Below are 57,671 nucleotides of genomic sequence, written 5' to 3'. Positions count from 1 at the left end.
TAAAGGACATATCAGAGATTTGGCCACATCTGGAAAAGATGGGCTAGGTATTGATCAAGATAATAGTTATAAACCAAAATATGTTATTTCTAAGGATAAAAAAGATGTTGTTAAGGAATTAAAAGCTGAAGTTAAAGATGCATCTGAAGTATATCTTGCAACCGACCCTGATCGAGAAGGAGAAGCTATTTCTTGGCATTTAGCAGAGGTTTTAAAATTAGATATGGATCAAGATAATCGTGTTGTTTTTAATGAAGTAACCAAGGATGCTGTCATTGATGCTTTAAATCATCCACGTAAAATAGATCAAAATTTAGTTAAGTCGCAAGAAACAAGAAGAGTATTGGATCGTATTATAGGCTTTAAATTATCTAAATTATTACAAAAGAAGATAAAATCTAAATCAGCTGGACGTGTTCAGTCCGTGGCTTTACGTTTAATTGTTGAAAAAGAACGTGAAATAGAAGCATTTATTCCCGAAGAATATTGGAAGGTTAAAGCGGAATTTAATAAAGATGAGATTGATTTTCAAGCAGAATTAGCTAAATATCAAGGTAAGAAAATAGAAATTAAAAATGCCGAAGAAGCTAATGTGATTTATGAAAAATTAAATAAGACATTTACTGTAAGTGATGTTAAGAAAACAAAAAAGAAAAGAGAATCTAAACCTCCGTTTATTACATCAACATTACAACAAGAAGCATCGTCCAAGTTAAATTTTAAAGCAAGAAAAACAATGATGATTGCTCAAAAATTATATGAAGGTATTGATTTGGGTGATGAAACTGTAGGGTTAATTACTTACATGAGAACAGATTCAATTCGTTTATCCGATGTTTTTGTTGAGAGTGCTGAACAATATATTCAAGAAAAATATGGAAAAGAATATGTTGGTAAAGTAAAGAAAGCAAAAAAGACAGAGAATGTTCAAGATGCTCATGAAGGGATTAGACCAACAAGTGCTCTTCGTACACCTGAAAGTGTAAAAGAATACTTAAAGCCTGATGAATATAAATTATATAGTCTGATTTATGCACGTGCTATGGCTTCATTGATGGCACCGGCGCAATTTGATTCAACTGCATTGTCTTTGGATAATCAAGGTTATCAGTTCAAAGCCAATGGTTCTGTATTAAAGTTTGATGGATATTTACGCATATATAGTCCATATGAAAAACAAAGTAATGAACTATTGCCAGAAATGAAAATAGAAGAAACAATTGATAGTACAAAAATTGAAAAGACACAACATTTTACAAAACCACCAGCAAGATATACTGAGGCTAAACTTATTCGTGAAATGGAAGAATTAGGTATTGGAAGACCAAGTACCTATGCTTCAATTATTGATACTATTCAAACACGAGGATATGTAGAATTGGTTGATCGTGCTTTTAAACCAACAGAAACAGGAACGCTTACAAGTGATAGATTGACACAGTTTTTTAATGATATTATTAATGTTGAATATACAGCATCAATGGAAAAAGAACTCGATGATATAGCTGAAGGTGATGATGATTATTTTGATGCTATAGATAACTTCATTCATAAGTTCCAACCATTATTAGATGTAGCAAATGAAAAAATGGAAGTTATTGCTCCTAAAAAAACTGGTGAAAAATGTCCTGAGTGTGGTCATGATTTAGTAGAACGACATGGACGTTATGGTACGTTTATAGCTTGTGAAAACTATCCTGAATGTAAATACGTAAAGAAAGAAAAGGTTGAACCAGAATACACGGGTGAAGTATGTCCTAAATGTGGTAGTAAAATGGTATACAAAACAGGCCGTTTTGGAAAATTTGAAGCATGTTCAAACTATCCCGAATGTAAATACATTAAAAATAATCGTAAAAAGCAAGAACCAGTTATGACAGATGAAGTGTGTCCTAATTGTGGTTCGCCAGTTGTCATCAAGAAGGGAAGATGGGGCGAATTTAAAGCTTGTTCGAATTATCCAAAATGTAAAACCATTATAAAGTAGAACATTGGTTCTACTTTTTTTAAATTAAATTTGTTAAAATAGATAAGGGTGAAAGATATGGAAAAATTAAATGTTCATGTTATTGGCGCAGGGCTGGCTGGAGTGGAAGCAAGCTATCAATTAGCCAAACAAGGAATACAAGTTTACTTACATGAGATGCGACCTCATAAAATGACTCCAGCACATCATACATCCTATTTTGCAGAATTGGTTTGTTCCAATTCTTTAAGAGCAGATGGGTTAGGTAATGCTGTGGGTGTTTTAAAGAATGAAATGGAAAAATTAGATAGTGTGATTATTCGCTTTGCAAGAAAAAATCAGGTTCCAGCAGGAGGCGCTCTGGCAGTTGATCGTGAAGGTTTTTCAAAAGATATTACGGAATTTATTAGTAGTCATCCGTTGATTGAAGTGATTCATGATGAAGTGAAAACGATACCTGAAGGACCGGTTATTATTGCATCAGGACCATTAACGAGTGATACGTTAAGTAAAGATATTGCTAGTAAATTGGGCGAAGATTATTTTTATTTTTTTGATGCTGCTGCACCAATTATCGAAAAAGAAAGTATTAACATGGATAAGGCATACTATAAATCTCGCTATGATAAGGGGGATAATGAGTATATTAATTGTCCAATGACCGAGGAAGAATTTAATCATTTTTATGATGAATTGATGAATGCAGAGGTTGTTAAGCCTAAAGACTTTGAAGAAAAGTTTTTTGAAGGATGTATGCCTTTTGAAGAAATGGCAAGACGTGGGAAACAAACACTATTATTTGGACCAATGAAGCCGGTAGGTCTTACCAAGCCTGATGGGACAAAACCTTATGCAGTTGTACAATTAAGACAAGATAATGTCCAGGCAAGTTTATATAATATTGTAGGTTTTCAAACTCATTTAACTTGGCCTGAACAAAAAAGAATCATTCAAATGATACCAGGATTAGAAAATGCTCGTTTTGTACGCTATGGTGTCATGCATCGTAATTCATTTATTTGTTCGCCTGTGCATTTGAATGCTGATTATAGTGTTAAAGGGACAAAAGGATTGTTTATGGCAGGACAAATGACAGGGGTAGAAGGATATGTTGAATCAGCTCAAAGTGGTATGATTGCTGGAATCAATATGGTACGTTACTTACAAGGTAAAGAAAGTCTTATTTTTCCGCAAGAAACAATTATGGGTGCTTTAGCACATTATATTACTCATGGGGATCCAACTGATTTTCAACCAATGAAAGCTAATTTTGGAATTCTTCCTGATTTAAAAGAAAGAGTAAAGAAAAAAGAAAGAAAAGAAGCTTATGTTAAAAGAGCACAAGAAGTGATGGATCAATTTATAGATGAAAATGAATTACTATAAAAAAGAGTTTCTAGATTATCTTTTAAATCAAAAGAAATATTCAAAACTAACGGTCAACTCATATCAACGAGATATAGATGAATTTATAGGGTTTTTAAAGACGAAAAAAATAGAACGTTTTAATCAAGCTACTTACCAGGTTGTTAGAGGATATTTAACATGGCTTTATCAAAAAAAGTTAGCCCGAACAACAATTAATCGACGAATCAGTTCGTTACGCTCATTTTATCGCTATTTGTGCAAACAAGAATACATTGAAGATAATCCTATGGTTTTAATTGAAACATTAAAAACACCTAAAAGAAATCCGGATTTTTTGTATTATGAGGAAATGCAACAATTACTTGATAGCATAGATGTTTCTACTGATTTAGGGATTCGTAATCGTGCAATGCTAGAGTTGATGTATGCTTCTGGATTGAGATGTTCGGAAGTGGTTGGCTTAACACTCAAACAAATAGATTGGAACCAACAAGTTTTATTAATTCATGGAAAAGGTGATAAAGATAGGTATGTGCCTTTTCATGATTGCGCTAAAAAATGGCTCTTGAAGTATATTAATGAGGTAAGAAATAATTTTTGTGATGGTAGTCATCAATATGTTTTTGTTAATAATCGTGGCAATCAGATGACCAATAGAGGGTTAGAAGATGTTGTCAACCGTGTTGTTTATCAATTTGATCCAACCAGAAAAATACATCCGCATATGTTTAGACATTCTTTTGCAACTCATTTATTAAATGCGGGTGCTGATTTAAGATCAGTACAAGAATTATTAGGCCATGAGAATTTATCAACGACACAAATTTATACTCATGTTTCAAACGAACATTTAAAAGAGGTTTATATTAAAAACCATCCAAGAAATCGGTAAAAAAATCTTGTCTTTTATTTTAGGATATGCTAATATACATTAGGTATGAAAATACACACATTATGGATTCAGTTGACTAGTGCTTCTTATGAAGTGTCAATTGTTCGAAATAATGGAGGAAAAAACGAAAAGGAGGAAATTACACATGTCAGTAATTTCAATGAAAAAATTATTAGAAGTTGGTGTACATTTCGGTCACCAAACAAAAAGATGGAATCCAAAAATGGCTCCATACATCTTTACATCAAGAAATGGGATTTATATTATTGATTTACAAAAATCATCAAAGAAAATTGATGAAGCTTATAAAGCAATGAATGAAATCGCTGAAAAAGGTGGAAAAGTATTATTTGTAGGAACAAAAAAACAAGCTCAAGAAGCTGTTAAAGAAGAAGCAATTCGTTCTGGAAGTTTCTATGTTAACTCTCGTTGGTTAGGTGGAACATTAACAAACTTCAAAACAATTCAAAAAAGAATTAGAAGATTAAAAGAATTAGAAAAAATGGAAGAAGATGGAACTTTCGATGTTTTACCTAAAAAAGAAGTAATCTTACTTAAAAAAGAAGCTGCTAAGTTAGAAAAGAACTTAGGTGGAATTAAAGAAATGAGAAGACTTCCAAATGCTTTATTTGTTGTTGATCCAAAAGCAGAACACAACGCTGTAGCAGAAGCTAGAATCTTAGGTATTCCAGTATTTGGTATCGTTGATACTAACTGTGATCCTGATGAAGTAGATTATGTTATCCCAGCAAATGATGACGCTATTAGAGCTGTAAAATTAATTGTTGCTTCAATGGCTGATGCAATTTGCCAAGCTAAAAATGAACCTTTAACAGTTGCATTTGTTAAAGATGAAGATGAAAAAGAAGTAACTATGAATGATGCTGTTACTTCAGTTGAAAACAACAACAGAAGAGGACCTAGAAATAAAGGTGGAAGACCAGCACCTAGAAGAGAAGCAAAACCAACTGAAAATAAATAAGCTGGAACTGATATAAAAACTAGTTATAATGGGGAAAGCGTAGCTTTTCCCTTTTTAAATAAATAAATGGAGGAAATGAAAAATGGCTATTAGTGCAAAATTAGTTAAAGAATTACGTGAAAAAACTGGTGCCGGAATGATGGACTGTAAAAAAGCTCTAGAAGCTTGTGATGGTGATATTGAAGCATCATTTGACTGGTTAAGAGAAAAAGGAATTGCAAAAGCTGCAAAAAAAGCAGATCGTATTGCTGCTGAAGGGTTAACATCATTTGTATTAGATGGTAATACTGCTGCTATGGTTGAAGTTAACTCAGAAACTGACTTCGTTGCTAAAAACGCAGAATTCCAAGAATTAGTAAAAACAGTTTGTAGTACAGTTGCTACAAATAAACCTGCTGATTTAGATGCTGCATTAAAATTAGATGTAGATGGAAAAGACTTAGCTACAGTTATTGCTGAAGCAAGTGGTAAAATTGGTGAAAAATTATCTTTCAGAAGATTTGTTGTGATGACTAAAGAAGATAATGAAGTATTTGGTGCTTACTCTCACATGGGTGGTAAAATGACTGCGATCGTTAAATTAGCAGATGCTGATGAAGAAAAAGCAAGAGATATTGCTATGCACGTTGCTGCATGTAATCCAGAATATATTGACCAAAATGCTATCCCTCAAGAAGTTAAAGATAGAGAAGATGCTGTACAAACTGAAATTATGGCACAAGACGAAAGTCTTAAAAGCAAACCTGAAAAAGTTCTTGAAGGAATTAAAAGAGGAAAACTTAATAAAGTATTCTCTGCTATGTGCTTAATGGATCAAGAATTTATTAAAACTCCAAAAGAAACAGTTGCAAAATACTTAGGAAAAGGTAAAGTTTTAGAAATGGCTCGTTTCCAAGTTGGTGAAGGAATGGAAAAGAAAGTTGAAAACTTTGCTGAAGAAGTAGCTGCACAAATGGGTAAATAATATTTAAGGACACTTTAAGTGTGTCCTTTTATTGTAAATAAGGAGCATGATTATGAAATATAAACGCGTATTATTAAAACTAAGTGGTGAAGCATTAGCTGGTGATGACAAAACTGGAATTAATGCTAAGACAGTTGCTAATATTGCAAGACAAATTAAAGATGCTAAAGATTTAGGTATCGAAATTGCTATTGTGTGTGGTGGCGGAAATATCTGGCGTGGTAAAGTTGGTGCGGATATGGGTATGGATCGTTCTACTGCAGATTACATGGGAATGCTTGCTACAGTTATGAATGGTTTAGCTGTTCAAAATGCTTTAGAAGCGCTTGATGTACCAACACGATTATTATCAGCAATCGAAATGAGACAAGTTGCTGAACCATATATTAGAAGACGTGCTGTTCGTCATTTAGAAAAAGGAAGAGTTGTTATTTTTGGTGCAGGTACGGGTAGTCCATTCTTTACTACTGATACAACAGCTGCACTTCGTGCTGCTGAAATTCAAGCAGATGTTATTTTGATGGCTAAAAATGGAGTAGATGGTGTTTATTCTGCTGACCCTAAAGTTGATGCTCAAGCAGTTAAATTTGATGAAATTACTTATAGTGATGTTTTAGCTAAAGATTTAAAAATCATGGATCAAACTGCTATAACTTTATGTAAAGATAATAATATTGACTTATGTGTATTCAATATGCAAGAAGAAGGAAATATTGCTAAAGCTTGTAATGGAAATAAAATAGGAACAACAATCTCTGGAGGAAACTCAAATGATTAATATGATTTTAGATGATACTCAAGAAAGAATGACAAAAGCTATTGATGCATTTAGACGTGAATTGCAAACTGTAAGAACTGGAAGAGCTAATCCTGCTATGCTTGATCGTGTAATGGTTAACTATTATGATACACCAACACCAATTAATCAAATTGCAGGTATCTCAGTTGTTGAAGGGCGTCAATTAGTAATTAAACCTTATGATCGTACTGTTTTAAAAGATTTAGAACATGCTATTTATGAAAGTGATTTAGGTTTAACTCCACAAAATGATGGTGAACTTATTCGTATTATGGTACCAGCACTTACAGAAGAACGTCGTAAAGAATTTGCAAAAAATGTTTGGAAGTTTGCTGAAAATGCCAAAGTTGCAATTCGTAATATTCGTCGTGATGCCAACGATGAAATCAAAAAGTGTGATGGAAGCGAAGATGAAATTAAATCTGGTCAAGATCGAGTACAAAAATTAACTGATAAATTTGTAAAAGAAATTGATGAGATTGCTAAAGAAAAAGAAAAAGATATCATGACAGTATAACAAAAGGATGGTTTCATCCTTTTGTTTTGTTTTTATTTTATATATGTTATAATATATCTCGTTATAAGGAGATATATTATGTTTAAAAGAAAGAAAAATAAAGACAATTATCAACTTGATATGAATAATATACCGGCTCATATAGCTTTTATTATGGATGGTAATGGTAGATGGGCAAAAAAGAGAAAAATGCCGAGGACATATGGGCATAATGAAGGAACAAAAACGATTAGAAATATTGCTTTAGAAGCCAATAAGTTAGGTGTAAAAGCAATGACAGTTTATGCTTTTTCTACAGAAAATTTTTCTCGTCCAGATGATGAAGTTCAATTTATTTTTAGATTACCTAAGACTTTTTTTGATCTTTATTTGAAGGAATTAATGGATAACAATGTGCGTATTTGTTATATAGGGCATTTAAACCGTGCACCACAAGCAACACAAGAAATTATTCAAGCAGCTATTGACCAAACAAAAAATAATACTGGTTTACAGTTGTGCTTTGCATTTATTTATGGCGGACGTGATGAAATTGTTGAAGCAACGAAAAAGATAGCTACATCTTTAAAAGAAGGAAAGATTACTGAAAATGATATTACAGAAGACTATTTTGAACAGCATCTTATGACTGCTTCTTTGCCACCAGTTGATTTGATGGTGAGAACAAGTGGTGAACAGCGTTTGTCTAATTTTTTATTGTGGCAACTTGCGTATGCTGAATTTATTTTTACACCTGTATATTGGCCGGATTTTAACGCTGAAGAATTGCATAAAGCTATTTGGATGTATCAAAATAGAGACCGACGTTTTGGAGGATTGAAATAATGAAACAAAGAATTATTACTGCGCTATGTTTAATTGCAGTTGTTGTTCCAGCAATTGTAATAGGGGGAACATTTTTTAAAGCTGTTATTGCAATTGTGACTGTTTTATCTGTTTATGAGATGTTGCACATTTGTACCCGTCCTAAAATCAAGATTTATATGTATATCGTTGTTTTGCTCTTTTTTGCTTTAGGCTTTTTTCAAAAAGATTCAGTTTTATTTATTCCAAGTGTATGCATTTTGGGATTTTTGGCTGTTTTATTAAGTACAATGATTTTTGATGAAACGCTTAATATTGAAAGAGTAGGATATATTTTTACAATGGGAACACTATTGTGCTGTGGTCTTCATGCTTTGTTAGTTATTCGTAATGATTATGGATTTGAATATTTATTATTACTTGCCTTTGCAACTTATGGAAGTGATACAGGTGCATATTTTGCTGGGATGACACTAGGGAAACATAAGCTTATTCCTAGATTATCACCTAAAAAAACTGTTGAAGGATCAATTGGTGGTATTTTGCTAGGAAGCTTGATTTCAATTGTCTTTGGTGTTTATTTTGGTGTTATTAAGGGAAATATGATGCTTATAGTTGCATGTATTGTTCTTACTATGACAAGTCAAATTGGTGACCTTGTTTTTAGTGCGGTTAAAAGAAACTTTGGGGTCAAAGATTATTCAAATTTATTGCCAGGGCATGGTGGTATTTTAGATAGAATTGATAGTGCTGTTTTTAATAGTATTGTGTTTAGTATTTTTTTGATGATTGCGGGGTTATAAAATGAAAAAGATAACTGTATTAGGGGTGACAGGATCCATCGGGGTTCAAACTGTCGATGTAGTCTATCATAATCCAAATGATTATATGATTGTTGGTATGTCAGCAGGACATAATATTTCTAAGTTAGAAGAAATTATTGAAAAAATACCGGTACAAGTTGTTTGTGTTATTGAAAAAAATGACGCAGAAATACTTGCAAAGAAATATCCGTATATTCGTTTTGTTTATGGACAAGCCGGTTTAATTGAAATTGCTACATTGTCGGATGTTGAAATTGTTTTAAATGCTATTGTAGGATTTGCTGGACTTATTCCAACTATTGAAGCAATTCGTCATCACAAGGATATTGCCTTAGCTAATAAGGAAACTTTGGTTGTTGCAGGGCATATTATTACGAAATTGGTTAAAGAATATCAAGTTCGTCTATTACCGGTTGATAGTGAACATTCTGCTATTTTCCAATCATTACAAGGAAATCAAAATAATAAAATTAAAAGAATTTTACTTACAGCAAGTGGCGGAAGTTTTCGTGATAAAACTAGAGAAGAACTTGTAGGTGTTTCCGTTAAAGAAGCTTTAAATCATCCTAATTGGTCAATGGGTGCTAAAATTACGATTGATAGTGCTACATTATTTAATAAAGGATTAGAAGTTATGGAAGCAAAATGGTTGTTTGATGTTGATTATGATAAAATCGAAGTATTAATTCATCCGGAAAGTATTTTACATTCAGCTGTTGAGTTTGAAGATACTTCAATTATTGGTCAAATGGGAATGCCAGACATGCGTTTGCCTATTCAATATGCTTTAACTTATCCTTTGAGGAAACCTCTTATTAAAGGAGAAAGTTTAGATTTAACAAAGATGGGTCAACTTACTTTTAAAAAGCCTGATTTCAAACGTTTTAGAGCATTAAAATTAGCTTATGATGCAGGTATAAAGGGTGGTAGTATGCCATGTGTATTAAATGGAGCAAATGAAGAAGCTAATCTTGCTTTTAGAAATGGTCAAATTGAATTTTTAGATATTGAAAGATTAGTTGAAGAAGCCATGAATGCCCATGATTGGATTGAAAATCCATCTGTTCAACAGTTATTAGATATTGATAGATGGGCTCGTGATTATGTAATAAAGAAGATAGGAGAGAGTCATGCAGACAATAATTAATCTACTTGTATTTTTTCTCATTTTAGGTGGTATTATTTTTATTCATGAACTAGGACATTTTTTAACAGCTAAGTTATTTGGCGTGTATTGTGCTGAGTTTTCATTAGGAATGGGACCTAAAATTTATTCAAGAAAAAAAGGTGAGACAGACTATCAAATTCGCGCTTTACCGATTGGTGGCTATGTTGCTATGGCTGGTGAAGCTGATCAAGAAGATAATGAATTGATGAAAGATGTCCCTTATGAGCGAACTTTAAAAGGAATTAAAACATGGAAAAAATGTATTATCATGTTAGCTGGTGTTTTCATGAATTTTGTTTTAGCTCTTGTTTTATTAATCGGTGTTTATTCGTTTATTGATGTTCAAACTAACCAGCCCATTATTGGTACAGTTGTTGAAAATAGTGGGGCTAATGAAGCTCACTTAAAAGTAGGAGATACAATTAAAAAAATCATTATCAACGATCATGAATCACTCATTGCTTCGTTTAGTGATATTCAAGAAGTTTTAGATAATGATAATCTTAATTTAAAGGCAAAGACTTTAGATATGACAGTTGTTATTGAAAGAAATCATCAAACTTTGAATAAAAAAGTAACGGCTCGTTTTGATCAAACAAATCAATGCTATAAAATAGGGATTACTGCTAAAACAAGACAATTATCATTTTTTGAAGCAATTAAGTACGGTTTTAATCAATTTGTTACGTATGCTTTTATCATCTTTACAACGTTGGGTAAATTAATTACAGATTCTGTTCATACTGTTGGTCAATTATCAGGACCGGCTGGAATTTACAGTGTCACTGCTCAAGTGACTGAATCTGGTTCTATAAGTTCATTGCTTTCTTTGACTGCTTTATTATCTACGAATATTGGAATGTTTAATTTATTGCCAATACCAGGATTAGATGGAAGCCAAGTTTTAATTGCACTTATTGAAAAAGCAATTCATCGAGAAATTCCAATTAAAGTTAAATATGTTTTACAGTTAGCTGGATTGGCTTTGGTTTTTGGGTTGATGATTTTTGTGACGATAAATGATATTGGAAAAATGTTGCACTAAGGGATTAAATGATCCCTTTTTTATGTTATAATCATTTTTAGACTTGAGGTGAAGACATGAATAAGTTAATTATATTATTAGAAAATTTAAATATAACTGAGCAAGTAACGGAATTGTTACATGCTTCTTTAGATAAGGTTATTGTTCATAAAAATAGTCATTACTCTTTTTATATTGAAAGTAAGTCTTTTATTCCTTTTGATGAATTTCAGCTTCTTTATCAAGGACTAAAACATTTTCCTTATCCTGCAGAGTTTTATTTGCATTATCAAGATGTAGATGTAACACAGTGTGATTGGTCGTTGTATTTAGGGTATATGATTGAAAATTTAAAACTAAATTATCCTATTTGCTCAACTCTTAGCATAGAAAATTTTAAAATTGATGATATTGTCACTGTAGCAGTATTAAATGAAATCCAACTTGAGCAATATCAAAAGATGTATGCTGTTTTTAGCAATGAATTAGCAAAAATTGGGATTGATAAAAAAATTAAATTCTATATCAATCAAGATAATACTGAATTTAATGATTTAAAAGAGGAAATGGAAGTTTATGAGCCTGTAAAAGTTGATTTACAGACGTTAAAAAAAGAAGAACCCAAACCAACACCACAATTTGATTATAAGCGTCGTTATAAACGTGGTGAAGCGAGAGAAATGAAAATTGAAGAAATTGATAATAATACGATGGAAAAAAATTGTGTTATACGGGGATATGTTTTTAAAGTGGATATGATTAAAACAAGAGCTGGAAAACATATTCAGACGTTGTGGGTAACAGATTATACAAACTCTATTATGGTAAAACGTTTTGAAAACAATTCTTCTAATACAATTGAAGATCTTAAGTCAATTGGTAAAGGTAAAGTATGGGTTAAAGTAAGAGGTGAAACAAGACTGGATAGTTTTGCTCGTGAGATGGTCATAATGGCAAATGAAGTTGAAATTATAAAATCACCGCAACATCGTAAGGACTCTGCTGAAAAGAAGAGAGTAGAATTGCATACACATTCTAAAATGTCAGCGATGGATGGAATTGGTACGATTACTGACTATATTAATGCCGTTGCCTCTTGGGGACATAAGGCAATTGCGGTTACTGATCATGGTAATGTTCAATCTTTTCCAGAAGCTCAAATTGCAAGTTCAAAGGCTGGGATTAAAATGATCTATGGGGTTGAATTAAATATGATTGAACCTTATTTTGATATTGTTTTTAACGAGCGTGATATGTCGATAGAAGATGCAACCTATGTATCTTTCGATTTGGAAACAACAGGTTTTTCTGTTGTTCATGATGGAATTACAGAATTTGGTGCAGTTAAAATTAAAAATGGAGAAGTTATTGATCGTTTACAGAGTTTTATCAATCCAGGTAAAGAAATCTCTACTCGTATTAGCAACTTAACTAATATTACTAATGAGATGGTCTCAAATGCACCGACAATTAAAGAATTTTTACCTCAAATTTTAGATTTTTTTAGTGATTGTATTTTAGTTGCTCATAATGCAAAATTTGACATTGGTTTTTTAAATGAAAATTTAAAACGTAATCAAATGCCTACTATCAATAATCCTATTATTGATTCTTTAGCTCTGGCTAGAGCAATTATGAAACCAATGAAATCGTATCGATTAGGTGCTGTATGTCGTGTTTATCGTGTTGCTTATGATGATGAGGTAGCACATAGAGCTGATTATGACGCAGAAGTATTAGGAAGTGTTTTAACAATGATGCTTCATCAAATTATGCAAGATAATAAATATAATTTACTAGATTTAAATAAATTACAAAAAGATGATGCATATAAAATTGTTTTCCCATATCATATGACAGCTATTGCTTTAAATAAAGTTGGTTTAAAAAATATGTTTAAGATTGTATCTGAGGCTAATACAACTTATTTCCATGACGGTTCTAGAATTCCTAAAGAACGTTTGGAATTTTATCGAGAAGGCTTGCTTTATGGAACAAGTTGTTATCGCTCAGACGTCTTTGAAGCTGCAATGAATCAATCGCAAGAACGTTTAGAATCATTATTACAGTTCTATGACTATGTTGAAATCCAACCATTAGATGACTATTATCATTTGATAGACAGAGGACAAATTGAAAATCAAGATGATTTGATAGATTCTATTCTTCGTCTTATTGAAACGGCAAAAAAACTGAATAAAATCGTTGTAGCTACGGGTGATGTTCACTTTTTAGAAAAGAAGGATAAGATTTATCGAGATGTTTTCATTTCGCAGCCAAAAATTGGAATAGGGCATCGCGCGCATCCATTGTGTAATCGTAGAAATCCACGCGCTTTTACACCTTATCAATATTTACGCACTACAGATGAAATGCTAACATGTTATCCATATTTATCTCCACAAGATGCATATCAATATGTGGTTGAAAATACAAATAAGATAGCAGATATGGTTGAAGAAATTAGACCTGTACATGATCATTTGTTTACTCCTAAGATTGATAATGCTGATGAGAATTTGACGAAAATATGTTATGAAACAGCGCATAAACTATATGGTGAAAAATTACCTACTATTGTTGAAAAAAGATTAGAAAAAGAATTAAGTAACATTATTAAACATGGATTTGGGGTTATTTATTACATATCCCATTTACTAGTAAAGAAATCTAATGACGATGGTTATCTGGTAGGATCAAGGGGTTCAGTAGGTTCTTCATTTGTTGCTACTATGGCGGGCATTACTGAGGTTAATCCTTTACCACCACATTATGTTTGTTTACATTGTGGTTATAGTGAGTTTTTAGATGAAGGGGTTATTGCTGATGGCTATGACTTAGAAGATAAAGAATGTCCACATTGTCATCAAATGATGAAAGGAGAAGGTCATAATATTCCTTTTGAAACTTTCTTGGGGTTTAATGCAGATAAGGTACCCGATATAGATTTAAATTTCTCTGGTGCATATCAGGCAAAGGCACATGCTTTTACTAAAACTATTTTTGGTGAAGACCACGTTTTTAGAGCCGGAACGATTTCCACCGTTGCTGAAAAAACAGCCTATGGATATGCAAAAGGATATGCTGAAACATTAGGTATTGATAATCAAATTAGAAGTGCAGAACTCGAAAGAATTGCTGAAGGATGTGGCGGTGTAAAAAGAACGACTGGACAACATCCAGGTGGAATTATTGTTATACCTCGTGATTATGATGTTTTCGATTTTACACCTTATCAGTATCCTGCTGATGATCTATCAGCAGAGTGGCGAACAACCCATTTTGACTTCCATGCGATACATGATAATGTATTAAAGTTTGATATTTTAGGGCATGTTGATCCTACAGTTATTCGTATGTTACAAGATTTAACAGGTGTTGATCCTAAAACGATACCAACTAATGATAAGAAGGTCATGAGTTTATTTACAAGCAGTGAGGCGCTAGGTTGTGATTTAAGTTTTATTAACTGTAAAAATGGTGCTTTAGGTCTTCCTGAATTTGGTACAACTTTCGTAAGAGGAATGTTAGATCAAACAAAACCACAAACGTTTAATGACTTGGTCATTATTTCAGGGTTATCACATGGTACAGATGTATATTTAGGTAATGCTGAAACATTAATTAAAAATGGAACTTGTACTTTAAAAGAAGTTATTGGATGTCGTGATGATATTATGGTTTACTTAATTGAAAAAGGTCTACCTAATAAAGATGCATTTGATATTATGGAATGTGTTCGTAAAGGAAAATCACCAGCCGTTTTCCCTGAAAAGAAATATGAAGAATTAATGAAACAATACAACGTACCACAGTGGTATATTGATTCATGTAAAAAGATCAAGTACATGTTCCCTAAGGCACACGCTGTTGCTTATGTATTATCAGCTATTCGTGTAGCTTGGTGGAAACTTTATTATCCACTTGAGTATTATGCTGTATATTTTACAACTCGTTGTGATTTTTACGAAATAGAAACTTTAGTTGCTGGTAAAGAAGCTATCATGGCGAGAAGAAAAGAGATAGAAGAACTTAAGGCTAATCATCAAGCTTCAAATAAAGAAGAAGGGTTATGGGATGTTTTTGAAATTGCTCTAGAAATGATAGAAAGAGGATACCATTTTAATCCAATTAATTTAGAATTATCGGATGCAACAAACTTTATTTTAGACCCTTATGATGATAAGGGTTTGATTCCACCATTTTCTTCAGTTGATTCATTAGGTGAGTCTGTAGCAAAAACAGTCATTGAAGCAAGAAAAGTTAATCATTTTATCTCTAAAGAGGATGTTATTAAAAGAACGAAACTTAATAACTCTCATATAAAATTACTCACTAAAATGGGTGTTTTTGAGGGAATGCAAGAAGAAAATCAATTATCTTTATTTTAGATAAACTTGCTAAAATTAAATAGATATGATAAACTAATTTTAGTTTCAGAGAAACGAGTGGGGAGACCCACTCTTTATTATTGAATAGAGGTGAAAAAGTGGAACTACTAGAGAAAATTAAAGAAATGATTTTACCGTTAGTTGAACAACATGATTGTTATTTAGATGATATGGAATATGTTAAAGAACAAAATGAAATGTATTTACGTATTTATATTGAAAAAAATGAAGGGTATCTAGATATGGATACTTGTGTGGCTGTTAGTGAAGCAATTAGTGAGAAGTTAGATGAAACGGATCCAATTAAGGATGAGTATTATTTAGAAGTTTCATCACCTGGAATTGAAAAACCTTTAAAAACTTTTGAACAAGTTGAAAAATCAGTAGGAAGTTATGTTTACGCTAAATTTAAAAACCCCATTGCTGGATTAGATGAAGTTGAAGGATATTTGAAAACAATTGATGGAACAAATTTAGAATTTGAATATTTGGTTAAAAATATTAAAAAACGAGTAAACGTAGATTATAGTAATATTCAATTTATTAGATTAGCTGTGAAATTTTAGGAGGATTATAAAGTGGCTAGTAAAAAATTCATGGATGCATTAAATTTATTGATTGAAGAAAAAGGAATTGAAAAAGATGTCTTTTTAGAAATGCTTAAAGAATCAATTGCTAAAGCATATAAGAAAAATTATATGAATTCTGAAGCAAATGTAAGAGTTGAAATTAATGAAAAGACAGGTAAATTCAGACTTTTTGAAATTAGAACTGTTGTAGATGATTTACAAGATGAAGATTTAGAAGTTTCTTTAGATGAAGCTCATGAAATTAATAGTAATTATAAAGTAGGAGATATCATCGAAACTGAAGCAGATGTTGATCATATTGGACGTTTAGCAGCAATTCAAACAAAACAATTGTTTAGACAAAAAATACGAGAAACTGAAAAAGAAACATTATATAATGAATTTGCTGATAAAAAGGATGATATTATCACTGGTGTAGTAGAACGCGTTGAACCTAAATTTGCTATTATTAATATTGGAAAAACTGGAGCATTTTTAGGATCAAACCAACAAATTCCAGGAGAAAGATTAACTGAAGGACAACATGTAAAAGTATATGTAAGTGATGTTGATCGTGGTACAAAAGGAACACATATCGTTGTAAGTCGTACGGATCCTCATTTTGTAAAACGTCTATTTGAATTAGAAGTTCCAGAAGTTTATGAAGGAACAGTTGAGATTAAATCTGTTTCTCGTGAACCTGGAGAAAGAAGCAAAGTGGCTGTCTATACACAAGATGAAAACATTGATCCAATCGGTTCATGTGTAGGTCCTAAGGGATCACGTGTAAAAAATGTTGTTGATGAATTAAATGGTGAAATGATTGATATTATTGAATGGTCTAGTGATCCAGTTGTCTTTATTTCTCATGCGTTAAGTCCTTCTACTGTTATGTCAGTTACAATTAACGAAGAAGAACATAGTGCATTAGTGATTGTACCTGATGATCAATTATCATTAGCTATTGGTAAACGTGGACAAAATGCACGTTTAGCAGTTCGTTTAACTGGATGGAAAATTGATATCAAATCATTTAGTGAAGCTAACGAATTAGGTTTAGTTGTAGAAAAACAAGAAGAAGCTCCAGTTGATGATGATTTCCAAGAAGAATTTGCCCAAGAAATGATGGAAACATCTCAAGAAGCTAACGGTGCAAATGAAGCTGTTGAGGAAACTGAAGAAGCAGAATCATTACAAGAAAATGTACATCAAGATGATTACGATGACGAAGATGACTATGATTATGAAGATGATGATTATAGTAAATATGATGAAGACATTGATTATGATGAATACGACAAATATTATGATGAGGATTAAGGAGTAAAAATATGCGCAAAATTCCTTTGAGAAAATGTCTTGCAACGCAAGAACAATTACCAAAAAAAGATCTAATTCGTATTGTTCGTAATAAAGAAGGAGAAGTATTTGTTGATCCTACAGGTAAAATGAATGGTCGTGGTGCATATTTAAAACGTAGTCAAGAAGCACTTGATCTTGCTAAAAAGAAAAAGCTATTGGAAAGATCTTTACAAGTGGAAATTCCAAATGAAATATTTGAAGAATTGAAAGGATATTGTAAAGATGAATAATTATTTGAATTTACTAGGATTAGCAACACGTGCTCGTTCAACTGTAAGTGGAGAAACTCTTATTAAAGGTATCCAATCAAAAAATGTATGTTTTGTAGTTATTGCTTTAGATGCTAGTGAAAATGCAAAAAAGAAGATTACAGATAAATGTCAATATTATGGTGTTGATTATGTATTAATTGGTGATACAGTAAGTATATCAAGGGCTATTGGAAAATATAATCGAGTAGCAGTTGGAATTACGAATGCAGGCTTTGCAAAGAAAATTAAAGATGAGATAGGAGGGTGATTTTATGGCAAAACAAAACAAAAAGAAAAAAGGTGCACCTAAGAAGAAACAATTACAATCTAATTTTTCTCATAAGAAAGAAGAAAAAGTTGTAAAAGATGGTGTGGTTTCTTACGAAGAAGGGATCACTGTTGGTGAATTGGCTGAAAAAATTGGTCAAACTCCTGCTAATGTCATTAAAGTACTATTTTTATTAGGAATTATGGTTACAATTAATTCTACTTTAACAGATGAACAAGTAGAATTAATATGTCTAGAATATAATTTAGAGTGTGAAAAACATGTTCCTGTAGATGAAGTTAATTTTGAAAATGTTGAAATTGTTGACAAAGAGGAAGATTTACAACCTCGATGTCCAGTTGTTACAATTATGGGACATGTTGACCATGGTAAAACAACACTACTTGATACAATTCGTAAATCAGCAGTTGTTGAAGGTGAATTTGGAGGTATTACACAACATATTGGTGCATACCAAGTTGATGTAAATGGAAGTAAAGTTACATTTTTAGATACACCTGGGCATGAAGCCTTTACAGCAATGCGTGCTCGTGGAGCTCAGGTTACTGATATTGTTATTATTGTTGTTGCTGCTGATGATGGTGTTATGCCTCAAACTAAAGAAGCAATTGACCATGCTAAAGCTGCAGGTGTTCCTATTGTTGTAGCTATCAATAAGATTGATAAAGAAGGTGCTGATCCTGAAAGAATTAAAAGTGAAATGTCTGAAGAAGGATTATTACCAGAAGAATGGGGTGGAGATACAGTATATTGCGAAATCTCTGCTAAAAAAGGAATTGGTATCGACTCATTATTAGAAACACTTACTATTGTTGCTGAATTATCTGATTTAAAAGCAAATCCTAATCGTTATGCATATGGTACAGTTGTTGAGGGTAAATTAGATAAGGGACGTGGTCCTGTGGCAACTTTATTAGTTGAAAATGGGACACTAAGAGCAAGTGATCCAATTGTTGTAGGTACTGCATTTGGTCGTGTTAGACAAATGGTTGATGATCGAGGACGTGTTATCAAAGAAGCATTACCTGGAACTCCTGTTGAAATTACTGGTTTAAATGAAGTACCAGTTGCAGGTGATAAGTTTATGGTTTTTGAATCAGAAAAACAAGCGCGTAGTGTTGGTGAAACACGTATGAAGGCTAAAATTGAAAAAGATCGTAACTCTGGCGCAGCTATGTCTTTAGATGATTTATATTCACAAATTAAAGAAGGTCAAATTCAAGATTTAAATATTATAGTTAAAGCTGATGTTCAAGGTACTGCCGAAGCAGTAAAAGCATCTTTAGAAAAAATTGAAGTTGAAGGTGTCAGAGTTAATGTTATCCGTTCAACAGTAGGTGCCATTTCTGAATCAGATGTTATTTTAGCAAGTGCATCTCAAGCTATTATTTATGGATTCAATGTACGACCTGATGCTAAAGTTAGAAATAAAGCAGACGAAGAAGGCGTAGAAATTCGTTTACACAATGTTATTTATAAAATGGTAGAAGAAATTGAAACTGCTATGAAGGGTATGCTAGCTCCTGAATTAAAAGAAGTTGTTACAGGACAAGCAGAAATTAGACAAGTTATCAAAGCAAGTAAAGTTGGTAATATTGCAGGATGTTATGTTACTGATGGTTCAATTAAAAGAAATAGTGGTATCCGTTTAATTAGAGATGGTATTGTCGTTTATGAAGGTAAATTAGGATCATTACGTCGTTTTAAAGATGATGTAAAAGAAGTTAATGCTGGATTTGAATGCGGATTAAGTATTGAAAACTTTAACGATATTAAAGAAGGAGATATTGTTGAAGGATACATTATGGAAGAAGTTGCTCGTGATTAAAAGAGGTGTATGATATGTCTTTGAAAACAGAAAGAATTAATGCCAATATTTTACGAGAATTATCTTTAATTCTTCAAAATGAAGTACGTAATAAGGAATTAAATTTATGTACAATTACAGCTGTTGAAACAACAACTGATTTATCAATTTCTAAAGTATATGTTACTTTTTTAGGAAAGGATTATAATCAAAGAAAAGGGATGGAAGCTCTTGATAAATCAAAAGGCTTCATTCGATCACAATTAGCAAAAAAATTGAAAATAAGAAAATGTCCTGAACTTCATTTTGTTTTAGATACTTCTTTAGAATATGGAAATAAAATTGAAAGTATTTTAAATGATTTAAATAATAAATAATCCAGATTTTTGAAGTGAACCGAAAAAGTTGGACAACTTAGGAGGTTCACTTTTTATTATGGCTAAACTTACAAACGAACAAAAAATTGAAATTTACAATAAAAGAAAAATGGGATACACATTAAACATGCTTTCGACTGAATATAATATCAATGTGCACGGTATTGAATATCTTGTACGATTGATAGATAAAAATGGATTCGATGTTCTTAGAAAAGATAGAAACAGATATTATTCTCCCAAATTTAAAGAAAAAGCATTGAGAAGAGTGCTTATCGATGGAGAATCAATTACAGCGGTAGCTATTGATATTGGCTTATCAAGTAGAGGAATATTGGCCAATTGGGTTAAATCTTATGTTGAAAACGGGTATAATATTGTTGAAAAGAAAAGAGGACAACATGACAAACAAAAAGAAAGAAATGACACAGTCAGAAATGCAGAAAAGGATCGAAGAACTGTAACTTCAGAACCTTCGCTTACGTGTCGAGAACGAATACTTAAAAAAATTGGATGCCTTAGTTATGGAACGAAAGAAGAAAGAACTAAAGAAATAGTAAAGGCTATAACAGAACTAAGGCAGGAATTAAATCTGAGCTTAGCATTTATTCTGGATACTATTAATTCTAATGAGGATCTTCCACATATTGCCAAATCCGTTTATTATTACACTCTTAGTAAAATTGACAAAGATGATAAGAATGATGAAATAATGGTGGAAATAATCAATATCTTTTACACCCACAAAGAACGTTATGGGTATCGAAGAATTCATCTAGAATTGTTGAATAAGGGATATAAAGTGTCTCATGTCGCGTATGGGCCTATATACACTTAATCCTGCACCTAAACAAAGATACAACTCTTATAAAGGGGATATGAATGGTGTTTGTAAGAATCTTCTTCTAGAAAGAAAGAAAAATAAACACACAGGAAAAATTAATGAAAAAAGAAATTTTGAAACTACTTCTGTAAAACAGAAATGGACTACCGATGTATCCGAATTCAAGATAGCAGCAGGAAAATTATATTTATCTCCAATTATGGATATATACAATCGCGAGATAGTTGGATTTGATATCTCAGACACACCTAATCTATTCCAAATATATAGAATGTTGGATATGGCTTTTGAAAAATTTGACAGTCTCGAAGGCTTGATTTTTCATTCTGATCAGGGATGGAAATACCAACATTTTTCATATCATAAAAGATTAGAAGAAAAAGGAATTTTCCAATCTATGTCTCGTAAAGGAAACAGTTTAGATAATTCCCCAATGGAAAATTTCTTTGGAAAAATGAAATGTTTTATGGATTTGAAAATACATTTGAATCATTAGAAAATTTAAAACAAGCGATGATAGATTATATTCATTATCATAATAATTATAGAATTACAGTAAAAGGAAAAGGCTTAACTCCTTTACAAATTAGGAATCAAGCCTTATCATTAAGTTAATTATTTTTTTGTCCAACAAAGTCGGTTCAGTATATTTTTCTGGATTTTTTATTTAGCGAGTTGATTTATGCTATAATAGTCTATATAGATGGAGGTATAATAATGATTGAATTAAAAAATGAATTTTTAACTGTTGGATTACATCCTAAAGGAGCTGAAATCCATCGTATTGAAGGAAATCAAGATCATATTAATTACATGTGGAAAAGAGATCCTCGTCAATGGGCAAGCAGTGCTCCTATTTTATTTCCAATAGTTGGTGCTGTGAGAAATGATGAATACCGTATTGGTGATAAGAAATACCATTTAACACAACATGGTTTTGCACGTCATAATGAATTTAATACCAATCAAGTAGATGATACAAAAGTTATTTTTACACTAGAACCTAATGAAGAAATAAAAAAACAATATCCTTATGCTTTTTTATTAGAAGTAACTTATACACTTAGTAAGAATAATCTATCATGTCATATTAATGTAAAAAATACTGATCAACAAGATATTTATTTTCAAGTAGGAGGACATCCTGCTTTTGCATGCCCTTTTATGGATGGAGAATCAAGCAATGATTACTATGTTGAAATGAGTGAACCTGAGACATTAAATAGAAAAATTATTGATGTAGCTAAAAGAGGAATGTCACATATTGAAGAACCATTCTATGATCAAGAACAACGTTTCTTTGTGCGTCAACAATTATTTGATCGAGATGCTATTGTTTTTAAAAATTTTAAATCAGAAAGTATTTCTTTAAAATCATTGAATCATGATAAATCAATTGTTTTTCATATGCATGGTTTTGATCATGTAGGTTTATGGACTGCAAAACATGTTGGTGATTTGCTTGCTATTGAACCATGGGTGGGACATGCAGATTACGTTGATTTTGACGGAGAACTTAAAGATAAAGAAAGTGCAGTTTGCTTAAAGCCAAATGAACAATTCGAATGTGAATTTGTTATTGAAATCAACCAATAATGACAAGATTTTAGTTTTAAATCATATATAATTTTTTCATGAAAGTTAAAATTATTGAAACAACACATGAATTGGATTTACAAGACGATATTAATGAATTCTTAAAAAATAATTATCATATTTATGATATGAAGTATCAAGTAGCAATGTGTTTTTCAAACGAGTTGGAATATTCTTTTAGTTGTCTCATCTTGTATGATGAAAATGTATAAATTAAAGCTAATAAGTCCACTATAAAGATGGAGGTGGAATTATGGCTAAAGATGTTTGCTGTGATGTACATTCATGTGTTTATAATGCAAATAAAAAATGTGAAGCTAACGAAATTAAAGTTTGTACATGTCATTGTCAAGATGCTCATTCTAATAAAGAAACGGAATGTCATACTTTTAAAATGAAATAACATTGTTTCATTCATTTACCACCATCTCTATGATATGTGATATAATAGAGATGGTGATTTTTTATGAAGAAAATATTACTTTGTTTCATGATTTGCATGACTTTAATAGGATGTCAAAGCAAGTCTACGACAAATGAAAAACAAATTTATCAAAAATACTTGGAAAAATTAAAAACTAATCAGCAGTTTGAAACTAAAACGAATGATTTTAGGATAAAAGTTGTTCTTAATCAATTAAAAAATAAACAAGTACGTTATGACTTGATTATTGACGAACCAGCAATTGTGATGAAAAATATTAAAGTTTTAACAATGATTGATGGACAAAAAGATAATGATTTTCCTAGTTTGGGAATTATTGATCAAAACCAATATTCTCTTATACCTCATCAATATGATGAAAAGAAAAATATATACAAAGGGATTCATTTATCAGGATTAACAAAAAATAAAAAAATCACGTTAAAAATATATATTTATTATGAAAATGATCAGAAAGTAGAAAGGTATTTTAAAATAGATGAAAATGCGATTAGATAAACTTTTAGCTCATTATGGAATAGGGACGAGAAAAGAAGTAAAAAGTTATATTCGAAAGGGATTTGTTACGGTTAATAACGAAATAATAAAAAAAGATGATTTTAAGGTTGATTATGAAAATGATATCATTGAATTTGATGAACAGATCATTCACTATCAACCTTATGTTTACATTATGATGAATAAACCTGCAGGTTTTGTATGTGCAACTGAAGATAATGTACATAAAACAGTAATCGATCTTATTGATGATTATGGACAATATGAATTGTTTCCTGTGGGAAGATTAGATTTGGATACAGAAGGATTGCTTATCATTAGTAACGATGGTGATTTTGCACACCGTTTATTAGCTCCAAGCCGTCATCATTCAAAATTATATTATGCGCGTGTTAAGGGGATTATGACTGAAGAAGATGTTCAATCATTTTTGTCTGGTATAACAATTGATCATTATCGATGCTTACCTGCTCATTTGAAGATTTTAAAAGTTCAAGATGGTTATAGTGAAGTAGAAATTGAAATATTTGAAGGTAAATTTCATCAAGTAAAAAAAATGGTTCAAAAAGTCGGTAAAGAAGTAGTCTATTTAAAGCGAATCAAAATAAGAAATTTACAATTGGATCCTCAATTAAAATTAGGAGATTATAGAGAATTAAGTCAAAATGAATTAGTCGACTTAATGCATGATTTATGATAAAATAGGAACAGTTTAAGGAGGGAATAATGTGCGTTTAAGAAATAACCCTAAAGCATATGATATTATGGCGGAAAACAGTGATTTAGTTATATTAGAACCAGAATCATTGAAAGGTCAATTACATAAACAATTTGAAAAAGAACAACCTTTATTTATTGAGATTGGTATGGGTAAAGGTGATTTTATATATGAAAATGCTAAGAGATATCCGGAAAATAATTATATAGGTATTGAAAAATATCCTAGTGTGTTAGCAGCGGCTATTAATAAAATGAAGAAAAAAGATATACCAAGCAATTTACGTTTAATGCACTATGATGCAATTGAGTTAGAAAAAGTGTTTGATAAAAATGAAGTAGATAAGATTTATCTTAATTTTAGTGATCCATGGCCTAAAACACGCCATGCTAAAAGAAGATTGACTTCAAAGGCTTTTTTAGATGTCTATCAAAATATTTTAAAACAGTATGGGAAAATTGAGTTTAAAACAGATAATCGTGGATTGTTTGAATATTCAATTATGTCTGTAAATGATAATAAAATGTTTATTGATGATATTTGTTTAGATTTACATCATAGTGATCAAAATGAAAATAATATTATGACAGAATATGAAAGAAAATTTTCAGTAAATGGACCTATTTATAAGATGGTTATTTGTTTTGAAAAGGAGAAAAATAATGGATAACTTTGAAGAAATACATAATATTGAAGAATATAAAACAGTTATTCAAACACGTTGTATTATTCTATTTACAGCTAATTGGTGTCCAGATTGTATGTTTATTAAACCTTTTATTGGTGATGTAGCAAAAAATAATCCTGAATTTAAATATTACATGATCAATCGTGATTTGATGATTGATTTATGTAAAGAATTGGATATTATGGGCATTCCTTCATTTGTAGCCTATGATCATGGACTTGAAATTGGTCGCTTTGTGAGTAAATTACGCAAAACAAGAGAAGAAATTGAAAAGTTCATTGAGTCAGTAAAATAAATGTTAAAGATTTTTTGCATTGAGTAGAGGAGGATGATTATGTTTAAAAATTTTTTCAAGAAATATGATGAAGATGATGTTTTTGAAACAGTTGATCCAATTGTTGAAAAAAGAAGAAATGAAAAATTTTCTAAACCATTAATTTATGATGATGAATTTGATGAAGTAAAAAAAGAACCTGAAGAAAAAAAACAAGTTCAAACAAAAACTACACCTAAACAAAAGTTTGTTAAACCAGTTGAAAAAACTGAAACAAAAAAGAGTAATGTTTATGAAATGATGGATATTATTTCTCCTATGTTTGGAAAAAGTGATAAGGAAGAAAAAAAAGTAAAAAAACCAACGGTTACTAAACCTAAGAAAAAGTCAAAATATCAATCAGATTCTTTAGTGCAAGTTATTAGCCCTTATTATGGAAATTTTGAAGAAAAAACTGATATTGAATCTGAAGCATTACTAACTCCTACTGAAGATGAACCTGAAGTAGAAATTGTTGAAGAAAATAAAGTATTAGAAAATAAAGAAGAAAAACTTCCAACTGTTGAAGATAATTTAAGAAATATAGCTAAAATTGTAGAAGAAGAAAAAGATCAATTAAAGATTATTGAAGAACGTACAGGTGAATTTAAATTAGATTTTAATGATAAAAAAGATAATCAAGATAATTCATTAATTGATGAAATTGATGATAATATGTCTTTAGATGAATTAATGAATTTATATGAAAAGAAATTTAAAGACTAATGATACGTGGTATTGGAACGGATATTTGTGATTTAAATCGATTATCTTTAAATGAGTCTTTTGTTAAAAGAATATTATGTAAAGAAGAATTAGAAGTGTATCAAACAAAAAAAACTGATCATTTAAAAAGAGAGTATTTGGGAGGACGTTTTGCTGTTAAAGAAGCATTTATTAAAGCTTATGGAAAAATTCCTTTTCAAGATATTTGCTGTTTAAATGATCAAGAGGGAAAACCTTATTTAAATTATGATAAATGTCATGTATCATTGTCACATGAACATGATTATGCCATTGCTTTTGTTATTGTAGAATTCTAACTTTTTGGGATTTTTAAAGTTATATAAGTCAACATATGTCCTTTTGTGCAAGATTCCTATAAATATATCAAACGCTTGTTAATATAAAAATAGAGAAAAGGAGGAATTGAGCATGTTAAACTCAGTATCAGTTGTTGGAAGACTAGTTTCTGACATTGAATTTAAGAAAAATAAGAAAGGACAAAAAGAAGGGCATTTTACACTTCAAGTTAAAAATCCATTTCGTAGTGAATTGGGTCATGAATTTTTTGATACTTTTCCGATCACTGCTTGGAGAGGTGCTGCCGAAATGTTAAATGATTGTGCTCCAAAAGGAGCAATAATGGCAATTAGAGGACGTTTATATAAAGAATATATTCAAGTTGGTGATGAAGAGTATCCAACTATTGTTGTAATGGCTGAGGTTGTAGAGTTATTAGATAAACATTTTATAAGTAGAATGTAAATTAATATTAGAAGTGAGGTAGAAATTTGGTGAAAGATAATACGAATATTGAACAAGATAAAATTCGCAATTTTTCAATTATTGCTCATATAGATCATGGTAAAAGTACATTAGCTGATCGTATTCTAGAATTAACTGGAGCGGTAGCTAACCGTGATATGAAAGCACAATTATTAGATAGCATGGAACTGGAAAGGGAAAGGGGTATTACAATTAAATTAAATGCTGTTCAATTACATTATACAGCTAAAGATGGTAATACATATTTGTTTCATTTAATTGATACACCAGGTCACGTCGATTTTACATATGAGGTGTCACGTTCACTTGCGGCTTGTGAGGGAGCAATTCTGGTTGTAGATGCAGCTCAAGGTGTTGAAGCACAAACACTTGCTAATGTATATTTGGCTATTGATAATAATTTAGAAATTCTACCTGTTATTAATAAAGTAGATTTACCAAGTGCTGATCCTCAACGTGTTATACATGAAATAGAGGATGTTATTGGATTACCAGCAGATCATGCACCATTAATATCCGCTAAAAGTGGACTTAATGTTGAGGAAGTATTAGAAAAAATAGTTCAGGAATTTCCAGCACCTTCTGGAAGCATTGATAATCCAACTCAAGCTTTAATTTTTGATTCATTTTATGATAGTTATCGTGGTGTTGTTGTCTTTGTGCGTATTAAAGAAGGATCCATTAAAGTTGGTGATAAGATTAAATTTATGGCTACAGGTGCTGAATATGAAGTAACAGAATTAGGGGTACGTACACCTTCTGAGGTAAAAAAAGACCGATTAGTTTGTGGTGAAGTTGGCTGGATTGCAGCAGCAATTAAATCCATTCAAGATGTTCATGTGGGAGATACAATTACGACTTTAGAAAATCCATCTCATGAACAGTTACCAGGTTATCGTAAATTAAATCCGATGGTTTATTGTGGATTATATCCTATTGATAATGCTAAATATAAAAACTTAAGAGAAGCATTAGATAAAATTCAATTAAGTGATTCTTCTTTAGTGTTTGAACCTGAAACGTCTCAAGCATTAGGTTTTGGTTTTAGATGTGGATTTTTAGGATTATTACATATGGATGTTATTCAAGAAAGATTAGAAAGAGAATTTGATCTTGATTTAATAGCGACGGCACCATCAGTTATCTATCATTGTTATTTAACGGATAAAACAATGGTTGAAGTAGATAACCCTGCGATGTTGCCAAGTCCTCAAGTCATTGAACATATTGAAGAGCCTTATGTTCGTGCCTCTATTATGACACCAAATGAGTACGTAGGTACTATTATGGAATTATGTCAGGCTAAACGCGGGGATTATGAAGATATTCAATATATTGATGATACAAGACGATGTGTTGTTTATGCAATCCCATTATCTGAAATTGTATATGATTTTTTTGATAAATTAAAATCCAGTACAAAAGGGTATGCGTCTTTTGACTATGAACTTATTGGTTATCGTACTAATAAATTACAAAAGATGGATATTTTATTAAATGGTGATGTTGTAGATGCTTTATCAACTATTGTACATAAAGATTTTGCTTATAGCAGAGGTAAAGTTATTTGTGAGAAATTAAAAGAAATTATTCCAAAACAGATGTTTGAGGTGCCGGTTCAAGCGGCATTACAGGGTAAAGTGATTGCAAGAACAACTATTAAAGCGATGAGAAAAAATGTTTTAGCTAAATGTTATGGTGGAGATATTTCTCGTAAAAAGAAATTATTAGAAAAACAAAAAGAAGGTAAAAAACGTATGAAAGCAGTAGGTAGTGTTGAAATTCCTCAAGAGGCTTTCATGGCAATCTTATCTGTAGATGATGATTAAGGTCTAGATATATCTAGACCTTTTTAATTAAATGAGTTTTCTTGACAAAATACACTATTTGTCTACATTTTGACAAATATAATCAATCATCCGTGTATTCATTACACATTTTAATCTATAATATAAATAGAGAAAGCGAGGAATAAAAATGTTAGCAAAAAGTAGTCATGGTCAAGCAATGGCAGGAAAGACACAATATGTAAAAAAAGAAGCTTTTGATAATCACCATCAAACAGAAATTAGATGGTTAGGTAATGCAAGTATTATGATTAATAGTCATGGCACAAATATTATGATAGATCCGCTTTTAGAAGGTTTTGACATGCCATTATTAATTGATATGCCAATATTACCATCACAAGTACCTTCTTTGGATGCAATTTTAATTACTCATATAGATAATGATCATTTTTCAAGAATGACGTGTACTGATTTAAAAACTGTATGTAACAAATATTATGCACCAAATTATGTAGGTGATGTGATGCTTGAAGAAGGGTATCCTGTTCAAAAATGTGATATCGGCGATGGTTTTAAAGTGGGATCATTGGATGTGAAGTTAACACCAGCAAAGCATAATTGGCAAAATGGTTCAAAAAAATGGCAATATCGTTTTTGGCTAGAAAAAGATTATTGTGGTTATTGGTTGGATACTCCAGATGGGACAATTTGGTTACTAGGAGATTCTCAATTATTGGAAAGTCATTTACATATGAAACAACCCAATGTTATTTTGTTTGATTTTGCTGATAATGAATGGCATATCACATTAAACGGAGCTATAAAACTTGCTAATACATATCCTGATGCTGATTTAATTTGTATTCATTGGGGATGTGTTGATGCACCCGATATGACACCATTTAATGGAAATCCGGAAGTATTATTTGATAAGATTATTAATCCTGAACGTATTAAAGTATTAGCACCTGGTGAATGTTATGTACTTGGAGAAAATCAATGAAAACTTTATATTTAATGAGACATGGAGAAACACAATTTAATTTACAACATCGTATTCAAGGATGGTGTGATTCACCACTTACTCAAAAAGGAATACAACAAGCAAAGCGTGCGGGAGAATATTTTAGACAAAATCATATTCAATTTGATCATGCTTATTGTTCAACAAGCGAACGTAGTAGTGATACTTTAGAAAATGTGGTAAATATGCCTTATCAACGTTTAAAAGGCTTAAAAGAGATGTATTATGGACAACTTGAAGCAGAAAGTGAAAGATTGAATTCCCATTTAACTCCTCAAGATTGTGAAACATTCTATCTTCAATTTGGTGGAGAGTCACCTAATGATGTGCGTGATAGAATGGTAAAAACACTCACTGACATCATGGAAAAGGAGGATCATCAAACAGTTTTGGCTGTTTCTCATGGCGTTGCATGTTTTAATTTTTTACGTGCAATTCAAGATCCAATGGAAGAATTAAAAAAAGGATTTGGTAATTGTTGTATTTTTGTTTATACATACAATCAACATCAATTTTCATTAAAAGAAGTGATTAGACAAGGAGGTAAGTAGAATGAAATATGTGCAATTAGGTAATACTGATTTAAAAGTATCTAAAGTGTGTTTGGGGTGTATGGGATTTGGTGATGCTAGTAAAGGAATGCATTCTTGGACATTACCATACGATGAATCTAAAAAGATGATTAAGTATGCTTTAGATCAAGGAATTAATTTCTTTGATACTGCTATGGCATATCAAGGTGGAACGAGTGAGATTTATCTTGGTAAAGCTATAAAGGAATATGCAAATAGAGCGGATGTAGTGATTGCTACAAAATTTCATGGTAGAACTAAAGAACAAATTCAACAGGGGATTACTGCTAAAGAACATATAGAAACATGTTTAAATAATAGTTTAAAAAGATTGCAAATGGATTATGTGGATTTATATATTCTTCATGCTTGGGATAATTTGACACCTATTGAAGAGACTCTAGAGGCTTTAAATGAGGTGGTTCGTCAAGGTAAAGTAAGATATATTGGTGTATCAAACTGTTATGCATGGCAAATAGCAAAAGCAAATGAAATAGCCAAACGAAATGGTTGGGCACCTTTTGTATCTGTCCAAGGTCATTACAATTTAATTTTTAGAGAAGAAGAAAGAGAAATGAAACCATATTGTGATTTACATAACGTTGCTTTGACACCATATAGCTCACTTGCTTCAGGTAGACTTGCTAAACATCCTGGTGAATCATCTAAACGTATGCAAGAAGATACTTATGCTAAAGGGAAGTACGATGCAACTGCTGATGCAGATTTAAAAATAATAAAACGTGTTGAAGAATTATCACAAAAGAAAAATGTGTCCATGACTGAAATCTCACTTGCGTGGCTTATGAATAAAGTATGTTCACCTATTGTTGGAGCAACAAAAACATCTCATATCGATGGAGCTGTTAAGGCAACAAACTTGATATTAAGTGATGATGAAATGAATTATTTAGAAGAACTTTATGTTCCTCATGCATTAGTTGGAGTGATGGCTAGTAATAAATAATAAGAAACATGTGATGTGAATGACTTTGTAATCACATCATTTGTTTCTTTTTTATTTTGTATTATAATTATTTGCATAAACAGACATAATAGATCAGGAGGATACAATGATAAAAATAGATTTAGTGACTGGCTTTTTGGGTTCTGGAAAAACAACTTTTATAAAAGAATATGCTCTGTATTTGATTGATCAGGGAAATAAAGTGGGGATTATTGAAAATGATTATGGCGCTGTCAATGTTGATATGATGCTATTAGACCAAACATTTCAAGGTCAGCTAGAAATAGAAATGATAGCCGGTGGGTGTGATGAAGATTGTCATAGACGTCGTTTTAAAACAAAATTAATTGCGATGAAGATGCAAGGGTTTGATCATATTATAGTGGAGCCATCGGGGATTTATGATGTCGATGAGTTTTTCGATGTGCTTCATGAAGATCCACTGTCTAGTTGGTATGAAATTGGCAGTGTTATTACCATTGTTAATGCTAAATTATCTAATCACCTTTCTTTACATGCAAAAAAAATGTTAGCAAGTCAAATTGCAAACGCAGGAACAATCATTTTAAGCAGAGTCGATGAAGCAAGTCAAAGTGATATCGAACATACATTGCAGGGTATCAATGAGTTTTTAAAACAAATACAATGTCGAAAATGTATAAATAAAGAAGATGTTTTAATAAAAAAATTTGAAAATTTTACAGATGATGATTATCAAATTATAGAAAAACGTGGATATAAGATTGAACCTTATGTTAAGGATATTACATCTATTCAAAGTGGCTTTGAATCAACTTATTTTTTACATGTCAATTTAGATATTCATATTTTAAAAGAACGGATTAAACAAATTTTTAATGATCCTGGTTGTGGACAAGTATTAAGAATAAAAGGCTTTATAGAAAGAGAGGGTCAGTGGTTAGAAATTAATGCTACAGATGATGATATCATTACAAAGCCAATAGATCTTGGACAACAAATTATTATTGTTATAGGCGAAAAGTTAAATAAAGAGAAAATAGAAAGATATTTAAAATAGCTTTCGATATTATCACATTAGTAGTAATTTATTATGAATTATGATAATATTATTATAGCGCTTAAAATAAGAAATGAATTGAAAGGAGAATTTTGAGATGGGATTTTTAACTGGAAAGACAGCTATTATTACTGGTGCTGGTCGTGCTGTTTTGCAAGATGGTAGTTGTGGATCAATTGGTTATGGTATTGCAACTGCTTATGCTAAAGAAGGAGCTAACCTTGTCATTACAGGGCGTAATGTAGCTAAATTGGAAGCTGCTAAAGAGGAACTAGAAAGATTATATAATGTAAAAGTTCTAATAGTTCAAGCAGATGTTAATGCAGGTGCTGATAATGAAACTGTTGTAGGTAATGTTGTTAAAAAAGCTATGGATGAATTTGGTCGTATTGATGTGTTAATTAACAATGCTCAAGCTTCAGCTTCAGGTGTACCTTTAGCACAACATACAACAGATCAATTTAATTTAGCTATGTATTCAGGATTATATGCAGCATTTTATTATATGAAAGCATGTTATCCTTATTTAAAGGAAACTCAAGGTTCTGTTGTAAACTTTGCATCAGGTGCAGGATTATTTGGAAATTATGGTCAATGTTCTTATGCTGCAGCTAAGGAAGGAATTCGTGGATTATCACGTGTTGCTGCAAATGAATGGGCAAAAGATGGTATTAATGTCAATGTTGTATGCCCATTAGCATGGACTGCCCAATTAGAAAAATTTGCTAACGATTATCCTGAAGCATTTAAAGCTAACGTTGCTACACCACCAATGGGACATTTTGGTAATAATGAATTAGAAATTGGTCGTGTATGTGTACAGCTTGCTAATCCTGATTTTAAATATATGACAGGGGAAACCATTACTTTAGAAGGTGGACTAGGATTAAGACCTTAATAAAGACACATCATATGATGTGTTTTTTATTGTTAATTTTGTGTTTTATGTTACAATAAGGCTATCTCAATTTGAAAGGAAATAGATATGAGTAAAGTAAATAAATTAGGTCAGTATAAGGATATTGAAGTAAACGTTGAAAAACACAATGTCACTGAAGAAGAATTAGAACAACAATTAGCTGCGTTCGTGGCACAAAATCCAACATTTGTTGAAAAAGATGGACCTGTTGAAAATGGTGATGTGACAACAATTGATTTTGAAGGATTTAAAGATGGTGTTGCTTTTGAAGGTGGAAAAGCTGAAAATCATCAATTAGAAATTGGATCTGGACAATTTATACCAGGATTTGAAGAACAAATGATTGGGATGTCTAAAGGTGAAACAAGAGAATTAAATTTAACTTTCCCAGAAAACTATGGTGCTGCTGACTTAGCTGGTGCTGATGTTGTTTTCAAAGTTACTGTACATAAAATTGAAAATAAGAAAGATTCACAATTAGATGACGAATTTGTAGCTTCATTAAATATACCTAACTTATCAACTGTTGATCAATTAAGAGAACAAATGAAAAATCAAATTCAAGGACAACATGATCAACAATACCAAGCACAAGTAGAAAATTCAATTTTCCAACAACTTATTGAAGCTTGTGAAGTAGAAGTGGAAAAAGAAGATATTGATCGTGCATTGAATTTACAAATTCAACATATGCAAATGGAATTAGCACGTCAAGGATTAGCGTTTGAACAATATTTACAAATGATGGGGACTAATGAAGAAGCATTCCGTCAACAAATTGAACCAAATGCTAAACAACAAGCAATTTTTGAAGCTGTTATTGACGCTATTGTTGAAGCAGAAGCAATTGAAGCAACTCAAGAAGAAATTGATCAACAATTAGATATGATTGCAGCACAAAATCAAATGACTAAAGAACAAGTATTAGAAAAAGTTAATATGGAAGATTTAAAACATGACTTTTCTCGTGTTAAAGCAAGCCAATTTGTTTTAAATAGTGCAAAAATAAAATAAAAAAAGAAAGTTGATAAACAACTTTCTTTTTTTATGGATAATCAATCATTAGTTCTTGAATAGTAAATTTTATAATGCTATTATATACAGTATAAAAAATCATAGAAATAGGAAAGTGGAGTAGTGCAATGGAACTTTTAAAAGAACGTATTCGTAAAGATGGAAAAATAAAGGAAGGAAATGTACTAAAAGTTGATAGTTTTTTAAATCACCAAATGGATGTCAAATTATTTCATGAGATGGGCTTAGAATTTAAAAAACGTTTTGCAAATGAAGAAATTAATAAAATATTGACGATTGAAGCTTCTGGGATTGGAATTGCTTGTATTGTTGCAGAAGTATTTGATGTACCTGTTGTTTTTGCTAAAAAATCGCAAACTAAAAATATTGCTGGTGATGTTTATACAACAAAGGTTGAATCTTATACGCATGGACGTGTTTATGATATTATTGTTTCTAAAGAGTATTTAGGAAAAGACGATAAAGTTTTAATTATTGATGACTTTTTAGCAAATGGAAAAGCATTAGAAGGTTTAATTGATCTTGTCCAAGGTGCGGGTGCTAAAGTCGCAGGTGCTGGAATTGTTATTGAAAAGGGATTCCAACCTGGTGGAAAATTTATAAGAGACCGTGGAGTTCATTTAGAGTCACTTGCAATTGTTGAAAGTATGGATGAAAAAACAGGTGAAATCGTTTTTAAATAAGGTTTTGAAAATCAAAACCTTTTTTTATTTTGTGTTAAATTTTATTAAACTAATAAATTTACTACATTATCTAGATTAAATGTACTATTTTTGATACAATGGGTAGGCAGTCAAATTGTACTAATGTTTATACATTGATACAATTTATAAAAAAGAAGGAGGAAAAAAGATGGAAAAGTCAAAAAAGATTGTTTGGTATAATCTTGCATTCATGGCATTTTCTACCGTTTGGGGTTTTGGAAATGTATTAAATGGATTTGTTTACTTTAATGGTATTCAAGTAATCTTTAGTTGGGTACTTATGTTTGCATTATATTTTGTACCATATGCCTTAATGGTTGGAGAACTTGGTTCTGCTTTTAAAGAATCAGGTGGTGGTGTCAGTTCATGGATTCATGAAACAATGGGACCAAAATTAGCTTATTATGCTGGATGGACATACTGGGCTTGTCACGTTACATATATTGCTAGTAAAAGCTCAGGAGGATTGAAAGCATTAAGTTGGGCAGTATTTAGAAATGCTGAAACTTATGATTCTTTTCCTACAATTGCAGTACAGTTAGTAACTTTAGTCGTATTTTTATTTTTCTGTTGGGTTGCAAGTAGAGGATTAAATCCTTTAAAGAAATTAGCTACTTTGGCAGGAACAAGTATGTTTGTTATGTCAATTTTATATATCATTATGATGTTTGCTGCACCAGCAATCAATCCTAATGGTGGTTATTTATCACTTGATTTTAGCTTAGATAAGATTGTTCCACAATTTAATGTTAATTACTTTACTTCACTTTCAATTCTTGTGTTTGCTGTAGGTGGATGTGAAAAAATTTCACCATATGTAAATAAAGTTGAAAACCCAAGTAAAGGTTTCCCTAAAGGAATGATTGCATTAGCTATTATGGTTATGGTTTGTGCTATTTTAGGAACAGTTGCAATGGGTATGATGTTTGATCCATCTGTAATTAATGGTAGTGCTGAGTCATTTAACTCATATGTATCTAATGGTGCTTATTGGTCATTTGAAAAACTTGGTGAATATTATGGATTGGGAGATACTTTATTAGTTATCTATGCATTATGTAATATGATTGGTCAATTCTCAACATTAGTTATCAGTATTGATGCGCCACTTAGAATGTTATTAGAAAACGAAGATTCACGTCAATTTATTCCTAGTAAATTATTAAAACAAAACAAATATGGTGCTTATATCAACGGTATCAAAATGGTTGTTGTTTTATCAGGAAGTATTATTTTAATTCAAATTATTGGTGGAGCTGGAGCTGCAGGTGTACTTGCTCAATTGAATAAGTTAAATTCTGTATGTATGCCAATGCGTTACTTATGGGTATTTGTTGCTTATATTGCTTTACGTAAAGCACATGATCGTTTTAACCCAGAATATAAATTTGTTAAAAATAATAAGGTTGCTTTATTCTTTGGTGTTTGGTGTTTCTTAGTTACAGCTGTTTGTTGTATCTTAGGTGTTTATTCAACTGACATCTTTACAATGTTATTAAATATCATTGCTCCTATTGTTTTAACAGCTTTAGGAATTGTTTTACCAAATATTGCTAAAAGAGAAAAAGCAAAACAATAAAATAACTTAAACATATCCTTTTGGTAAGCCAAAAGGATATGTTATAATTGCTTACATATGGAGGCGTAAATATGTATAAAGAAATTTCAAATGAAATGTTATCTTTTTTACAAAAAAGTCCTAGTGCTTTTCATGCAGTGGATAACATTAAAAATGAATTAAAAAAAGAAAACTACGAAGAATTATTAGAAGGTCAAAATTGGAATATTAAACCAGGTGGTAAATATTTTGTTACTCGTAATAATTCTAGTATTATTGCTTTAAATTTAGGTAAAAAACTTGATCATTATGGATTTAATGTTGTGGCATCCCATACTGATTACCCTACATTTAAAATTAAAGAAAATGCAGAAATTGAAGTAAAAGGAAAATATACTCAACTTAACACAGAAGGTTATGGTGGTATGTTGTGTGCAACTTGGTTTGATAGACCTTTATCAATTGCTGGTAGAGTTATTGTAAAAGAAGGAAATCAATTTGTAACAAAATTAATTAATATTGATCGTGATTTAGTTTTAATTCCAAATATGGCGATTCATATGAATCGTGCTGTTAATGAAGGTTATGCATATAATAAACAAATTGATATGTTACCTTTATTTGGTGGTCAAGATTGTAAACCAGGTGATTTTAATAAATTAATTGCTAAAGAAATGAATGTTTCTGTTGATGATATTTATGGAAGTGATTTATATCTATATAATCGTACTGCTCCTTCAATTTGGGGTGCAAATGAAGAATTTATTTCTAGTCAACATTTAGATGATTTACAATGTGGATTTACATCATTAAAAGGATTCTTAAAAGGATATAACGACGAATCAATTAATGTACTAGCATGTTTTGATAACGAAGAAGTTGGTTCAGGTACAAAACAAGGCGCTGGATCAACATTCTTATATGTTGTGTTACGTCGAGTAAATAATGCTTTAGGAAAAACTGAGGAAGATTATTACTGTGCATTGGCTTCAAGTTTCATGCTTAGCGCTGATAATGCTCATGCAGTTCATCCAAATCATCCAGGTAAAACAGATGTAGCTAACTGTGTGTATATGAATGAAGGTATCGTTGTAAAATCACATGCAGGTCAAAAATATACAAGTGACGCTATCAGTATTGCTATTTTTAAAGATATTTGTAAACGCGCTGGTGTTCCAGTACAATTCTTTGCTAATCGTTCTGATGAAGCAGGAGGAAGTACTTTAGGAAATATAGCTATGGCACAAGTATCAATGAATAGTGTAGATATTGGTTTACCTCAACTTGGAATGCATTCGACATACGAAACTGCTGGTGTCAAAGATACTTACTATATGATTAAGGCTGTTGAAGAATTCTATAATTCTCATATTAGTGAAATTTCACATGATGTTTTAAAGGTATCTAAATAATGAAAAAAGAAGAAATGACAACTGATATTGAAAACTATACAATGTCTAGTTTATGGGTTACTATGTCAAGTTATTTAGTGTTGTTATTTGTTAAAGAATTTTTGACAAAACATTATTTAATTAATTTTTCAATTGATTTATTAGTAGCGGTGTTTGCATTTTATATTGCATTATTTCAATTAAAAAATGATTATAAGTTATTAAAAAAATACCAACTTTCTAATAAAGCGTTATTGATTCAAATTATAACAATTATTATTTCTTTTGTTATTGTTTTGATTACATTAAAGAGCCCATTTGATGCTATATTCTTAATTTTAATTATTGGTTATTTTTTAAGTAAACGAAGTTTCAAACAGGAAATAATGAAAAAGAAATCTTGATAAACGAGATTTCTTTTTTTATAATATGTTTATTTATAAGGGGTGATTATATGAAAACAGGAATGATTTTAGAAGGTGGTGCTATGAGGGGATTGTATACTGCTGGAGTTTTAGATGTTTTATTAGAAAATAACATTGAAGTAGATGGTTATATTGGCGTATCTGCAGGCGCTGTATTTGGATGTAATTATAAATCGAAACAAATCGAAAGGGTATTACGTTATAATTTAAAATACGGACAAGACCCACGTTATTTTGGCTTGAAATCTTTATTAAAAACTGGGGATTTGTATGGTGTTGATTTTTGTTATCATAAAATACCAGAAGAACTAGATCCATTTGATAATGAGACTTTTATTTCCGATCCTGTTGATTTTTATGTTGGAATAACTGAGGTAGAAACAGGGAAACCAGCATATCATTTATGCAAAACAGGAACAGGTGAAGATTTACTTTGGATGCAAGCCTCAGCTTCCATGCCACTTGTGTCCAATCCTGTAAGCATTGACCAGCATCTTTATTTAGATGGAGGTATTAGTGATCCGATTCCATTAAAATATTTTCAAAGTATTGGTTATGAAAAAAATATTGTTGTTTTGACACAAACTCAATCATATCGAAAAAAACCAATGAAATTCTCTTCTATAATGAAAAAAGGATTAAAGAAATATCCTGCAATTTATAATGCAATGAAAGAAAGACATCAAGTATATAATAAAACATTAGAATATATAGAGGATTCTAAGAAAAAAGGAGAGACATTTGTTATTCGACCATCGCATTCTTTATCTATTAAGCGATTAGAAAATGATCCTATTAAATTAAATGAGGCATATTATCTTGGAAGAAATGATGCGTATAAAAAGTTAAATGAGTTAAAGGCATTTTTAAAACGATAGTTAACTATCGTTTTAATTAAAAATATCGAATTCTAAACAATATACAAGTGAATCAAACATTTTTGTATTGAATCCATAACATTGGCAACTATCAATTTCACCGGTCCAATCATTGTTTAATTGATCTAATAATGGTTGGATTTGATTTTGTTCGATATTGAATGTAATAAACAATTCACTATGATCTTTTATCATGGCATAAGGACGAGCTGGTGAAATTGAAAATAAAGGATTTATTTTTATTAATGCTTCTTTTACTTTATTTATATCATTGTCTTTTTCACTTGAAATAATAACGTGTAATCTTGCTAACATATATCCTCCTGTTGGCATTATCATATCATGATTTGCTTAATTTGACTATAAATTATCCAGGTTTCATTGACGAAACTTAAATGAAAAGGTAAAATTAACTTGTTGTTTTATATTTGTTTTTTGGGAAGGAGTTATTTATGGATAATTCAAAATCAATAGTAAAACAGGCATCAATTCTTGCTGTGGCTGGAATATTTGTAAGAATTATTGGTGTTTTATATCGAAGTCCTTTAACAGCTTTAATTGGTGATGAAGGAATTGGATATTATTCAACTGCTTATAATATATATGCTATGATCTTATTGATATCTTCGTATAGTATTCCTACAGCTATATCTAAATTAATAAGTGAACAAATAGCAATTAAACAATATAAAAATGCTAAAAAAATATTACAATGTTCTTTTATTTATATTTGTGTAATTGGTGGATCAGCGGCATTAATAGCATTTTTTATTGCTCCGTATATAGTACCTAAATATGCAGTTTTTGCATTACGTATTTTATGTCCAACTATTTTTCTTTCTGGTTTAGTTGGGGTTTTAAGGGGTTACTTTCAAGCACATTCAACAACGCTTTATACATCTGTTTCACAAATTATTGAACAAATTTTTAATGCTGTTGTTTCAATAGGTGCAGCGTGGCTCTTTATTCAACCTTTTATTAATGGTAATCATTCATTGATGGCCAGTTATGGGGCAGGAGGAAGTGCCTTAGGAACAGGTGCCGGTGTTTTAATTGCATTAGTCTATATGACTTTTATGTTCTTAAGAAAAAAGAATAAAATGATTGATGAAAGTGATGGTATAGAGTATATAGATACTTCTAAAGCTATATTTAAATCAATTCTGTCAATTGTAACACCAATTATTATATCAACATGTATTTTTAATATCGTTACTACTGTAGATATGTATATTTATTATTTCTTTATGAATTACAAAGGAATGGATTCTGTATTAATGAGTCAGTTATATGGCGTTTATTCTGGAAAATTCATGGTTTTAATTAACGTACCTATTGCTCTAGCAAGTGCCATGTCTACAGCTTCAATTCCAGCTGTATCCGGAAGCTATATCACACAAAATTTTAAAGAAACAAGAAAATTAATTAATAATGGTATCAATGCAACAATGTTAGTGCTTATTCCATCATTTATCGGAATGGCGGTTCTTTCTTATCCTATTATGGGCACACTTTTTCCACAAAAACAAACTTTACAAATTGCAGCCACAGTACTTACTGTTGGTTCACCAGCAATTGGTTTTTATGGATTATCGACTTTTACAAATGGAATTTTACAAGCGATAGGCCATGTTAAAGAACCGTTAAAAAATGCAAGCAAAGCATTGATTATTTATGCAATGATGCTATCAATATGTTTATTTTTATTACCAAAAGAATGGGCATTATACATTCTTGCTGCTTGCAATATTGGTTATGCAGCCATTGTTTGTTTTTTAAATCAACGGGCATTATCTCGTATTTTAAATTTTAAGATACATTTACGAAGAACTGTTTTATTACCTTTATTAGCTTCGATTTTTATGGGAGTCGTGGTCTATTTAGTTTATCATGGTTTATTTAATTTAACGAGAATGGTTTTTATCCCATTATTTATATCAATTATTATTGGAATTGTTGTTTATTTTATTGTTGTTTTATATTTATACAAAGATCATCCAGAATATTTATCAAATATTCCTTATGTTGATCGTATATTAAGAAAAATAAATCACTAAAGTGATTTATTTTTTATAAAGGAGAATTATGAAAAAAATAACGATTGGAATTTTAGCGCATGTAGATGCAGGGAAAACGACATTAAGTGAAAGCTTTTTTTATCAAAGTGGGCTTATTAAAAAAATGGGTCGTGTTGATAAAAAAGATAGTTTATTAGATTATGAACAGATGGAACGAGAAAGAGGTATAACTGTATTTTCTAAAGAAGGTGTATTTAAATGGAAAAATACTTCATTTAATCTTATCGATACTCCCGGTCATGTTGATTTTACAAGCGAGATGGAAAGATCGCTACAAATACTTGATTATGCTATTTTAGTTATTAATGCAAGAGAGGGAATACAGTCACATACACGAACTATTTTTAAGTTATTAGAGCATTTTAATGTACCTACTATTATATTTGTTAATAAAATGGATATGGCTTATCAAAGTTCTAAAGAACTTCTTAAACAAATTCAAAATGAATTATCTTCTTTTTGTTTTGATGCTAGTGAGGCTGATTTTCAAGAAAATATTTCTTTATTAGATGATTCTTATTTAGATGCTTTTTTAGAAAATGGGGACATCGGACAATATAATATGGAAAATGCATTCAAGAATAGATTGTTTTTTCCATGTGTTTTTGGATCGGCATTAAAAAATGATCATATTTCATTTTTATTAGATTTTATGGATCAATACTGTGTAGCATATCATCAAAAAGAGAAATTGGAAGGAATTGTCTATAAGATTACTTATGATAAAAATACACGCCTTACTCATATTTTATTAAGAGGCGGTTCTTTGAATGTTAAAGATGAAGTGTATCAAAAAGAAAAAATTCATCAAATTCGTATTTATCATGGAAGTAAATTTGATCTAGTTCAAACAGCACATGAGGGTGATATTATTGCTGTTACTGGTTTACATTCATTGGAGATAGGCATGGATTTAAATGGTCAATATATTTTGGAAAAGCCACAGATTGTACCGTTTCTTTCTTATCGGATTGTTTTGCCAGATGATTGTAATCAAAGTGATGCTATTAGAAAATTAAGAAACTTGTCTTATGAAGATCCTAATTTACATTTCCATTATGAATCTGAAATAAATGAACTAAGAATTCAAGTGATGGGAGAAATTCAATTAGAAATTCTTAAACAAATTATTTTTGATCGGTATCAGTTACCAGTAACATTTGATATGGGACAAATTTCATACTATGAAACAATAAGTCAAAGTGTCGAAGGGGTTGGTCATTTTGAACCACTTAAACATTATAGTGAAGTCCATCTTTTGTTAGAACCTTTACCTAGGGGAAGCGGTTTACAGTTTTGTTTAGATTGTAGTCCTAGTCAATTATCATTATCTTATCAAAATGCTTGTCTTCATTATTTAAAAGAGTCATATTTAAAAGGAGTTTTAATCGGTGGAGCTGTTACTGATATGAAGATTACAGTCATTAATGGAAAGGCACATCAAAAGCACACCGAAGGTGGTGACTTTAAAGAAGCAACATTACGGGCGCTAAGGCAAGGTCTTAAGAAGGCAAAATCAATTATTTTAGAGCCATATTATGCTTTTAAAATGACTTTAAATCAAGAATATATGAGTAAAGTTATATTTGATTTGGAATTAATGGACTGTAAATTTGAAATTACACAAGATGAAATGATTGTAATCAAAGGAACAGGTCCTGTTTCTAAAATGCTTGATTATCCTTTAAGATTTAAAGATTCTACCAAAGGAAGTGGTCATTTATCATATCAGCTTGATGGATATTATGAAGTCAATAATCAAGAAGAAGTCATAAATCAAATACATTACAATAGTGAAGAGGATCCATATTATCCTACAGGTTCTATTTTTTGTAAGAATGGTAGTGGGTTTTATGTACCATGGAATCAAGTAGAACAATATATGCATTTACCTTTAAAAAAAACATATCAGCCCCCAAAAAATAATCACCGTCAACAAGTTATAGATGAAAAAGAATTGGAAGAGATATTTATTCGTACTTATGGTCCAATTAAACATCGCCTATCTAAAGATATGAATAGAAAAATCGAAATAATAAATAATGAAAAAGTAACAATTTTGCCAGAGTGTTTATTAGTTGATGGTTATAATGTTATATTTTCATGGGATGAGTTGAAAGATTTAGCTAAAGATAATTTAGATGCTGCAAGAATGAAACTTATTGATATGATGTGTAATTACCAAGGATACAAAAATAATGTTTTAATACTTGTTTTTGATGCTTATAAAGTAAAAAAGAATGATGGACTTATTGAAAAATACGATAATATTTTTCTGGTTTATACAAAAGAAGCTCAAACGGCAGATATGTATATTGAAAGGGTAACTCATGATTTAGCTAAAAATTTTAGAGTTGTCGTTGTGACATCAGATGCTTTAGAACAACTCATTGTCAGTGGTAGAGGTGCAACGAGAATGTCTTCTCGAGAATTTGAGATGATTGTAAGTCATACACATAAAGAGAATTACGATGAATTTAAACGTAAAAATAAGGTTATGAAGAACTATTTATTAGATGATTTTAAAGGAGACAAGTAGTCTCCTTTAATTCTTAACATGATGATGACAAGTAAAAGAATGATCATCAATAGCTTTAAATTTGTAACCTTTATTCAAATAGTATTGAATAATTGTTGGTAAAGCTTCTACTGTTGTTGTTTTAGTGTTTGTATCATGAGCTAATATAATGATATTGTTATGTGATGAATGCGTGGCTGATTGAATGATCTTGTTTACAGAAACAAGGTGAGCAGTGGCATCACCTGTACCACAGTTCCAATCATAATACTGGTATCCTTCATCGATAACGCGTTTAGTCAGCGCCGACATAATTCCTATATTATATTGTTTAGATATTTGATTACTACTTCCTCCTGGAAAGCGTATATAATGGGGTGTATAGCCAATGAGATTATTTAACATCTGGCTTAAACGTTCTAAGTCAGCCATGTAGTCATTGACTGATTTGTATATTTTATCATAATCATGGCTGTATGAGTGCATTCCTATAGTATGTCCTTTTTCTTGGGCTAATTTTATATATTTATTATAATTTTGACCATTACCTGTTACAAAAAAAGTAGCTTTGATTTTATACTGATCTAATATTCTTAATATTTTAATTGTATTTGATGATGGACCATCATCAAAAGTTAAATATACTATTTTTTCATGACTTTCCTGTTCAACTCCTATTTTGATATTTTTGACAACCGTTATTTTTCTTATTCTTTTTGTTTGATTTCCTGAACGATCTTTTACAATATATGATACATAATATGTTCCTTCTTTAGATATATCAAATTGGTTTGAATTAATAATAAGTTGTGGGTGAGGGTCTTGATTATCGTGATAAACAAGGCCTTCTTTTAAATCATAAGGAGTGTTGATTTTTAATGTAAGAGGTTGAAGATTTTTGATAATTGGTTTTTGTTTATCGGCTTTGCATATTTTAAGATATGTGCTTTTGGTTGTCTTATTATGCGCTTGGTCTTCAACTGTAATCGATATTTTTTGTTTACCAGGCTTATTGAATCGATATTTTTTGTCAAAATATATTTTTGTTTGGGTTTGATCTTGAATATGGCTAATAAAATTTTTAGGATATGCTTGCATGCCTAAATCTATTTCATAAGGATGAATCTGAAATGATGGCTTTTTTGAATCAATAACATCCACTTTTAGGGGATATTGACGATGATGATAGTGATAGTTTATGGTATATGTTCCTAGCTTATGAATATTAAGATTATTGATATTATAAGAAACGTCTTTAATTTTACCGTTTTTTACTGATTTAATATTTGCTAAAAAGTTGTACTGTTGGTGTATTTCAATACGTGGGTGATTCTCAAAAAAAATAAGTTCTTTTTGATATTTTTGATAACAAAAGATAATACTCAATATAATGACAAAGGAAAGAAAAAGATATTTTAAATGAAATTGTTTTAACATTTTATGTCACCTAGTTGACTTTCTTTCTTGATTTTTATATAAATTAACTAAAAAGGGAGTTGAATATCATGTCAGAAATAATTGAATGGGGATGTATATATGATTATTTAAATTGGTGGGGAAATTTATCATTTGAACAAGTTCCATTTAATGATGTAGATAGTTTGATATTGAGTGAATTATCATACATTTCATGTGATGATTATATAAAAGAAAATATGACAATTGGTGAGTTATCACTATACTGTCAAAATGCTTTAAAAGATGCAAAATCAGAATTTTCTTTAATATATGAATCAACAAATTTAGTTCAAATATTAAATAATTATTCTCGCTTCAAAGATATTTCTATTATTCGATATTGTAATGATATTGATTATTGTAAAGAAAAACAGTTTTCAGCTATGACATTTGTTTTACCACAATGTTGTTTATATATTGCTTTTAGAGGAACGGATGATACTATCTTGGGCTGGAAAGAAGATTTTAATATGATATATAGAGAAAAAGTTCCATCTCAAGAAGAGGCAGTTAAGTATACTGAACAAGTCATAAAAGATTACAAAATAATATTAAATAAAAAAGGGCACTTTTTTAAATATCCTCATGTATATTTAGCTGGTCATTCTAAAGGTGGCAATTTAGCTATTTATGCAGGAGTCAAATTAGATAGAAAAATAAAAAAGTATGTTAAAAAAATCTATAATTTTGATGGACCAGGCTTTAATCAGTCATTTTTAAAAACAACTGAATATCAAGAAATGAAAGATAAGATTATTACTTTTAGACCGCAAGGAAGTGTTATAGGTGGTCTTTTATATCATGATTGTAGACAGATAATTGTGAGTTCTTTTTCACATACGATGATGCAACATAGTGGGTTTACATGGAAAATAAAGGCTGATAAATTTAAGGTATGTGATCAATTGGATGAACGCTGTATCAAGATTAATGATGAGATTAATAAAATATTAGAAAGTATGGATAATGTTCAAAAAGAATCCTTTGTTAATGAATTCTTTGAATTGCTTAACCAATCTAATATTAAAATGGTTTGTGATATTACTGAAAATAAACTGAATAAGTTAATAACGGGGATGAAGGGATTTAAAAATATGTCTAGTGTAAATAGAACTATATCATTAACTTTGCTTAAATACATGCTACTTTTAGAAGGAAAACATTTATTTTAAATTAAAAGGAAATAATTACTTATTTCCTTTTAATTGTGTTTCTAATATGGAAACAATATTTTCAAAAAATAGTTGATCTTCCTTTGAAAAACGGTTAACTTTGTATGAATCTAAATCTAATACGCCATAAAGTTGATTTTGAAAAATAATAGGAATGACTAGCTCACTTTGACTCAAACTATCACAGGCAATATGTCCGGCAAATTCATGGACATTTGCAATTCTTTGGGTTTCTTTAGTAATTGCACATTTTCCACAAACACCACGATTTAATTGTATTTCATTACAGGCAACCAATCCTTGAAATGGACCTAAAATTAATTTATCATCATAATATAAGTAAAATCCCGCCCAAGAAACATCTTTAATGTTTTCTTTAATAAATGCTGATGTGTTTGCAAGCAGAGAAAGATCATAATTTATATTTTCAATTAATGCTTGATATTGTTTCAATAATAATGTATTCATGATATCACCTCAGTATGACTATAGCATAAAAAAAGGAGTGTTTGTATGATTGATATCGATAAAGCGAAAAAAAGATTTGAAAAGTATGTGAGTCAATATGATTTAAATAATGATAAAATCAGATTAAAAATGATTCACACATATTGTGTAGTTGAAACTTCTAAATACATTGCAATACACGAACAGTTATCTTACGAAGATTACCAGTTATCTTTATTAATTGCGTTGTTACATGACATCGGTCGCTTTGAACAATTGAAACAATTTAATAGTTTTAGTGATCAAAACGTAGATCATGCTTTATTAGGTGTAAAAATATTATTTGAGGATAATTTGATTAGAGAATTTATTGACACTGACCAATATGATCAAATTATAAAATCGGCTATTCAGTATCATTCTTTATATCAATTACCTGTCATTAAAGATCAAAAAATTTTATTGCATGCGAAGCTAATAAGGGATAGCGATAAGTTAGATAATTTTAGAGTCAAAAACATTGAATCTATTGAAACTTTGTTTGATATATCTGAAGAAAACTTTGTTAATCAATTGGTTAGTGATAATATTATTGACGATATTAAAAAACATCACTTAATATTATCAAGCAATAGAAAAAATGAAGTTGATATGTGGGTTTCTTATTTTGCTTTTGTTTTTGATTTGAATTTTAACGCTAGTTTTCAGTATTTAAAAGAAACGCAATATATAAGAAAAAATATAGATCGTTTTGTTTATAATCCTTTGTTGAAAAAACAAATGGAATTTGTAAAAAATGAATGTAATCAGTATGTTTTAAATCATCTTTAGAGTATAAATTTTGTTATTTTATCCACAATATAAGTAGGAGATGAAATAATGAAAAAATTATTAATATATGGTTTATGTATGTTTTCTTTTGTTTTATTATTAACAGGTTGTCAAAATAATAACCGAAGTGAAGATGATTTAACAGATTTACAAAATAATGTTGATGATCAATTAGGTGATCATTTTACTTATTCACGTGATGAATTAAAAGATGCATTAAATTATATTCATCATCATTTGGATGATATTAAAGATGAAGAGGTTGCTAAAAAGATATATGAAAAAGCATATTATATTGAAGCTGTTTCAAAAAAAAGTAATCAAAAAATTGATAATGAAGTAACACAGTATGCAATTAAAGCTAAAGATTATGCTAAAAATGTCTACTTAGCTAATGATAATGATCGCGATAATATAATTGAAAAAGGTAAAGATGATTTAGTAGATTTAAAAGATAAATTTGAAACAGGTATGGATTCATTCATTGATCAATTTTCACAATTTTTCAAAAAATAAATGATTAAGCTTTTTGCTTAATCATTTTTTAATAAGTGATAGGTGATAGTAGAAAAGATAATAACTGCTTTTTTTAAGATGGATTCATCAAAATCGTAGGCATCATTGTGAGGAGTCTCTGTTACCTTACAAGCAAATTGCATGTATGTTGCTTGACCGCCATGGCTTTGTACTCTGCTAGTCATATATGAAAAATCATCACTTCCATCAAGCGCACCACAATCCTTTTTAGCAATCTTAATTTGTGGTTGATATGTAGAAATAATTTGGCGAATTTTATTCATAAATGGTTGATCACAATCGATGGTAAAAGCTTTTCCAACTTCTTTGATTTCAACATAAGTATCATGCATTAAAGCAGCGCCTTGAATAACATCACGAGCATAAACTTCCATGTATTGATTGAGTTGTGAAGTAGCACCACGAACTTCTATTTCTAATTTTGCTATTTCAGGAACGACATTTCTACTTGTACCAGCTTGGACAGTTCCTACATTTATTCGAGTACAACCATCACTGTTTCTAGGAATTGCGTGTAAATTTAAAATACATGAAGCAGCCGATAAAAGGGCATTTTTACCAAACTGTGGCATACCCGATGCATGAGCAGAAACACCATGATAAAATACATCCAGTTTTGTTGTTGCGAATGTTTCATCCATACCAAGGTATAAATCACTATCGTCCCCAGGATTTTGTGGCCAAATATGACCAGCATATAAATAGTCTATATCATCTAAAATACCACTTAAGGCTACTGATTTAGCACCCCTTACTGATTCTTCAGCGGGTTGGAATATCAATTTGATTGTTCCATGCATTGATTCTTTAATTTGCATTAAAATTTTTGCTACGGTTAAGCCAATTGAAACATGTCCATCATGGCCACAAGCATGCATTGCGCCAAGATTACATGATCCAAATCCTAACTGAGTAGGAATGTGCTCTTCATTTTTCGATTCTAAAATGCCGAGTGCATCCATATCAAAGCGAATTCCTACAGTTGGTCCCTTGCCATTTTTTAAAATACCAACAACAGCTGTGTAACCATCTTTGACTTTTTCTAAATAGTATTTATCAGCTCCTTGTAATAAGGCTCTTTTGTAACTTAAATCTAATATTGATTTTGGTGGTAAATTCATACGGGCATCAGCTTTCATAACCTCTTTTCCAACAAGAACTTGATAACCTAAATTATCTAATCTTCTTGCAATTAATGATGCTGTACGGTATTCTAACCATCCTCTTTCAGCATAACGGTGAAGACTTCTTCGTATAGCTATTGTTTCGTCCTCTAATATATTTGCAAGTTCCTCTATTTTTTTGTCCATACTCTATGCTCCTTTTTTTGATATTTCTTTTTAAAATGTATAAATAATAAATCGTATATGTATCGGTTAAAATCAAAAAACATATGTGATGTTGTAATAATGAAAATAAGTACAATTGCATTAAAAAAATCAATGTTCCCTAAAGAAAGAAATTTTTGACCAATAATAAGAATAATAAAATAACATATTTGAAGTACATAAATTACAACTTTACGATAAAGTGTCATAGGTGAATAGATATCTTTTAGGCCACAATAGTAACACCATCCAGTAATTAAAACACATATAGTTGATAGTGTTTGACTATTAAAACCAATTATTTGTCCAATATTCATAATGATAATTGAGCTTATAGCAATTAAAATACCATAAGGGAAAGCATTTTTAAAAACGTGGTACATAAATCTACTTTGCACCCGATTAAAATTAGCTTCATAAGTTAAAAAGAATGTTGGTATACCTACACAGCAAGCACCTAATACTGATAACTGAATAGGTAAAAAAGGGTAGATGCTACCAAATAAAATGGTACCAATTGCTAAAATAACTGAAAAGGTTGTCTTGATTAAAAACATAGATGACGAGGCAGTAATATTATTAATAACACGGCGACCTTCATTGACAATATCAGGAATTGCTTCAAATTGATTATCTAATAAAACAATATTAGCACAATTTTTTGCTGCTTCACTTCCTGAAGCCATAGCAATTGCACAATCAGCAACTTTAAAAGCTAAAATATCATTAACGCCATCACCTGTCATTGCTACAGTATGACCATGATGTTGTAAAGCTAAAACAATCTGCTTTTTTTGTTCTGGACTAACGCGACCAAAAATATTATATTTTTCTACTAGATTTATTATATCACAGTCATTTTCTATGGATGAGGCATCAATGTAATGTTGATAACCATCTAATCCTGCTTTTCTAGCAATGTTTGACACTGTTACTGGATCATCGCCAGAAATAATTTTAATATTTGTGCCTTGGTTTTTGAAATATTGCAATGTAGTAGGGGCACTTTGACGAACAATATCAGTTAGTGTAATCATTCCAATAGGTTCAAGTTGTTCTAACAGTTGATCATCTTGGATGATTTTGTTGTGATGGGCAAGAATAATAATTCGTAATCCATGATGGCTATACTCATTGTATTTTTTTTCTATATATTCATGTCCATTAGGAAATAAAAATTGATAGGCACCGATATAATAAGTTCCTTTGTTTTCAAATGAAACAGCACTATATTTTCTTTTAGATGAAAAAGGGACAATGTGTACGGGATGGTAGTTATGTTCTTGTTTGAAATATTCTTGTAAAGCAACAGCTGTACTGTTTTTATCTTCAAAACAATAATTCATATTAGCAATAATTTCCCTTATAGGTTGATTATTAAAAGATTCAATATTTTCTACAGTTAATTGTCCTTTTGTTAAAGTACCAGTTTTATCCAAACAAACAGTATCTACTCTCGCAAGTGTTTCAATACTATATAAATCACGAACAAGAGTTTGTTTTTTTGCAAGACGGAGAATGCTAAGGGTTAAGGCAACACTTGTTAGTAAGACAAGACCTTCGGGAATCATACCAAGTAAAGCAGCTACGGTTGAAAGAATTGCATTTTGCAAAGAAATACGACTTAATAAAAATTGTTTTAAGAATAATAAGATTCCAATAGGAATGATGATAATACTAATAATTTTTAAAATATGATCTAATGATTGATAAAGTTGAGATGATTTTTGTTGGTACTGTTTTGCTTCATCAATGATTTTATTAATATAACTTTCATCTCCTACACGAATTACATGACAAATTGCCTTACCTGAAGTAACATAACTACCGGATAAAAGAGTGTCTCCGTTTTGCTTAAAAATAGCATCTGCTTCTCCTGTTAGTAAAGATTCATTGACTTCAATATGTCCGTCTATCATTGTACAATCGACAGGAATCTGTTTGCCTGTTGTAAGTATGATATCATCGTCTAAAACAATATTCTCTATATCAATAAGTTCAATCTTATTATCTCGAATGACTTCGATTGTCTGTTTTTCTAAAAGTGATAGTTGATCAAGTATACGCTTAGCTTTAATTTCTTGATAAATTCCTGCGGCTGTGTTGATGATAATAATAAAAATAAATAAAATATTTTTATAAGATCCAACGAGTAAAACACATAAAAATAAAATGATATTAATGAGATTAAAGAAAGTAAGAATATTTTGACAAAAAATTTCTTTGTATGTTTTTGTAATTGATTGATTTATTTTATTAGTCTGCTTTAAATCAATACGTTGTTTAACTTCTTGAGATGACAAACCGTGATAATTAAAATTATTTATTTTCATAAAAGCTTCTCCTATAAATATATTTTAATCAATTTGCATATATTTGACAATTAATCAGATACATATTTCTTTTTATATTTAAAAAGAGTATAATATGTAAGTCGCTACATATTTATAAAATTATATTATGATTTTAGAAGTATCTAAAAGAACGAAAGTAAAAGCAAAAGAAATCTTTGATTTAAAAGGAATTGTTACTGTAAAAGATATTCCGGATTTAGACTGTGACGATATTTGTTTTTTTCTTACACAGTTATTTCAAATGAATAAAGGGGAAACAGTAGGATCTAAAAATATGATGAATCGATTATCACAATGGATTCATGTAATTTATAATCATGATCAATATACTATCAAAGATGTTCAATCGTATGTAAAAAAACTTAAGTTCTAATAAAAACAAATGGAAACATTTGTTTTTATTTTGAATTTAAAGATTGTATACAATCTTTAAATAATGTGTTATAATAATCATACGTAAATAATTTTGGGGGTGACATGATGAGTGATACTATAGATTGTTTTTTTGAAAAGGGGAAACAAATAAATAATATAGAAAACAGTCTTTATTCCTTATACAATGTTAAAAATGGTTTAAGAAATGAAGATGGAACAGGTGTTTTAGTTGGATTAACTAAAATTGCCGATGTAGTAGGTTATAAAAGAGTTGATGGAAAAAAGGTTGATACAGAAGGACGATTATATTATAGGGGGATTCGTGTTTCTGAATTAATTAATGGACATAATCCTGATGATCGTTATCTTTTTGAAGAAGTTAGTTTTTTAATTTTATTTGGATATCTACCAAATAAAGATGAATTAGATGCTTTTAAAAAAGAATTATCTAAACGTTACGCTTTACCTGAATACTTTTTAGAAAGTAAAATTTTAGGTTTTCCAACCAAAAATATGATGAATAAATTACAACAGGAAGTTTTAATGCTTTATTCATATGATGATGATCCAGATAACATTTCAGTAGAAGCAACTTTAGATAAAGGTTTAGATCTCATTGCTAAAATACCTTCTATTGTTTGTTATGCATATCGTAGTAAGGTTCATTATTTTGATAAAAAGAGTTTGTTTATTCACCAAATTCGTTCTGACTATTCAATAGCTGAAAATATACTATGTCTTTTAAGGGATGATCAAAAGTTTACTAAAAAAGAAGTTGAAGTTTTGGATATGTGCTTAGTTTTACATGCTGATCATGGTGGAGGTAATAACTCGACTTTTACAAACGTCGTTATTAGTTCAACAGGGACTGACATTTACTCTAGTTTTGCCGGGGCGATTGGATCGTTAAAAGGACCTAGACATGGTGGTGCTAATCTTGCAGTAAAAAAACAAATGGATTTAGTAATCAAAGAAATTGGCTTAGATGCAAGTGATCAGGAAATTGAATCTTTAGTTAAACGTATATTAGATAAAGATTTTAATGATAATTCTGGTTTGATTTATGGAATAGGGCATGCAGTTTACACAATTAGTGATCCTCGTTGTGAGATTCTTCGTGCTAAATGTAAAGAACTTGCTATAGAAAAAAACAGGTATAAAGAATATGAATTCTTTAACCGATTTGAAAAAAAAGCTATTCAAGAAATTGAATCACGTAAAGGAATACACGTTTGTGCTAACATAGATTTTTATAGTGGACTTATCTATGATATGTTAAATATTCCTCGTGAACTCTATACACTCATGTTTGTCATTGGGCGTTCGGTTGGATGGTTAGCCCACAACATAGAAAATAAACTTTATTCTGGTCGTATTGTAAGACCGGCTGCTAAATATGTTGGTGAAACAAGAGATTATATAAAAATGGAAGATCGTAAATAAGTAATAAAGCGTTTAGAATTATCTATCTAAACGCTTTGTTTTTATCTAAAAAAAGAACGTTACAGATTATTTCTGTAACGTTAATAATTTATTCTTTAATAACTTTAATCCAACCTTTAGGAGCTTCAATTGTTCCCATTTGAATACCTGTTAATGTTTCATAAAGTTTTTTAGTGATTGGTCCCATTTCTTCCATTCCACTTGGGAAGCAGATTTCTTTTCCATGATCATTAATTTTTCCGACTGGAGAAATAACTGCTGCAGTACCACAAAGACCACATTCAGCGAAATCTTTTACTTCATCAAAGTAAACTTCTCTTTCTTCAACTTCTAATCCTAAATATTCTTTAGCTACGTACATTAATGAACGTCTAGTAATTGAAGGAAGAATACTATTTGATTTAGGAGTAACAACTTTATTATCTTTAGTAACGAAAATGAAGTTTGCTCCACCAGTTTCTTCAACTTTAGTTCTAGTAGCTGCATCTAAATACATATTTTCATCAAATCCTTGATTATGAGCATCAACGATAGCATGTAAACTCATAGCATAGTTTAAACCAGCTTTAATATGTCCTGTTCCGTGTGGAGCTGCTCTGTCAAAATCAGAAACTCTAATTGTAATAGGTTTAACTCCTCCTTTAAAATATGGTCCTACTGGAGTAACAAACACTCTAAATTGATATTCATTTGCAGGTTTAACTCCAATAACTGGGTCACTACCAAACATATATGGACGAATATATAAAGTTGCTCCTGAACCATAAGGTGGTACATAATCAATATTTGCTTTAACAACTTTTTCAATTGCTTCAACCCATTTATCTTCAGGATAAACTGGCATTTCCAATCTTTTACATGTATTTGCCATACGTTCTGCATTTAAGTCAGGACGGAAGCAAACAACTTTACCATCTTTTGTAGTATATGCTTTTAATCCTTCAAAACAAGTTTGTGCATATTGTAAAACACCAGCACATTCACTAATTACAACTTTGTCATCAGCAGTAATCACGCCCTCATCCCATGCTCCATCTTTATAATTTGCAACAAATCTTGCTTCTGTTGGTATATATCCAAAACCGATATTAGACCAATCAATATCTTTCTTTGACATTTTAAGTACTTCCTTTCTTGTTTTATCTTAAAGCAAATTTTACGCTTCATTAAGAAGAGTGTCAACAGAAAACAACATGAACTTTTATTTATTTTTTACTTTAAATTGTAAATTTTCTAAAATTTCTATTGTTTTTTCTTGTAAATCTAAATCATTGCTGGCTATCCCTTTTTTATCTATATAAATAGGCACTTCGGGAAGAGCACTTTTAACAATAATAGCATTAGAAAGAACACATATATTAGAAACAATACCAACAATTGTAATATCAAGATAACGAGTATCTTTTAAGATGTTTCCTAATTCTAATGAGCCAAAGGTATTTTTATAAATACATAGGTCATTTTTATTTTTTTCTTGAGCAACTTTTCCATATAGATTCCAACCATCCGTTTTTCTAATACAGTGAGCAATGGGTAGATTTTTTCCTTCTTGTGTGTTTAAGTAATTTGTTTCATGACTATCATAAGTGAAAATAACATCATCTTGATTTTGATGAAATTGTTTTATAAGAGAAGCAATATAGGAATCAATTTTTTTAGCATTTTCAAATCCTAGGCTACCGTTAACAAAATCATTTTGATAATCAACAACAATAAGTAATCTTTTCATAATTAAACCTCCTAGTTTATTTTATAAGATATAATCTTGCCATTCAATTGATTTATGATATGATAAATCAAGATTACATAAGGAGATGAAACAATGGAAGAAATTATTTTTTTGGGTACTGGAAATGCAACTGTAAAAGACTGTTATAACACTTGTTTTGCAATAAAAAACTTAAATGAATATGTTTTAGTTGATGCCGGAGGGGGTAACGGCATTTTAAAACAATTAGATTTAGCTAATATATCATTAAATCAAATTCATCATATGATTATTACACATTGTCATACGGATCACATCTTAGGAGCAATTTGGGTTTATCGTATGATAGCAACACAAATTTTACAAGGGACATATTCTGGTGATTTTTACATATACTGTCATGATGAAGCAGCGACTACGTTAAAAACAATTTTAGAGTTGACTTTAGTCAATAAGATGGTTGGTCTATTAGATAATCGTATTTTTATTAAAGAAGTCACACACTTACAAACATGTATAATCAATCACTTACCATTTACTTTTTTTGATATTCATTCAACTAAAATGAAACAGTTCGGTTTTTATATTTTAGAGGGAAATCAAAAATTAACATGTTTAGGCGATGAGCCATGTGATGAATCTTGTTTAGATTATGTAAAAGATTCAACTTGGCTTTTATGTGAAGCTTTTTGTTTATATGATCAAAGAGATATATTTAAACCATATGAAAAGCATCATTCAACGGCTAAAGATGCAAGTATTTTAGCTAACCAACAAAATGTAAAAAATCTTGTCTTATATCATACTGAAGAGAAAAACTTAAAAAATAGAAAAGAATTATATACGCAAGAAGCTAAACAATATTTTAAGGGAAATGTTTATGTTCCTAATGATTTAGATGTCATTACTATTTCATAAATTGATGCTTAATAAATGATAGATTGAGTGTTATACTATGGTGGTAGGAGGAAAGTCACTTAGTGATGATGTGTAAAGATGGATAAAAATTTAGAAACATTAATTAATTTAAAGCGTGAAAAAATGGAAAAAGCTTTTCGCGATAATAATATGGAATTGGTACAGTTAAATGATAAGGGAGAACTATTAGATTATTTGAATCAATATCTTAAAGATAACGTGAGTGTTGGTGTGGGAGGATCAATGACATTATTTGAAACAGGTGTTATTGATAAAATTAGAAAAAGTCCTGTTAAATTTTATGATCGTTATCAAGAAGGATTAACCGGTGAACAAATTCAAGATATTTTTAGACAGTCGTTATTGGCTGATTTATATATTACAAGTAGTAATGCTATTGATATGAATGGTTGTCTTTATAATATTGATGGTAATGGAAATAGAGTTGCTGCGATGATTTATGGACCTAAGAAGGTGCTTGTTATTGTTGGCAGAAATAAAATTTTTACAAATGAAGAAGCGGCAATTAATCATATTAGAAATGTAGCGGCGCCCACTAACGCTTTACGTTTAAATAAAAATACGCCTTGTACCAAGGCTGGTAAATGTTTAAATTGTCATTCTGCTGATCGTATTTGTAGTTCTTTTGTTAAACTATCTTATCAATCTGTAAAAAATAGAATACAAGTTATTGTTGTTAATGAAGATTTAGGTTATTAAAAGGAGAGAGTGTATGTATAAAAAAATTGATATAAATGAATTATCTTTTAACCCCTTTGATGAAATTTCTAATCATTGGGTTCTTATTAGTGCTAAAAATAATGATCAAGTCAATACAATGACTGCAAGTTGGGGTCAACTTGGACATTTATGGGGTAAAAATGTAGCTACAGTATTCATTAGACCTCAAAGATATACAAAAAAATTTGTAGATGCTCAAGACTACTTTACTGTTACGTTATTTGATGGTTATAAAAAAGAATTAGGTATTTTAGGGTCACGTTCTGGACGTGATGGAGATAAAATTTCAGATGTACATTTTGATATAGAAGAAATTGAAGGACAACCTACATTCAAACAAGGTAAAATGGTTTTTATATGTAAAAAAATGTATAGTGATTATCTTAAACCGGAACATTTTATTGATGATTCAATTGATCAAAGATGGTATCCTGAAAAAGATTATCATGAAATGTATATAGGTGAAATTATTGCTTGTTATAGAAATGATTAATTA

56 protein-coding genes and 2 pseudogenes (1 of these 58 running past the window's edge) are annotated in these 57,671 nt (G+C 30.4%); 51 read left to right on the top strand and 7 right to left on the bottom strand.

Annotated features, from left to right (window positions below):
- The 41 genes and pseudogenes from topA to DW911_RS00985 all read left to right on the top strand — a co-directional run.
- On the top strand, positions 1-1,987 hold the 3' portion of the coding sequence (gene topA, locus DW911_RS01185; protein ID WP_118431180.1) for a type I DNA topoisomerase. 89 nt of this gene lie to the left of the window's left edge; 1,987 of the gene's 2,076 nt are visible here — the last part of the coding sequence; its start codon lies beyond the left edge, outside the window; its stop codon occupies positions 1,985-1,987.
- 57 nt (positions 1,988-2,044) lie between these two features.
- Positions 2,045-3,352, top strand: a complete 1,308-nt coding sequence (gene trmFO / locus DW911_RS01180) for a methylenetetrahydrofolate--tRNA-(uracil(54)-C(5))-methyltransferase (FADH(2)-oxidizing) TrmFO (protein ID WP_118607367.1) — start codon at positions 2,045-2,047, stop codon at positions 3,350-3,352.
- On the top strand, positions 3,339-4,226 hold the full coding sequence (gene xerC / locus DW911_RS01175) for a tyrosine recombinase XerC (protein WP_118607368.1): 888 nt from the start codon (positions 3,339-3,341) through the stop codon (positions 4,224-4,226). Before trmFO ends, xerC begins: the two co-directional genes overlap by 14 nt.
- A 145-nt stretch (positions 4,227-4,371) precedes the next feature.
- Positions 4,372-5,208, top strand: coding sequence for a 30S ribosomal protein S2 (rpsB, locus tag DW911_RS01170; RefSeq protein ID WP_118607366.1), 837 nt, complete (start codon positions 4,372-4,374; stop codon positions 5,206-5,208).
- An 82-nt stretch (positions 5,209-5,290) separates the two neighbouring features.
- Positions 5,291-6,172 carry a translation elongation factor Ts gene (gene tsf / locus DW911_RS01165; RefSeq protein ID WP_118431174.1) on the top strand — a complete coding sequence of 294 codons (882 nt, stop codon included), beginning with the start codon at positions 5,291-5,293 and terminating at the stop codon, positions 6,170-6,172.
- A 52-nt stretch (positions 6,173-6,224) separates the two neighbouring features.
- Positions 6,225-6,950, top strand: a complete 726-nt coding sequence (gene pyrH / locus DW911_RS01160; protein WP_118431172.1) for a UMP kinase — start codon at positions 6,225-6,227, stop codon at positions 6,948-6,950.
- Positions 6,943-7,488, top strand: coding sequence for a ribosome recycling factor (gene frr / locus DW911_RS01155; RefSeq protein WP_118607365.1), 546 nt, complete (start codon positions 6,943-6,945; stop codon positions 7,486-7,488). Before pyrH ends, frr begins: the two co-directional genes overlap by 8 nt.
- A gap of 78 nt (positions 7,489-7,566) precedes the next feature.
- Positions 7,567-8,313 (top strand): isoprenyl transferase, encoded by a 747-nt coding sequence (locus DW911_RS01150; protein WP_118431168.1) that lies wholly within the window; start codon positions 7,567-7,569, stop codon positions 8,311-8,313.
- A complete protein-coding gene (locus tag DW911_RS01145; RefSeq protein WP_118431166.1) occupies positions 8,313-9,095 on the top strand; it encodes a phosphatidate cytidylyltransferase in 783 nt (260 codons plus the stop codon). The genes DW911_RS01150 and DW911_RS01145 overlap by 1 nt, the downstream gene beginning before the upstream one ends.
- 1 nt (position 9,096) lies before the next feature.
- Entirely contained in the window at positions 9,097-10,263 is a 1,167-nt protein-coding gene (locus DW911_RS01140; protein ID WP_118431164.1) for a 1-deoxy-D-xylulose-5-phosphate reductoisomerase, read from the top strand.
- Positions 10,247-11,329 carry a M50 family metallopeptidase gene (locus DW911_RS01135; protein WP_118607364.1) on the top strand — a complete coding sequence of 361 codons (1,083 nt, stop codon included), beginning with the start codon at positions 10,247-10,249 and terminating at the stop codon, positions 11,327-11,329. The genes DW911_RS01140 and DW911_RS01135 overlap by 17 nt, the downstream gene beginning before the upstream one ends.
- Before the next feature lie 56 nt (positions 11,330-11,385).
- A complete protein-coding gene (locus DW911_RS01130; RefSeq protein WP_118431160.1) occupies positions 11,386-15,699 on the top strand; it encodes a PolC-type DNA polymerase III in 4,314 nt (1,437 codons plus the stop codon).
- 98 nt (positions 15,700-15,797) lie between these two features.
- Positions 15,798-16,265, top strand: a complete 468-nt coding sequence (rimP, locus tag DW911_RS01125) for a ribosome maturation factor RimP (protein ID WP_118431158.1) — start codon at positions 15,798-15,800, stop codon at positions 16,263-16,265.
- A gap of 12 nt (positions 16,266-16,277) precedes the next feature.
- Positions 16,278-17,588, top strand: coding sequence for a transcription termination factor NusA (gene nusA, locus DW911_RS01120; RefSeq protein WP_118431157.1), 1,311 nt, complete (start codon positions 16,278-16,280; stop codon positions 17,586-17,588).
- Between the two features lie 11 nt (positions 17,589-17,599).
- The gene (gene rnpM, locus DW911_RS01115) at positions 17,600-17,860 is read left to right on the top strand and encodes an RNase P modulator RnpM (RefSeq protein WP_118431155.1); all 261 of its coding nucleotides are present in this window, start codon (positions 17,600-17,602) and stop codon (positions 17,858-17,860) included.
- A complete protein-coding gene (locus tag DW911_RS01110) occupies positions 17,853-18,149 on the top strand; it encodes a L7Ae/L30e/S12e/Gadd45 family ribosomal protein (protein WP_118431153.1) in 297 nt (98 codons plus the stop codon). Before rnpM ends, DW911_RS01110 begins: the two co-directional genes overlap by 8 nt.
- A 4-nt stretch (positions 18,150-18,153) precedes the next feature.
- Positions 18,154-19,998, top strand: a complete 1,845-nt coding sequence (infB, locus tag DW911_RS01105; protein ID WP_118431151.1) for a translation initiation factor IF-2 — start codon at positions 18,154-18,156, stop codon at positions 19,996-19,998.
- A gap of 14 nt (positions 19,999-20,012) precedes the next feature.
- Positions 20,013-20,354: a 30S ribosome-binding factor RbfA gene (rbfA, locus tag DW911_RS01100; protein ID WP_118431149.1), complete on the top strand. Its 342-nt coding sequence runs from the start codon at positions 20,013-20,015 to the stop codon at positions 20,352-20,354.
- 58 nt (positions 20,355-20,412) lie between these two features.
- Positions 20,413-21,813, top strand: a pseudogene (locus DW911_RS01095) (IS3 family transposase).
- A 102-nt stretch (positions 21,814-21,915) separates the two neighbouring features.
- Complete coding sequence (locus DW911_RS01090) at positions 21,916-22,794, top strand: aldose 1-epimerase family protein (protein WP_118431147.1); 879 nt, start codon at positions 21,916-21,918, stop codon at positions 22,792-22,794.
- A 38-nt stretch (positions 22,795-22,832) separates the two neighbouring features.
- On the top strand, positions 22,833-23,006 hold the full coding sequence (locus DW911_RS01085) for a sporulation protein Cse60 (protein ID WP_118431145.1): 174 nt from the start codon (positions 22,833-22,835) through the stop codon (positions 23,004-23,006).
- A 41-nt stretch (positions 23,007-23,047) separates the two neighbouring features.
- A complete protein-coding gene (locus DW911_RS01080; RefSeq protein WP_118431143.1) occupies positions 23,048-23,197 on the top strand; it encodes a DUF1540 domain-containing protein in 150 nt (49 codons plus the stop codon).
- A 63-nt stretch (positions 23,198-23,260) separates the two neighbouring features.
- Positions 23,261-23,737: a hypothetical protein gene (locus DW911_RS01075; protein WP_118431141.1), complete on the top strand. Its 477-nt coding sequence runs from the start codon at positions 23,261-23,263 to the stop codon at positions 23,735-23,737.
- A complete protein-coding gene (locus DW911_RS01070; protein ID WP_118431139.1) occupies positions 23,718-24,434 on the top strand; it encodes a pseudouridine synthase in 717 nt (238 codons plus the stop codon). Before DW911_RS01075 ends, DW911_RS01070 begins: the two co-directional genes overlap by 20 nt.
- 31 nt (positions 24,435-24,465) lie before the next feature.
- Positions 24,466-25,125, top strand: coding sequence for a tRNA (guanosine(46)-N7)-methyltransferase TrmB (gene trmB / locus DW911_RS01065; RefSeq protein WP_118431137.1), 660 nt, complete (start codon positions 24,466-24,468; stop codon positions 25,123-25,125).
- Positions 25,118-25,438, top strand: coding sequence for a thioredoxin family protein (locus tag DW911_RS01060; protein WP_118431135.1), 321 nt, complete (start codon positions 25,118-25,120; stop codon positions 25,436-25,438). Before trmB ends, DW911_RS01060 begins: the two co-directional genes overlap by 8 nt.
- Positions 25,439-25,477: 39 nt before the next feature.
- Complete coding sequence (locus DW911_RS01055; protein WP_118431133.1) at positions 25,478-26,182, top strand: hypothetical protein; 705 nt, start codon at positions 25,478-25,480, stop codon at positions 26,180-26,182.
- Positions 26,182-26,499 (top strand): holo-ACP synthase, encoded by a 318-nt coding sequence (acpS, locus tag DW911_RS01050; RefSeq protein WP_118431131.1) that lies wholly within the window; start codon positions 26,182-26,184, stop codon positions 26,497-26,499. The genes DW911_RS01055 and acpS overlap by 1 nt, the downstream gene beginning before the upstream one ends.
- 112 nt (positions 26,500-26,611) lie before the next feature.
- Positions 26,612-26,944: a single-stranded DNA-binding protein gene (locus tag DW911_RS01045; RefSeq protein WP_118431129.1), complete on the top strand. Its 333-nt coding sequence runs from the start codon at positions 26,612-26,614 to the stop codon at positions 26,942-26,944.
- Positions 26,945-26,991: 47 nt separating this feature from the next.
- Positions 26,992-28,794, top strand: a complete 1,803-nt coding sequence (gene lepA, locus DW911_RS01040; RefSeq protein ID WP_118431190.1) for a translation elongation factor 4 — start codon at positions 26,992-26,994, stop codon at positions 28,792-28,794.
- A 148-nt stretch (positions 28,795-28,942) separates the two neighbouring features.
- Positions 28,943-29,758, top strand: a complete 816-nt coding sequence (locus tag DW911_RS01035) for an MBL fold metallo-hydrolase (RefSeq protein ID WP_118431127.1) — start codon at positions 28,943-28,945, stop codon at positions 29,756-29,758.
- A complete protein-coding gene (locus DW911_RS01030; RefSeq protein WP_118431125.1) occupies positions 29,755-30,330 on the top strand; it encodes a histidine phosphatase family protein in 576 nt (191 codons plus the stop codon). The genes DW911_RS01035 and DW911_RS01030 overlap by 4 nt, the downstream gene beginning before the upstream one ends.
- Before the next feature lies 1 nt (position 30,331).
- Complete coding sequence (locus DW911_RS01025; RefSeq protein ID WP_118431123.1) at positions 30,332-31,318, top strand: aldo/keto reductase; 987 nt, start codon at positions 30,332-30,334, stop codon at positions 31,316-31,318.
- A gap of 106 nt (positions 31,319-31,424) precedes the next feature.
- Positions 31,425-32,357 (top strand): GTP-binding protein, encoded by a 933-nt coding sequence (locus DW911_RS01020; RefSeq protein WP_118431121.1) that lies wholly within the window; start codon positions 31,425-31,427, stop codon positions 32,355-32,357.
- A gap of 97 nt (positions 32,358-32,454) precedes the next feature.
- A complete protein-coding gene (locus DW911_RS01015) occupies positions 32,455-33,255 on the top strand; it encodes an SDR family NAD(P)-dependent oxidoreductase (RefSeq protein ID WP_118431119.1) in 801 nt (266 codons plus the stop codon).
- An 87-nt stretch (positions 33,256-33,342) separates the two neighbouring features.
- Positions 33,343-34,290 (top strand): trigger factor, encoded by a 948-nt coding sequence (gene tig / locus DW911_RS01010; protein WP_118431117.1) that lies wholly within the window; start codon positions 33,343-33,345, stop codon positions 34,288-34,290.
- A gap of 128 nt (positions 34,291-34,418) precedes the next feature.
- Positions 34,419-34,994 carry a xanthine phosphoribosyltransferase gene (locus tag DW911_RS01005; protein ID WP_118431115.1) on the top strand — a complete coding sequence of 192 codons (576 nt, stop codon included), beginning with the start codon at positions 34,419-34,421 and terminating at the stop codon, positions 34,992-34,994.
- Positions 34,995-35,163: 169 nt separating this feature from the next.
- Positions 35,164-36,594 carry an APC family permease gene (locus DW911_RS01000; protein ID WP_118431113.1) on the top strand — a complete coding sequence of 477 codons (1,431 nt, stop codon included), beginning with the start codon at positions 35,164-35,166 and terminating at the stop codon, positions 36,592-36,594.
- Between the two features lie 71 nt (positions 36,595-36,665).
- A complete protein-coding gene (locus DW911_RS00995) occupies positions 36,666-37,985 on the top strand; it encodes a M18 family aminopeptidase (RefSeq protein ID WP_118607363.1) in 1,320 nt (439 codons plus the stop codon).
- Positions 37,985-38,368, top strand: coding sequence for a hypothetical protein (locus DW911_RS00990; protein WP_118431109.1), 384 nt, complete (start codon positions 37,985-37,987; stop codon positions 38,366-38,368). Before DW911_RS00995 ends, DW911_RS00990 begins: the two co-directional genes overlap by 1 nt.
- Before the next feature lie 50 nt (positions 38,369-38,418).
- Entirely contained in the window at positions 38,419-39,267 is an 849-nt protein-coding gene (locus DW911_RS00985; RefSeq protein ID WP_118607362.1) for a patatin-like phospholipase family protein, read from the top strand.
- Between the two features lie 12 nt (positions 39,268-39,279).
- On the opposite strand, the gene DW911_RS00980 is transcribed toward DW911_RS00985, so the two are convergent.
- On the bottom strand, positions 39,280-39,582 hold the full coding sequence (locus tag DW911_RS00980) for a hypothetical protein (RefSeq protein WP_118431105.1): 303 nt from the start codon (positions 39,580-39,582) through the stop codon (positions 39,280-39,282).
- 137 nt (positions 39,583-39,719) lie between these two features.
- On the opposite strand from DW911_RS00980, the gene DW911_RS00975 reads away from it, so the two are divergent.
- Positions 39,720-41,324 carry a putative polysaccharide biosynthesis protein gene (locus DW911_RS00975; protein WP_118431103.1) on the top strand — a complete coding sequence of 535 codons (1,605 nt, stop codon included), beginning with the start codon at positions 39,720-39,722 and terminating at the stop codon, positions 41,322-41,324.
- 28 nt (positions 41,325-41,352) lie between these two features.
- A complete protein-coding gene (locus tag DW911_RS00970; RefSeq protein ID WP_118431101.1) occupies positions 41,353-43,884 on the top strand; it encodes a translation factor GTPase family protein in 2,532 nt (843 codons plus the stop codon).
- Between the two features lie 6 nt (positions 43,885-43,890).
- Here DW911_RS00970 and DW911_RS00965 read toward each other — a convergent pair whose 3' ends face one another.
- Complete coding sequence (locus tag DW911_RS00965; protein ID WP_118431099.1) at positions 43,891-45,300, bottom strand: polysaccharide deacetylase; 1,410 nt, start codon at positions 45,298-45,300, stop codon at positions 43,891-43,893.
- A gap of 68 nt (positions 45,301-45,368) precedes the next feature.
- Between DW911_RS00965 and DW911_RS00960 the strand changes: the two genes are divergently transcribed.
- Positions 45,369-46,493, top strand: coding sequence for an Mbeg1-like protein (locus DW911_RS00960; protein WP_118431097.1), 1,125 nt, complete (start codon positions 45,369-45,371; stop codon positions 46,491-46,493).
- A 15-nt stretch (positions 46,494-46,508) separates the two neighbouring features.
- Here the strand turns inward: DW911_RS00960 and DW911_RS00955 are convergent, their stop codons facing one another.
- Positions 46,509-46,961, bottom strand: coding sequence for a GAF domain-containing protein (locus DW911_RS00955; RefSeq protein WP_118431095.1), 453 nt, complete (start codon positions 46,959-46,961; stop codon positions 46,509-46,511).
- 45 nt (positions 46,962-47,006) lie between these two features.
- Between DW911_RS00955 and DW911_RS00950 the strand changes: the two genes are divergently transcribed.
- A complete protein-coding gene (locus tag DW911_RS00950) occupies positions 47,007-47,771 on the top strand; it encodes an HD domain-containing protein (protein ID WP_118431093.1) in 765 nt (254 codons plus the stop codon).
- Between the two features lie 48 nt (positions 47,772-47,819).
- On the top strand, positions 47,820-48,287 hold the full coding sequence (locus DW911_RS00945) for a hypothetical protein (RefSeq protein WP_118431091.1): 468 nt from the start codon (positions 47,820-47,822) through the stop codon (positions 48,285-48,287).
- Between the two features lie 17 nt (positions 48,288-48,304).
- On the opposite strand, the gene DW911_RS00940 is transcribed toward DW911_RS00945, so the two are convergent.
- Together DW911_RS00940 and DW911_RS00935 are read right to left on the bottom strand one after the other, a co-directional pair.
- Positions 48,305-49,618, bottom strand: a complete 1,314-nt coding sequence (locus DW911_RS00940) for an amidohydrolase (protein ID WP_118431089.1) — start codon at positions 49,616-49,618, stop codon at positions 48,305-48,307.
- The gene (locus DW911_RS00935) at positions 49,603-51,969 is read right to left on the bottom strand and encodes an HAD-IC family P-type ATPase (RefSeq protein WP_118431087.1); all 2,367 of its coding nucleotides are present in this window, start codon (positions 51,967-51,969) and stop codon (positions 49,603-49,605) included. The genes DW911_RS00940 and DW911_RS00935 overlap by 16 nt, the downstream gene beginning before the upstream one ends.
- A 127-nt stretch (positions 51,970-52,096) precedes the next feature.
- On the opposite strand from DW911_RS00935, the gene DW911_RS00930 reads away from it, so the two are divergent.
- On the top strand, positions 52,097-52,363 hold the full coding sequence (locus tag DW911_RS00930; protein ID WP_118431085.1) for a hypothetical protein: 267 nt from the start codon (positions 52,097-52,099) through the stop codon (positions 52,361-52,363).
- A 107-nt stretch (positions 52,364-52,470) separates the two neighbouring features.
- Positions 52,471-53,808 carry a citrate synthase gene (locus DW911_RS00925; RefSeq protein WP_118431083.1) on the top strand — a complete coding sequence of 446 codons (1,338 nt, stop codon included), beginning with the start codon at positions 52,471-52,473 and terminating at the stop codon, positions 53,806-53,808.
- Between the two features lie 88 nt (positions 53,809-53,896).
- Here the strand turns inward: DW911_RS00925 and DW911_RS00920 are convergent.
- A pseudogene (locus DW911_RS00920) lies at positions 53,897-54,931 on the bottom strand (branched-chain amino acid aminotransferase); the annotation flags it as partial.
- A gap of 78 nt (positions 54,932-55,009) precedes the next feature.
- The gene (locus tag DW911_RS00915) at positions 55,010-55,537 is read right to left on the bottom strand and encodes a cysteine hydrolase family protein (RefSeq protein ID WP_118431079.1); all 528 of its coding nucleotides are present in this window, start codon (positions 55,535-55,537) and stop codon (positions 55,010-55,012) included.
- Between the two features lie 93 nt (positions 55,538-55,630).
- Here DW911_RS00915 and DW911_RS00910 point away from each other — a divergent pair, with 93 nt between their 5' ends.
- The 3 genes from DW911_RS00910 to DW911_RS00900 all read left to right on the top strand — a co-directional run bounded on the left by DW911_RS00910 (position 55,631) and on the right by DW911_RS00900 (position 57,668).
- The gene (locus DW911_RS00910; RefSeq protein WP_118431077.1) at positions 55,631-56,434 is read left to right on the top strand and encodes an MBL fold metallo-hydrolase; all 804 of its coding nucleotides are present in this window, start codon (positions 55,631-55,633) and stop codon (positions 56,432-56,434) included.
- A 78-nt stretch (positions 56,435-56,512) separates the two neighbouring features.
- Positions 56,513-57,154, top strand: a complete 642-nt coding sequence (locus DW911_RS00905) for a lactate utilization protein (RefSeq protein WP_118431075.1) — start codon at positions 56,513-56,515, stop codon at positions 57,152-57,154.
- A 13-nt stretch (positions 57,155-57,167) separates the two neighbouring features.
- Entirely contained in the window at positions 57,168-57,668 is a 501-nt protein-coding gene (locus DW911_RS00900) for a flavin reductase family protein (RefSeq protein ID WP_118431073.1), read from the top strand.
- The last annotated feature ends 3 nt before the right edge of the window (positions 57,669-57,671 follow it).

The sequence above is a fragment of the Erysipelatoclostridium sp. AM42-17 genome (genome assembly GCF_003480255.1).
Classification (GTDB): domain Bacteria; phylum Bacillota_I; class Bacilli_A; order Erysipelotrichales; family Coprobacillaceae; genus Faecalibacillus.
Note: the sequence above shows the minus strand (reverse complement) of the source record. Positions and strands in the feature narration are given on the sequence as shown.

Coding starts and splice junctions, on each gene's coding strand:
- trmFO (WP_118607367.1), top strand. CDS start 2,045: ATGGAAAAATTAAATGTTCATGTTATTGGCGCAGGGCTGGCTGGAGTG.
- xerC (WP_118607368.1), top strand. CDS start 3,339: ATGAATTACTATAAAAAAGAGTTTCTAGATTATCTTTTAAATCAAAAG.
- rpsB (WP_118607366.1), top strand. CDS start 4,372: ATGTCAGTAATTTCAATGAAAAAATTATTAGAAGTTGGTGTACATTTC.
- tsf (WP_118431174.1), top strand. CDS start 5,291: ATGGCTATTAGTGCAAAATTAGTTAAAGAATTACGTGAAAAAACTGGT.
- pyrH (WP_118431172.1), top strand. CDS start 6,225: ATGAAATATAAACGCGTATTATTAAAACTAAGTGGTGAAGCATTAGCT.
- frr (WP_118607365.1), top strand. CDS start 6,943: ATGATTAATATGATTTTAGATGATACTCAAGAAAGAATGACAAAAGCT.
- DW911_RS01150 (WP_118431168.1), top strand. CDS start 7,567: ATGTTTAAAAGAAAGAAAAATAAAGACAATTATCAACTTGATATGAAT.
- DW911_RS01145 (WP_118431166.1), top strand. CDS start 8,313: ATGAAACAAAGAATTATTACTGCGCTATGTTTAATTGCAGTTGTTGTT.
- DW911_RS01140 (WP_118431164.1), top strand. CDS start 9,097: ATGAAAAAGATAACTGTATTAGGGGTGACAGGATCCATCGGGGTTCAA.
- DW911_RS01135 (WP_118607364.1), top strand. CDS start 10,247: ATGCAGACAATAATTAATCTACTTGTATTTTTTCTCATTTTAGGTGGT.
- DW911_RS01130 (WP_118431160.1), top strand. CDS start 11,386: ATGAATAAGTTAATTATATTATTAGAAAATTTAAATATAACTGAGCAA.
- rnpM (WP_118431155.1), top strand. CDS start 17,600: ATGCGCAAAATTCCTTTGAGAAAATGTCTTGCAACGCAAGAACAATTA.
- DW911_RS01110 (WP_118431153.1), top strand. CDS start 17,853: ATGAATAATTATTTGAATTTACTAGGATTAGCAACACGTGCTCGTTCA.
- infB (WP_118431151.1), top strand. CDS start 18,154: ATGGCAAAACAAAACAAAAAGAAAAAAGGTGCACCTAAGAAGAAACAA.
- rbfA (WP_118431149.1), top strand. CDS start 20,013: ATGTCTTTGAAAACAGAAAGAATTAATGCCAATATTTTACGAGAATTA.
- DW911_RS01090 (WP_118431147.1), top strand. CDS start 21,916: ATGATTGAATTAAAAAATGAATTTTTAACTGTTGGATTACATCCTAAA.
- DW911_RS01085 (WP_118431145.1), top strand. CDS start 22,833: ATGAAAGTTAAAATTATTGAAACAACACATGAATTGGATTTACAAGAC.
- DW911_RS01080 (WP_118431143.1), top strand. CDS start 23,048: ATGGCTAAAGATGTTTGCTGTGATGTACATTCATGTGTTTATAATGCA.
- DW911_RS01075 (WP_118431141.1), top strand. CDS start 23,261: ATGAAGAAAATATTACTTTGTTTCATGATTTGCATGACTTTAATAGGA.
- DW911_RS01070 (WP_118431139.1), top strand. CDS start 23,718: ATGAAAATGCGATTAGATAAACTTTTAGCTCATTATGGAATAGGGACG.
- DW911_RS01060 (WP_118431135.1), top strand. CDS start 25,118: ATGGATAACTTTGAAGAAATACATAATATTGAAGAATATAAAACAGTT.
- DW911_RS01055 (WP_118431133.1), top strand. CDS start 25,478: ATGTTTAAAAATTTTTTCAAGAAATATGATGAAGATGATGTTTTTGAA.
- acpS (WP_118431131.1), top strand. CDS start 26,182: ATGATACGTGGTATTGGAACGGATATTTGTGATTTAAATCGATTATCT.
- DW911_RS01045 (WP_118431129.1), top strand. CDS start 26,612: ATGTTAAACTCAGTATCAGTTGTTGGAAGACTAGTTTCTGACATTGAA.
- DW911_RS01035 (WP_118431127.1), top strand. CDS start 28,943: ATGTTAGCAAAAAGTAGTCATGGTCAAGCAATGGCAGGAAAGACACAA.
- DW911_RS01030 (WP_118431125.1), top strand. CDS start 29,755: ATGAAAACTTTATATTTAATGAGACATGGAGAAACACAATTTAATTTA.
- DW911_RS01025 (WP_118431123.1), top strand. CDS start 30,332: ATGAAATATGTGCAATTAGGTAATACTGATTTAAAAGTATCTAAAGTG.
- DW911_RS01020 (WP_118431121.1), top strand. CDS start 31,425: ATGATAAAAATAGATTTAGTGACTGGCTTTTTGGGTTCTGGAAAAACA.
- DW911_RS01015 (WP_118431119.1), top strand. CDS start 32,455: ATGGGATTTTTAACTGGAAAGACAGCTATTATTACTGGTGCTGGTCGT.
- tig (WP_118431117.1), top strand. CDS start 33,343: ATGAGTAAAGTAAATAAATTAGGTCAGTATAAGGATATTGAAGTAAAC.
- DW911_RS01005 (WP_118431115.1), top strand. CDS start 34,419: ATGGAACTTTTAAAAGAACGTATTCGTAAAGATGGAAAAATAAAGGAA.
- DW911_RS01000 (WP_118431113.1), top strand. CDS start 35,164: ATGGAAAAGTCAAAAAAGATTGTTTGGTATAATCTTGCATTCATGGCA.
- DW911_RS00995 (WP_118607363.1), top strand. CDS start 36,666: ATGTATAAAGAAATTTCAAATGAAATGTTATCTTTTTTACAAAAAAGT.
- DW911_RS00990 (WP_118431109.1), top strand. CDS start 37,985: ATGAAAAAAGAAGAAATGACAACTGATATTGAAAACTATACAATGTCT.
- DW911_RS00985 (WP_118607362.1), top strand. CDS start 38,419: ATGAAAACAGGAATGATTTTAGAAGGTGGTGCTATGAGGGGATTGTAT.
- DW911_RS00980 (WP_118431105.1), bottom strand. CDS start 39,582: ATGTTAGCAAGATTACACGTTATTATTTCAAGTGAAAAAGACAATGAT.
- DW911_RS00975 (WP_118431103.1), top strand. CDS start 39,720: ATGGATAATTCAAAATCAATAGTAAAACAGGCATCAATTCTTGCTGTG.
- DW911_RS00970 (WP_118431101.1), top strand. CDS start 41,353: ATGAAAAAAATAACGATTGGAATTTTAGCGCATGTAGATGCAGGGAAA.
- DW911_RS00965 (WP_118431099.1), bottom strand. CDS start 45,300: ATGTTAAAACAATTTCATTTAAAATATCTTTTTCTTTCCTTTGTCATT.
- DW911_RS00960 (WP_118431097.1), top strand. CDS start 45,369: ATGTCAGAAATAATTGAATGGGGATGTATATATGATTATTTAAATTGG.
- DW911_RS00955 (WP_118431095.1), bottom strand. CDS start 46,961: ATGAATACATTATTATTGAAACAATATCAAGCATTAATTGAAAATATA.
- DW911_RS00950 (WP_118431093.1), top strand. CDS start 47,007: ATGATTGATATCGATAAAGCGAAAAAAAGATTTGAAAAGTATGTGAGT.
- DW911_RS00945 (WP_118431091.1), top strand. CDS start 47,820: ATGAAAAAATTATTAATATATGGTTTATGTATGTTTTCTTTTGTTTTA.
- DW911_RS00940 (WP_118431089.1), bottom strand. CDS start 49,618: ATGGACAAAAAAATAGAGGAACTTGCAAATATATTAGAGGACGAAACA.
- DW911_RS00935 (WP_118431087.1), bottom strand. CDS start 51,969: ATGAAAATAAATAATTTTAATTATCACGGTTTGTCATCTCAAGAAGTT.
- DW911_RS00930 (WP_118431085.1), top strand. CDS start 52,097: ATGATTTTAGAAGTATCTAAAAGAACGAAAGTAAAAGCAAAAGAAATC.
- DW911_RS00925 (WP_118431083.1), top strand. CDS start 52,471: ATGAGTGATACTATAGATTGTTTTTTTGAAAAGGGGAAACAAATAAAT.
- DW911_RS00915 (WP_118431079.1), bottom strand. CDS start 55,537: ATGAAAAGATTACTTATTGTTGTTGATTATCAAAATGATTTTGTTAAC.
- DW911_RS00910 (WP_118431077.1), top strand. CDS start 55,631: ATGGAAGAAATTATTTTTTTGGGTACTGGAAATGCAACTGTAAAAGAC.
- DW911_RS00905 (WP_118431075.1), top strand. CDS start 56,513: ATGGATAAAAATTTAGAAACATTAATTAATTTAAAGCGTGAAAAAATG.
- DW911_RS00900 (WP_118431073.1), top strand. CDS start 57,168: ATGTATAAAAAAATTGATATAAATGAATTATCTTTTAACCCCTTTGAT.